The 57081-nt window shown below is 72.3% G+C and carries 49 protein-coding genes (1 of these 49 running past the window's edge); 21 read left to right on the top strand and 28 right to left on the bottom strand.

Going from position 1 to position 57081, the window contains the following annotated elements:
* Together WMF20_RS26410 and WMF20_RS26405 are read right to left on the bottom strand one after the other, a co-directional pair.
* Nucleotides 1-743: the start of a DNA gyrase/topoisomerase IV subunit B gene (locus WMF20_RS26410; protein WP_437604716.1), read on the bottom strand. Its footprint begins 1195 nt before the window's first position; the window shows 743 of its 1938 coding nt (coding positions 1-743); its start codon is at nucleotides 741-743; its stop codon lies beyond the left edge, outside the window.
* Between the two features lie 2 nt (nucleotides 744-745).
* Complete coding sequence (locus WMF20_RS26405) at nucleotides 746-3148, bottom strand: DNA gyrase/topoisomerase IV subunit A (protein ID WP_437604715.1); 2403 nt, start codon at nucleotides 3146-3148, stop codon at nucleotides 746-748.
* A gap of 311 nt (nucleotides 3149-3459) precedes the next feature.
* On the opposite strand from WMF20_RS26405, the gene bamA reads away from it, so the two are divergent.
* A complete protein-coding gene (gene bamA, locus WMF20_RS26400) occupies nucleotides 3460-6108 on the top strand; it encodes an outer membrane protein assembly factor BamA (RefSeq protein WP_437604713.1) in 2649 nt (882 codons plus the stop codon).
* Between the two features lie 278 nt (nucleotides 6109-6386).
* Nucleotides 6387-7148: a rhomboid family intramembrane serine protease gene (locus tag WMF20_RS26395; RefSeq protein WP_437604712.1), complete on the top strand. Its 762-nt coding sequence runs from the start codon at nucleotides 6387-6389 to the stop codon at nucleotides 7146-7148.
* A 74-nt stretch (nucleotides 7149-7222) separates the two neighbouring features.
* Here the strand turns inward: WMF20_RS26395 and WMF20_RS26390 are convergent, their stop codons facing one another.
* From WMF20_RS26390 to WMF20_RS26350, 9 genes are all read right to left on the bottom strand, one after another.
* Entirely contained in the window at nucleotides 7223-7525 is a 303-nt protein-coding gene (locus tag WMF20_RS26390) for a hypothetical protein (protein ID WP_437604711.1), read from the bottom strand.
* A 135-nt stretch (nucleotides 7526-7660) separates the two neighbouring features.
* On the bottom strand, nucleotides 7661-9580 hold the full coding sequence (gene rpoD / locus WMF20_RS26385; protein ID WP_129577014.1) for an RNA polymerase sigma factor RpoD: 1920 nt from the start codon (nucleotides 9578-9580) through the stop codon (nucleotides 7661-7663).
* Nucleotides 9581-9700: 120 nt separating this feature from the next.
* Nucleotides 9701-11650 (bottom strand): DNA primase, encoded by a 1950-nt coding sequence (dnaG, locus tag WMF20_RS26380; protein ID WP_437604710.1) that lies wholly within the window; start codon nucleotides 11648-11650, stop codon nucleotides 9701-9703.
* A gap of 199 nt (nucleotides 11651-11849) precedes the next feature.
* Nucleotides 11850-12407 carry an ATP synthase F1 subunit epsilon gene (atpC, locus tag WMF20_RS26375; RefSeq protein WP_437331313.1) on the bottom strand — a complete coding sequence of 186 codons (558 nt, stop codon included), beginning with the start codon at nucleotides 12405-12407 and terminating at the stop codon, nucleotides 11850-11852.
* A 7-nt stretch (nucleotides 12408-12414) separates the two neighbouring features.
* Nucleotides 12415-13839 carry a F0F1 ATP synthase subunit beta gene (atpD, locus tag WMF20_RS26370; protein ID WP_129577011.1) on the bottom strand — a complete coding sequence of 475 codons (1425 nt, stop codon included), beginning with the start codon at nucleotides 13837-13839 and terminating at the stop codon, nucleotides 12415-12417.
* Between the two features lie 216 nt (nucleotides 13840-14055).
* A complete protein-coding gene (gene rsmA / locus WMF20_RS26365; protein WP_129577010.1) occupies nucleotides 14056-14886 on the bottom strand; it encodes a 16S rRNA (adenine(1518)-N(6)/adenine(1519)-N(6))-dimethyltransferase RsmA in 831 nt (276 codons plus the stop codon).
* 9 nt (nucleotides 14887-14895) lie between these two features.
* Complete coding sequence (locus tag WMF20_RS26360; RefSeq protein ID WP_437604709.1) at nucleotides 14896-16578, bottom strand: DUF58 domain-containing protein; 1683 nt, start codon at nucleotides 16576-16578, stop codon at nucleotides 14896-14898.
* 6 nt (nucleotides 16579-16584) lie between these two features.
* Nucleotides 16585-17562, bottom strand: a complete 978-nt coding sequence (locus tag WMF20_RS26355; RefSeq protein ID WP_129577008.1) for an AAA family ATPase — start codon at nucleotides 17560-17562, stop codon at nucleotides 16585-16587.
* Entirely contained in the window at nucleotides 17559-19016 is a 1458-nt protein-coding gene (locus WMF20_RS26350; protein WP_437604708.1) for a DUF4350 domain-containing protein, read from the bottom strand. Before WMF20_RS26350 ends, WMF20_RS26355 begins: the two co-directional genes overlap by 4 nt.
* Nucleotides 19017-19235: 219 nt before the next feature.
* On the opposite strand from WMF20_RS26350, the gene WMF20_RS26345 reads away from it, so the two are divergent.
* The 10 genes from WMF20_RS26345 (at nucleotide 19236) to WMF20_RS26300 (ending at nucleotide 26475) form a co-directional block, all read left to right on the top strand.
* Nucleotides 19236-19418 (top strand): hypothetical protein, encoded by a 183-nt coding sequence (locus WMF20_RS26345; RefSeq protein ID WP_080682315.1) that lies wholly within the window; start codon nucleotides 19236-19238, stop codon nucleotides 19416-19418.
* A 449-nt stretch (nucleotides 19419-19867) separates the two neighbouring features.
* Nucleotides 19868-20134, top strand: coding sequence for a 30S ribosomal protein S16 (gene rpsP / locus WMF20_RS26340; RefSeq protein WP_012237071.1), 267 nt, complete (start codon nucleotides 19868-19870; stop codon nucleotides 20132-20134).
* 1 nt (nucleotide 20135) lies between these two features.
* A complete protein-coding gene (locus WMF20_RS26335) occupies nucleotides 20136-20387 on the top strand; it encodes a KH domain-containing protein (protein ID WP_129577006.1) in 252 nt (83 codons plus the stop codon).
* Between the two features lie 12 nt (nucleotides 20388-20399).
* Nucleotides 20400-20912 carry a ribosome maturation factor RimM gene (rimM, locus tag WMF20_RS26330; RefSeq protein WP_437604707.1) on the top strand — a complete coding sequence of 171 codons (513 nt, stop codon included), beginning with the start codon at nucleotides 20400-20402 and terminating at the stop codon, nucleotides 20910-20912.
* A 40-nt stretch (nucleotides 20913-20952) separates the two neighbouring features.
* Complete coding sequence (gene trmD, locus WMF20_RS26325) at nucleotides 20953-21759, top strand: tRNA (guanosine(37)-N1)-methyltransferase TrmD (protein ID WP_437604706.1); 807 nt, start codon at nucleotides 20953-20955, stop codon at nucleotides 21757-21759.
* Nucleotides 21756-22331, top strand: coding sequence for an RNA methyltransferase (locus WMF20_RS26320; protein WP_437604705.1), 576 nt, complete (start codon nucleotides 21756-21758; stop codon nucleotides 22329-22331). The genes trmD and WMF20_RS26320 overlap by 4 nt, the downstream gene beginning before the upstream one ends.
* A gap of 68 nt (nucleotides 22332-22399) precedes the next feature.
* Nucleotides 22400-23581 carry a tRNA epoxyqueuosine(34) reductase QueG gene (queG, locus tag WMF20_RS26315; RefSeq protein ID WP_437604704.1) on the top strand — a complete coding sequence of 394 codons (1182 nt, stop codon included), beginning with the start codon at nucleotides 22400-22402 and terminating at the stop codon, nucleotides 23579-23581.
* A 136-nt stretch (nucleotides 23582-23717) separates the two neighbouring features.
* Nucleotides 23718-24614 (top strand): lysophospholipid acyltransferase family protein, encoded by an 897-nt coding sequence (locus WMF20_RS26310; protein ID WP_129577001.1) that lies wholly within the window; start codon nucleotides 23718-23720, stop codon nucleotides 24612-24614.
* Nucleotides 24615-24703: 89 nt separating this feature from the next.
* The gene (locus tag WMF20_RS26305; protein WP_129577000.1) at nucleotides 24704-25429 is read left to right on the top strand and encodes a DUF72 domain-containing protein; all 726 of its coding nucleotides are present in this window, start codon (nucleotides 24704-24706) and stop codon (nucleotides 25427-25429) included.
* Nucleotides 25426-26475, top strand: a complete 1050-nt coding sequence (locus WMF20_RS26300; protein WP_437604703.1) for a hypothetical protein — start codon at nucleotides 25426-25428, stop codon at nucleotides 26473-26475. Before WMF20_RS26305 ends, WMF20_RS26300 begins: the two co-directional genes overlap by 4 nt.
* Before the next feature lie 281 nt (nucleotides 26476-26756).
* Here WMF20_RS26300 and rpmB read toward each other — a convergent pair whose 3' ends face one another.
* From rpmB to WMF20_RS26285, 3 genes are all read right to left on the bottom strand, one after another.
* Nucleotides 26757-26981: a 50S ribosomal protein L28 gene (gene rpmB, locus WMF20_RS26295; protein ID WP_104982632.1), complete on the bottom strand. Its 225-nt coding sequence runs from the start codon at nucleotides 26979-26981 to the stop codon at nucleotides 26757-26759.
* 212 nt (nucleotides 26982-27193) lie between these two features.
* Nucleotides 27194-28336: a hypothetical protein gene (locus tag WMF20_RS26290; RefSeq protein WP_437604702.1), complete on the bottom strand. Its 1143-nt coding sequence runs from the start codon at nucleotides 28334-28336 to the stop codon at nucleotides 27194-27196.
* A gap of 13 nt (nucleotides 28337-28349) precedes the next feature.
* On the bottom strand, nucleotides 28350-29207 hold the full coding sequence (locus tag WMF20_RS26285) for an N-formylglutamate amidohydrolase (RefSeq protein ID WP_437617171.1): 858 nt from the start codon (nucleotides 29205-29207) through the stop codon (nucleotides 28350-28352).
* 180 nt (nucleotides 29208-29387) lie between these two features.
* Here WMF20_RS26285 and xerD point away from each other — a divergent pair, with 180 nt between their 5' ends.
* The gene (xerD, locus tag WMF20_RS26280; RefSeq protein ID WP_237244130.1) at nucleotides 29388-30278 is read left to right on the top strand and encodes a site-specific tyrosine recombinase XerD; all 891 of its coding nucleotides are present in this window, start codon (nucleotides 29388-29390) and stop codon (nucleotides 30276-30278) included.
* A 15-nt stretch (nucleotides 30279-30293) separates the two neighbouring features.
* Here xerD and WMF20_RS26275 read toward each other — a convergent pair whose 3' ends face one another.
* The 7 genes from WMF20_RS26275 to WMF20_RS26245 form a co-directional block, all read right to left on the bottom strand.
* Nucleotides 30294-32090 (bottom strand): serine/threonine-protein kinase, encoded by a 1797-nt coding sequence (locus WMF20_RS26275; protein WP_437604701.1) that lies wholly within the window; start codon nucleotides 32088-32090, stop codon nucleotides 30294-30296.
* 4 nt (nucleotides 32091-32094) lie between these two features.
* Nucleotides 32095-32739 (bottom strand): hypothetical protein, encoded by a 645-nt coding sequence (locus WMF20_RS26270; protein ID WP_437604700.1) that lies wholly within the window; start codon nucleotides 32737-32739, stop codon nucleotides 32095-32097.
* A 146-nt stretch (nucleotides 32740-32885) separates the two neighbouring features.
* Nucleotides 32886-33929: a DUF4340 domain-containing protein gene (locus tag WMF20_RS26265; RefSeq protein WP_437604699.1), complete on the bottom strand. Its 1044-nt coding sequence runs from the start codon at nucleotides 33927-33929 to the stop codon at nucleotides 32886-32888.
* Entirely contained in the window at nucleotides 33926-35905 is a 1980-nt protein-coding gene (locus tag WMF20_RS26260) for a Gldg family protein (protein WP_437604698.1), read from the bottom strand. The genes WMF20_RS26265 and WMF20_RS26260 overlap by 4 nt, the downstream gene beginning before the upstream one ends.
* Nucleotides 35902-36627 (bottom strand): ABC transporter permease, encoded by a 726-nt coding sequence (locus tag WMF20_RS26255; protein ID WP_129576990.1) that lies wholly within the window; start codon nucleotides 36625-36627, stop codon nucleotides 35902-35904. The genes WMF20_RS26260 and WMF20_RS26255 overlap by 4 nt, the downstream gene beginning before the upstream one ends.
* The gene (locus WMF20_RS26250) at nucleotides 36624-37706 is read right to left on the bottom strand and encodes an ABC transporter ATP-binding protein (protein WP_437604697.1); all 1083 of its coding nucleotides are present in this window, start codon (nucleotides 37704-37706) and stop codon (nucleotides 36624-36626) included. The genes WMF20_RS26255 and WMF20_RS26250 overlap by 4 nt, the downstream gene beginning before the upstream one ends.
* 306 nt (nucleotides 37707-38012) lie before the next feature.
* Complete coding sequence (locus WMF20_RS26245) at nucleotides 38013-38903, bottom strand: hypothetical protein (protein WP_437604696.1); 891 nt, start codon at nucleotides 38901-38903, stop codon at nucleotides 38013-38015.
* A 263-nt stretch (nucleotides 38904-39166) separates the two neighbouring features.
* On the opposite strand from WMF20_RS26245, the gene WMF20_RS26240 reads away from it, so the two are divergent.
* Entirely contained in the window at nucleotides 39167-41050 is a 1884-nt protein-coding gene (locus tag WMF20_RS26240) for a type VI secretion system Vgr family protein (RefSeq protein WP_437604695.1), read from the top strand.
* Between the two features lie 27 nt (nucleotides 41051-41077).
* Here WMF20_RS26240 and WMF20_RS26235 read toward each other — a convergent pair whose 3' ends face one another.
* Nucleotides 41078-42943, bottom strand: coding sequence for a DUF2169 family type VI secretion system accessory protein (locus WMF20_RS26235; protein WP_437604694.1), 1866 nt, complete (start codon nucleotides 42941-42943; stop codon nucleotides 41078-41080).
* A 221-nt stretch (nucleotides 42944-43164) separates the two neighbouring features.
* On the opposite strand from WMF20_RS26235, the gene WMF20_RS26230 reads away from it, so the two are divergent.
* From WMF20_RS26230 to WMF20_RS26215, 4 genes are read left to right on the top strand one after another with little or no spacing between them, the layout of a single operon-like run.
* The gene (locus WMF20_RS26230) at nucleotides 43165-44403 is read left to right on the top strand and encodes a DUF2169 family type VI secretion system accessory protein (protein WP_437604693.1); all 1239 of its coding nucleotides are present in this window, start codon (nucleotides 43165-43167) and stop codon (nucleotides 44401-44403) included.
* Nucleotides 44396-45625, top strand: coding sequence for a DUF4150 domain-containing protein (locus tag WMF20_RS26225; RefSeq protein WP_437604692.1), 1230 nt, complete (start codon nucleotides 44396-44398; stop codon nucleotides 45623-45625). Before WMF20_RS26230 ends, WMF20_RS26225 begins: the two co-directional genes overlap by 8 nt.
* Nucleotides 45619-46386, top strand: coding sequence for an ankyrin repeat domain-containing protein (locus tag WMF20_RS26220; RefSeq protein WP_437604690.1), 768 nt, complete (start codon nucleotides 45619-45621; stop codon nucleotides 46384-46386). The genes WMF20_RS26225 and WMF20_RS26220 overlap by 7 nt, the downstream gene beginning before the upstream one ends.
* Nucleotides 46387-46395: 9 nt before the next feature.
* The gene (locus WMF20_RS26215; RefSeq protein ID WP_129576982.1) at nucleotides 46396-47037 is read left to right on the top strand and encodes a hypothetical protein; all 642 of its coding nucleotides are present in this window, start codon (nucleotides 46396-46398) and stop codon (nucleotides 47035-47037) included.
* 201 nt (nucleotides 47038-47238) lie between these two features.
* Here the strand turns inward: WMF20_RS26215 and WMF20_RS26210 are convergent, their stop codons facing one another.
* Nucleotides 47239-47580 carry a cupin domain-containing protein gene (locus WMF20_RS26210; RefSeq protein WP_129581631.1) on the bottom strand — a complete coding sequence of 114 codons (342 nt, stop codon included), beginning with the start codon at nucleotides 47578-47580 and terminating at the stop codon, nucleotides 47239-47241.
* A 151-nt stretch (nucleotides 47581-47731) separates the two neighbouring features.
* On the opposite strand from WMF20_RS26210, the gene WMF20_RS26205 reads away from it, so the two are divergent.
* Nucleotides 47732-48925 (top strand): BMP family ABC transporter substrate-binding protein, encoded by a 1194-nt coding sequence (locus WMF20_RS26205; RefSeq protein ID WP_437604689.1) that lies wholly within the window; start codon nucleotides 47732-47734, stop codon nucleotides 48923-48925.
* A 203-nt stretch (nucleotides 48926-49128) separates the two neighbouring features.
* Here the strand turns inward: WMF20_RS26205 and WMF20_RS26200 are convergent, their stop codons facing one another.
* The 5 genes from WMF20_RS26200 to WMF20_RS26180 form a co-directional block, all read right to left on the bottom strand.
* Nucleotides 49129-49803 (bottom strand): cysteine hydrolase family protein, encoded by a 675-nt coding sequence (locus WMF20_RS26200; RefSeq protein WP_437604688.1) that lies wholly within the window; start codon nucleotides 49801-49803, stop codon nucleotides 49129-49131.
* On the bottom strand, nucleotides 49800-51413 hold the full coding sequence (locus tag WMF20_RS26195; protein ID WP_437617170.1) for an ABC transporter ATP-binding protein: 1614 nt from the start codon (nucleotides 51411-51413) through the stop codon (nucleotides 49800-49802). Before WMF20_RS26195 ends, WMF20_RS26200 begins: the two co-directional genes overlap by 4 nt.
* Entirely contained in the window at nucleotides 51413-52111 is a 699-nt protein-coding gene (biuH, locus tag WMF20_RS26190; RefSeq protein ID WP_437604686.1) for a biuret amidohydrolase, read from the bottom strand. The genes WMF20_RS26195 and biuH overlap by 1 nt, the downstream gene beginning before the upstream one ends.
* A gap of 70 nt (nucleotides 52112-52181) precedes the next feature.
* On the bottom strand, nucleotides 52182-53111 hold the full coding sequence (locus tag WMF20_RS26185; RefSeq protein ID WP_437604685.1) for an ABC transporter permease: 930 nt from the start codon (nucleotides 53109-53111) through the stop codon (nucleotides 52182-52184).
* The gene (locus WMF20_RS26180) at nucleotides 53111-54211 is read right to left on the bottom strand and encodes an ABC transporter permease (protein ID WP_437604684.1); all 1101 of its coding nucleotides are present in this window, start codon (nucleotides 54209-54211) and stop codon (nucleotides 53111-53113) included. Before WMF20_RS26180 ends, WMF20_RS26185 begins: the two co-directional genes overlap by 1 nt.
* A 200-nt stretch (nucleotides 54212-54411) precedes the next feature.
* On the opposite strand from WMF20_RS26180, the gene WMF20_RS26175 reads away from it, so the two are divergent.
* Together WMF20_RS26175 and WMF20_RS26170 are read left to right on the top strand one after the other, a co-directional pair.
* A complete protein-coding gene (locus tag WMF20_RS26175) occupies nucleotides 54412-55410 on the top strand; it encodes a hypothetical protein (protein ID WP_437604683.1) in 999 nt (332 codons plus the stop codon).
* Nucleotides 55411-55742: 332 nt separating this feature from the next.
* A complete protein-coding gene (locus WMF20_RS26170) occupies nucleotides 55743-57038 on the top strand; it encodes a Kelch repeat-containing protein (protein ID WP_437604682.1) in 1296 nt (431 codons plus the stop codon).
* Nucleotides 57039-57081: the final 43 nt, after the last annotated feature.

Raw genomic sequence — 57081 nt, 5'->3', positions numbered from 1 at the left:
ACCGCCTTGCCGCGCTGGGCGACCAGCTTCGGCAGGAAGTCCGCGATGCCGTTCGGGTGAAGGAGCTCGAGCGACTCGCCGGACGAGAGATCGCGGAACGCGATCGCGAGCCCTCCGTGGAGGTACGCCTTGGCCTCCAGGCGCTCGCGGATGGTCTCGGGATCGAACCGCCGACCCTGCCCGAAGATCTCCGGATCCGGCCGGAAATGGACGCTCGTGCCGTGCTTGCGGGTGGGCGCGCCCTTCTTGAGCTTGCTGATCGGCGCGCCGCGCGAGAACGTCTGCTGGTGCTCGAAGCCGTCGCGCAGCACCCGGATCTCGACGAGCTCCGACAGCGCGTTGACGACGCTCGAGCCGACGCCGTGGAGGCCGCCCGAGACCTTGTAGTTGTCGCTCCCGAACTTCCCGCCCGCGTGCAGCGTGCAGAGGATGAGCTCGAGCGCGGGGCGCTTGTACCGGGGGTGCACGTCGACGGGCATGCCGCGGCCGTCGTCGGTCACGGTCACGCCCTGGAGATCGGCGTCGAGCGTCACCTCGATCCGCTTCGCGTGCCCGTTGATCGCCTCGTCGACGGCGTTGTCGACGATCTCCCAGAGCAGGTGGTGGTAGCCCCTGACGTCGGTGCCGCCGATGTACATGGCGGGGCGCTTGCGGACGGGCTCCAGCCCCTCGAGCACCTCGATGTCAGCGGCCGTGTAACGCGCGCCGGACGCGGCGCGGACGGGGGGATTCGTGGCGGCCATGGTCAGCTCACCTCCAGCGTCGGTACGACGACGGCCGGCGGCACCACGCGGACGAAGCGGTCGCGTCGCGCGACAGGCTCGCCCTGGGTGCCGCGCGGGCCGGCGATCTTGCTCGCGGCGATCTCGAGCGTCTTGCCCTTCTCCGTCTCGACCGTGAGCGCGTCGTTCGGCCCGAGGGCGAGCGCGGCGCCGACCAGGCGCTCGCCGTCGGCGACCCGCATGACGACCGAGCCCTTGCCCGCGCCGGAGAGCAGCGCGAGCTCCTCCACGGCGACGCTGAGCGCCCAGGCGTCGCTCGAGGCGCAGAGCACCCGATCGGCGCCGTCCACGGCGTGGACGAAGAGCACCTCGTCGCCCTCGTTCAGCTTGGCGAAGCGGCGCCCCGAGCGCGTCGAGGGGTCGCGGTGCGGCCGCAGCGAGAACCGGAAGCCGAGGCCCCCGCGCGTGATCGCGAGCGCGAACGGCGGCTCCGGCTCGGCGGAGTCCGGCGTGGGCGCGGGGACGTCGAGCGCCCTCGGGTCGAAGGAGAGCATCGCGATCATCCGCTCGCCGTCCGCCAGCTTGAACAGCTTCTGCACGGGATCGCCGTAGCCGGTCGACTGCGGCACGTCGTGGATGCGGCACACGTAGCACGCGCCGAGGTTCGAGAAGAACGCGACCGTCGACCGCGTCGAGCCGGCGACCGCCGCGAGCACGCTGTCGCCCTCGCGGATGCGCGTCGAGGAGAGATCCTTCACCTCGCGCACCCGCTTCACCCAGCCCTGCGCCGAGAGGATGACGTTCGCGTCCTCGGCCACGATGAAATCTTCCGCCTGGTACTCGGGCTCGTCGATCGAGCCGACCACCTTCGTGCGGCGCTTCTCGCCGTAGGAGCCCTTGATCTCGACGAGCTCGTCGCGGACGATCCCCCAGCGCTTCGCCTCGCTCTTGAGCAGCCCCTCGATCCGCTTCGCCTCGGCGCGCTTCTCGGCGAGATCCTTCTGCACGAGCAGGATCTCGAGGCGCGCCAGCCGGTAGAGCTTGAGCTCGAGGATCGCGTCCGTCTGCTCCTCGCTCAGGGTGAAGCGCTTCATCAGCTTCTCGGCCGCGTCGGCCTTGCCCTCGCTCTTGCGGATGATCCGGATCACCTCGTCGAGCGCGTCGAAGATCTTCTCGAACCCCTCGAGGATCGTGATCCGCCGCCGCAGCTCGCCGAGCTCGAACTCGAGCCGCCGCGTCACCGTCGCGTAGCGGAAGTCGAGGAACTTCGTCAGGATCTCGTGCAGGCCGAGCCGCCGCGGCGCGGCGATCTCCGCGTTGTCGGTGGGCACGAGGCAGGTGAGGTTGACCTGCACGTTGATCGCGAGCGGCGTCTGTTTGTAGAGGTACGCCATCACGAGCTGCGCGTCGGCGCCGCGCTTGAGCTCCATCACGATGCGCACCTCGCCGGTCGACTCGTCGCGCACGTCCACGAGCGTCGGCAGCTTCTTCGAGAGGATGACCTCGGCGATCTTCTCGACGATCGCCTTGCGCTCGATCCCGTACGGGATCGAGGTGATCACGATCTGCGGCGCGGCGCCGCGCTTGCCGTCGCCCTCTTCCAGCTGCCACTCGCCGCGCAGCTTCAGCGAGCCCTGGCCGGACGCGTAGACGGCCTCGAGCTCCTTCTTGGTCGCGTGCAGCTGGCCGCCCGTCGGGAAGTCGGGCCCCTTCACGTACGACAAGAGCCGCTGCGTGGTGAGCTCGCGGTTCTCGATCAGCGCGACGCACGCGTCGATGACCTCGCCCAGGTTGTGCGGCGGGATGCTCGTCGCCATCCCGACCGCGATCCCCTGCGAGCCGTTCACGAGCAGGTTCGGGAAGCGGGACGGGAGGACGATCGGCTCGAAGCGGGTGCCGTCGTAGTTCGGCCGGAAGTCCACGGTGCGCTGGCCGAGCTCGCTGAGCAGCTCCAGCGCGAGGGGGCGGAGCTTCGCCTCGGTGTAACGCATCGCCGCCGGCGCATCGCCGTCCACGGAGCCGAAGTTCCCGTGGCCGGCGATGAGCGGCGCCCGCATCACGAAGTCCTGCGCCAGCCGGACCATCGCGTCGTAGATCGCGACGTCGCCGTGCGGGTGGTACTTGCCCATCACGTCGCCGACGACCGCGGCGCTCTTCCGGTACTTCGCGTCCGGCCCGAGGTGCAGGTCGTGCAGCATCGCGTAGAGGATGCGGCGCTGCACCGGCTTCAGCCCGTCGCGCACGTCGGGGAGCGCGCGCGACGTGATGACGCTGAGCGCGTAGTTCAGGTACCGGCGCTGCGCCTCTTCGGCGAGCGAGGTGTCGGGCGCCGGGGGCGGCGGGGGCTCGCTGTCGCCGGGCCGGCCGCCTCGGCGGCCCTTGCGAGGCGCCTCACCGTCGGACGGAAGGGAGGGGGTTCGAGACACGCGTTACTCCAGGGAGTGCTCGGGCACCGGGTTGAACAGGTGCTCCGATGTTCAGGTGAACGCTGGCGAGCCTCGGCAATTACCCAGGGGCTCGCGCTCGGTCAAGGCTGCCTCGCGGGAATTTCTGGCTGCGCGTGCTCGCCTGCGCTCGCGCGGCCCCTGGCATAGCGTCAGATCGCCGAGAGATCGACCCGCACGCAGGGGTCGCGGCGGCGACCCGTCGGCGACGCCCTGTTTTCGGCGTCCGCCCTTGAGACTCACGTCGCGCTGGGCTACGGGGTGGCGCCTTGTACGCGACAGGCACCCGTCCAATGCTTCGCCTCCCCGGCCGCTGCCTGCGGCTCGTCTGGCTCGGCCTCTTCCTGGTGTTCGTGGCGGCAGCGGCGATGCGGCCCCGGCTCGCGGCAGCTCAGGTGCCCGGAGGAGCTCCGGGCGCGCAGCCGCCCGGGGGCGGCGCCACACCGTCCCCAGCCCCGGCCGGCGCCGCTCAGCCGTCCGCCCCGCCCAACGCGACCGGGGCGGTCCAGCCTGGCGCCGGTACACCTGCGCAGGTTGCCGCCGACACGGCCGAGCCGACGCTCGACGTGGCGCCCACGGAGGCCGAGCTCGCCCGTGGCCAGCCGGTGACCCAGGTCACGGTCGCTGGCAACCGGCGCGTCTCGACCGAGGACGTGCTCGTCTACCTGGGGCAGACGCGGGTCGGCAGGCCGTTCACCCCGGAGGGGCTGGCGCGCGACGTGCGCGAGCTCTGGGACTCCGGTCTGTTCGATGACGTCGAGGTCGACCTCACCCGCCGCGACGACGGGGTGAGCCTGCGGGTGCTCGTCCGGGAGCGCCCGAGCATCAAGGCCATCGAGTTCTCCGGCAACAACGAGATCGACAGCGAGGACCTCACCGAGGCGCTCTCGGTCGAGATCAAGACCGGCACGATCCTGAGCTACGCGGCCATCCGCCGCGGCGTGCAGAAGCTCCGCGACAAGTACGCCGAGGAGGGCTACTTCCTCGCCGAGGTCAGCTACGAGGTCAAACCGGAGCGGGAGAACCAGGTCACCCTCAAGTTCACCATCAAGGAGCACGCGCCCGTCACCGTCCGGCGCATCACCTTCATCGGGAACCACAACATCCCGGACGAGGAGCTCCGGGAGGTCATGCTCACGGGGAACGGGGGCTTCTTCGCCTTCGGCACCGGCGGTCCGTTCCGCCAGGACGCGTTCGAGCGCGACGTCCTCGTCATCAACGCCCTCTACTACGATCGCGGCTTCCTCGCGGTGCAGGTCGCGACCCCCAGGGTGATGCTCACGCCCGACCGCACGGGCATCGAGGTCACGCTGACGATCAACGAGGGGCCTCGCTTCCGCATCCGCTCGCTGCGCGTGTACGAGCGGGACGCCGACGGCCGCGAGATCGAGCCGCTCGGCGGGCGCCGGGCGCTGCGCGAGATGGTGCGGGCCAAGCCGGGCGACTGGTTCAACCGCGCCGAGCTGGCGAAGGATCTCAGCGCGATCCAGACGCTGTACCGGGACGCCGGCTACGCCAACGTCGAGGCCGTGCCCGAGACCCAGCCCGATCCGGACCGGCGGGAGGTCGACATCTCCGTCGGCATCCGCAGAAACCAGCTCGTCTACTTCGGGCGCATCGAGATCCGCGGCAACACGAAGACGCGGGACAAGGTGATCCGCCGCGAGATGGAGGTGGAGGAGCGGCAGCTGTTCAGCGAGACGAAGCTCGAGCGGTCGAAGCAGCGGATCACGGCGCTCGGCTACTTCGAGCGGGTCGACATCTCCACCGAGCAGGGCGAGGACGACCAGCACATCAACGTCAACGTCGACATTGGCGAGAAGCCGACGGGCACCTTCCAGATCGGCGCCGGCTTCTCGAGCGTGGAGAGCTTCATCGCGACGGCGCAGGTCCAGCAGGCGAACCTGCTCGGGAGCGGCCAGTCGCTCTCGCTCCAGGCGCAGATCTCGGGCCTGCGGCGCCTCGTCGACATCCGGTTCTTCGAGCCGTACCTGTTCGACAGCCCGTTCTCCGCGTCGGTGAGCGTCTACAACCAGCTGCGGGCCTACAAGGAGTTCTCGCAGACCTCCACGGGCGGCTCGATCACGATCGGCTACCCGCTCATCGAGCCGGAGCTCCGCGCCCAGCTGACGTACACGCTGGAGAACGACGAGATCTCGTCGTCCACGTCCACCGGCCTCGGCACGGCGGACCCGCGGTCCACGTTCCAGCGGCTCCCGCTCTACAACCTCTTCAACGACGGGATCACGTCCAGCATCCGCCCGGCGCTCACCTACGACACGCGCAACAACCAGCTCTTCCCGACCTCGGGCATCTACCTGCAGGGCTCGGTGGAGCTCGCCCACAGCGCGCTCGGCAGCCAGAACGAGTTCCTGCGGTATCGCGCCACGGGGCGGTTCTACTACCCGATCACGGACAGCCTGGTCCTCAAGCTGAACACCGAGGCCGGCATGGTGACGAGCCCGAACCCGGAAGGCGTGCCGATCTTCGCCCGCTTCTTCCTGGGCGGCATCCTCGACGTGCGCGGCTTCGAGATCCGGGACATCGGCCCGCGTCTCCCGCTGCGCGAGTCGCTCGATCCGAACTCTGCGCCGATCGCGAACGGCGCGAACATCGGCGGCAACCTGATGTACTACCAGAACCTCGAGCTGGAGTTCCCGCTCATCGAGGCCGTGCAGATCAAGGGCGTGGTGTTCACCGACCTCGGCAACGCCTGGAATCTCGAGAAGCTCTACTGCAACGCCGCCCCAGCTTCGCCGCACGACGTCACGAACCCGTGCTTCTCGCTCGAGCGCCTGCTCGATGTCCGCACCTCGTGGGGGTTCGGCTTCCGGTGGTTCTCCCCGCTCGGACCGCTGCGCTTCGAGTGGGGCTTCCCGTTCAAGCGGCTGCCCTACGAAGAGACGTACAAGTTCGAGTTCAACATCGGCAACTTCTTCTGAGTCGCCGGGCGGCGGGCGCAGCAGGGACGTGCGTGCCTCCGGCGCGCACCGCCCGGAGGCGCGCCCGCTGGCACGGAGGCGCGCGCTGCCCGGCATCCTCGCGCCGCCAGGCGGACCCTGCCCAGGAGCGTCCTGGATGGCGCGCTGCGTGCGGCGCGCTCGCGGCGCCGGCGCCGGCGCCGGCCGCTGCGCGAATCGCGGTAAAGTACGGGGGCAGCGGGTTGCCCGGCGGGGGCGCGGCTGTTAGGTGGAAAGCTATGCGCCCGGAGCACAGCTCAATGGGGTTCCCCAAGCCAGGCAAGGCCCTGCTGGGGATGATGATCGCGGTCGGCTGTATCTGGGTGATGTTCACCCTGGGGCTCAACTGGGGAGGCGCCGGCGAAGGCGTGCTCGAGCCGTTCCTCGGCATCAGCGATCGCATCCTCCACGGCCAGGTATGGCGGCTGCTCACCGCGCCGCTCATCCACAGCCCGAGCGATCCGTGGCACTTCATCACGACGCTGCTCGGCCTGTACTTCCTCGGCACCTCGCTCGAAGAGCGCTGGGGCCCCGGCCGCACGGTGGCGTTCCTGTTCGGCTCCGCGGCCTTCGCGTTCGCGCTCCAGGTGGCGGTCGGCTTGCTCTTCCCGAGGGTGGCGTCGCCCGTGTTTTACGGCGGGCTCGGCATGATCGAGGCCGTCGCCGTCGCGTGGGCGCTCGCGCACCGGCACGCCACGGTCCGCCTCTTCTTCGTCCTCCCGGTGACGGGCACCATGCTGCTCGTCTTCATCTTCGGCCTCTCGGTGCTCAACGTCATCGCCATGCGCGCCCCCCCCGAGGGGCTGATCACGCCGTTCGGCGGCATGCTGGCGGGCTACCTCTTCGGCGACTTCTCCCCGCTGCGCCGCTTCTACCTGCGGATGCGCTTCCGGCAGCTGCAGGCGCAGTCCGCCGCGCTCCGGCGCGTCCCTGCGGCGCGCGGCCGCTCCAGCGGCGTCCCGCTCCGGGTCATCCCCGGCGGCCAGAAGGACCCGCCGAAGGACAAGCGCTACCTGAACTGAAGCGCGACGGGCGCTGCGAGCGCTGAAGCCGTCGCGGCGCGCCCCTCACGCCCCGTGAGCTCGCTCGCGCGCGTTCAGGGCGCGGAGCACCGGCGGAGCTCGTCGAGCGTCTTCGCGCGCGTGAGGCAGTCGACCTCGCCTGGATCCACCTCGGTCCCGGCGAGCTCCCGTTTACAATCGGACGTCCACTCCGACGAGAGCCGCTCGCCCTCGCTCGCGATCACCACCGCGGCTTTCCCCGAGCTCCCCGGCGCCGCCGGTCCCGATCGCTTCGCCTCCGCGGCCCACGCGGCGCGCATGGCTTCGCCGATCCTGCGGCAGTCGTCCTCGGAGAGGGTCTTGCCGCAGCCGCCGCCGAGGAGCGCGCCCGCGAGCACGAGGAGGGCCCGAGCGGCGCGGTGCGCGCCGAGGGGGCTCCCCCCCGCGCGTGCGCGCGGCTCGCCGGGGAGAGGCAGGCCGCGCGACTCGCGCGCAGCGGCTGCCTTCGGTTGCCGAGCAGGCCAGCCCACGGACTAGCTGTCGATGAAGCTCTTCAGCTGCTTCGACCGGCTGGGGTGCCGGAGCTTGCGGAGCGCCTTGGCCTCGATCTGCCGGATGCGCTCGCGGGTGACCTCGAAGTCCTGACCGACCTCTTCGAGGGTGTGATCGCTCTTCTCGCCGATGCCGAAGCGCATCCGGAGCACCTTCTCCTCGCGCGGCGTCAGCGTCTTCAGGACCTTACGGGTCTGCTCGGCGAGGTTCATGTTGATCACCGCCTCCGCCGGCGAGATCACGCTCTTGTCCTCGATGAAGTCGCCGAGGTGCGAGTCCTCCTCCTCGCCGATCGGGGTCTCGAGCGAGATCGGCTCCTTCGCGATCTTCAGGACCTTCCGCACCTTGTCGAGCGGGAGCTCCATCTTCTCGGCGATCTCCTCGGGGGTCGGCTCGCGGCCGTACTCCTGCACGAGGTAGCGCGAGGTGCGGATGAGCTTGTTGATCGTCTCGATCATGTGGACCGGGATGCGGATCGTCCGCGCCTGGTCCGCGATCGCGCGGGTGATCGCCTGCCGGATCCACCACGTCGCGTAGGTCGAGAACTTGTAGCCGCGCTTGTACTCGAACTTGTCGACGGCCTTCATGAGGCCGATGTTGCCTTCCTGGATGAGGTCCAGGAACTGGAGGCCGCGGTTCGTGTACTTCTTCGCGATGGAGACGACGAGGCGGAGGTTCGCCTCGACCAGCTCCGCCTTGGCGCGCTCCGCCATCCGCTCGCCCTCGCGGATGTTCTCGTAGGTCTCGCGGATCGCCGCGACGTCGATGTTGAGCTCCTCCTCGACCTTCTTCAGGCCCTTCTGGGCGTTCTTGATGGTCGACTCGAAGTCGTTGAGCTCCTCGCGGTTGACGTTGAGCTTCTTGGCGAGGCGACCCTCGAGGGCGCGGTTGCCCTTCACCTTGATGAGCTCGCGCTTGAGCTCGCCCTTCGAGAGCCCCGTGCGGCGCTCCAGCTCGGTCGCGCCGGCCTCCGCCTTCTCGACCTTCGAGATGAGGCTCTTCAGCTTCTGGACGATCTTGTCGATCGTCCGCTTGTTGAGGCGCATCTCCTCGAGCGTCGTCACGAGCTCGGCCGTCGCCTGCGTCACCTCGACGTCGATCTGCTTGCGGCGGACCTCGGTCTTGACGTCTTTGCGCTCCTCGAGGAGCTCCGCCTTCTTCTTGTCGACCCGCTTCACCTTGTCGATGAGGCGGATGATGCGCCGGTCGGCCTCCTCCTCGTCGAACTCCTGGTCGTCGTTCTCGGCGTCCTTGATGAGCTCCTTCACCCGGATCTTGTGCTTCCGGAGCTTCTCGCCGAGATCGATGATCTCGCGGACGGCGATGGGGGAGTCGAGGATCGCGGCGTTGACCTTCTGCTCGCCGATCTCGATCCGCTTCGCGATCTCGACCTCGCCCTCGCGGGTGAGCAGCGAGACGCTGCCCATCTTGCGGAGGTACATCCGGACGGGATCGTTCGACTTCGAGTAGTAGTCGACGTCCTCTTCCTCGCGGTCGGGCGTGACGACGAGCTTCTTCTCGCCCGCCTCCTCGTCGGCGATGCGCTTCGGCGCGATCTTCACCTGGGTCGCGCCGTCGACGATCTCGATGTCCTCGTCGCCGAGGGCGCCCACCACGTCGTCGAGCTGATCGGGCGCGACGTCCGCGGGGAGCGCGTCGTTCACCTCGTCATAGGTGAGAAAGCCTTTGCTCTTGCCGGTCTCGACGAGCTTCTCCAGGGTCTTCCGGTCCTTCTCGGACCGCTCGGCTCGGATGCCCGCGTCTCCTTTGTTGCTTGGGCGTGCCCCTCCCTCAGCGTGCCCGCGTGTCGAAGCGTGCCGCGCGCCGTTGAGCGCGCCGCCCCCCGCCGCCCTCGCGATCCCGCCTGCCCGACCGGAAGATTGCTTGGCCTTGCTCGCCATTACCTCATGCTCCACTTACGGCGACCAGCTCGCCGCGACCGACAAGACACACCAGATGATTCCGACAAACTCTAGGGATCACGCACGTCGGGCCGCCACGTAGGGGCGACACGGAACGCATCAAGGAAGACCGAGCCCCCCCGCTCTCCGCTGGAATAGATCACGCAGCAAAGCGTTTTCAGCATCGGCGTCGACCGCGCTCTTCTGGAGCTGGCTCATGACGGCTGCCTTCTGTCGCGCCAGGGCATGCCTGCTCAACTTTTGTGAATTCTCCAAGAGCGTCGCCTTGGCCGTTGAGGCCGCTTCGAAGACAGGCGAGACCAGCCGTCCAGCCGCGAATGAATGGATCGGAGCCGGGACTTGCGCAAGAAATTCGCCGGCGGCAAGCCCCATTTCAAATGTGAAATTTTGACGCGCTGTGACAATTGCAAGGGCGACCTCGCCCTCAAGGCACTCCAGCGCGAGCTGCACCTCGTCGTCGGCCAGAAGCTCGGGAAAATCCAGGATCGCGCCGAGGATCTCGAGGCTGACCTCCTGGAACTGCGCGCGTGAGCGCGCGCGCTCCCACGTCTCGGTCGTCTGTCCGGAGGGGGTCACCTCGCGGGTGGGCTGGCTCCGCGGCCGGGAGAGCGACTCCTCGACGACGCGCTCGAGCTGCCGGAGGTCGTCGGGCGAGCGGCCGCCGATCACGAGCTTCGAGGAGAGGCGATCGGCGTAGAGCTTCGCCATCATCCTGAGGTTCGGATCGTCCTCCTCGGCGAGGAGCGCGGCGACGGCGCGCACGCGGGCGAGCTGCTCGGGCAGCGATGAGCCGCCGAAGCTGTCGCCGTCGAGCGCCTCGTCGATGAGGTGCTCGAGCAGGCCGCGCGCGCCCTTGAGGATGCGGGCGACGGCGTCCGGGCCGTGCTTGCGCGCGAGGTCGTCGGGATCGACGCCCGCCGGCAGCACGGCGACGCGGGCGCTGAGGCCCGCCTCGCGGCACGGGGAGCGCGCCGCCCGCGTGGCCTTCTTGCCGGCCGCATCGCCGTCGAAGAGCAGGATGACCGCGGGCGCGAAGCGCTTGATGAGCTTCGCTTGCCCGGGCGTGAACGCGGTCCCGAGCGGGGCGATGGCGTGGCCGATGCCGCGCGCGTGGAGGGCGACGACGTCGAAGTTGCCCTCCACGAGCACCGCCTCGCCGCGCTGCCGGATCGCCTGGCGCGCCTGGTAGAGCCCGAAGAGGTGCTCTCCCTTCGTGTAGATCGGCGACTCGGGGCTGTTGATGTACTTCGCCGGCGCGCCGTCGGCCTGGGGCGCAGGGCCGCCCTTGCCGAGCGACGAGAGCTCCGCGGGGCTCGGGTCGGGCAAGGCGCGCCCGCTGAACGCGATCACCCGGCCCATGACGTCGGTCACGGCGAACATGAGCCGGTGGCGGAAGCGGTCGTAGTGGCCGCTCCCCGACGAGCGCGGCACGAGGAGCCCGACGCGCTCGGCGAGGACCGGGGAGACGCCTTGCTGCCGCAGGTAGGTGGCGAGCGCGTCCCAGGCGAACGGGGCGTAGCCGATCCGGAACGCCTGGAGGGCCTCGGAGATCGGATCGACGCCGCCATCGCCGTCGCGGAGGGGCAGACCGCGTCGCTCGAGCTCCTCGTGGGCGTAGCGCGCGAGCGGGTGGGGGCCGCCGCCCGGGCCGCCGCGGAGGCTGTGCTCGAAGAACGTCGCGGCGAGGTGGTTGACGGCGTAGAGGTCGTCCTTCGACTTGCGCGCCGCCTGCGCCTCGCGCCGCTCGGCCTCGGTCATCGACTCCGCCACCTCGATGCCGGCGCGCTCGGCGAGCGCGCGCACCGCCTCGGCGAACGTCCGGCCCTCGAGCTTCATCACGAAGTCGATGGCGCTGCCGGTCTCCTTGCAGCCGAAGCAGTGATAAAACCCGCGGTTCGGGTTCACATGGAAGCTGGGCGTCTTCTCCTTGTGGAACGGGCAGAGCCCGGTGAAGGAGAGCCCGCGGCGCGTGAGGCGCACGCTTTCGCCGATGAGCGCTACGAGATCCGTGCGCTCCTTCACGAGCGCGATCGTCTCCGGAGAGATCATGGGCTGCCTTGAGGGCCCCGGACGCGCGGGGCCCGCAGAACATCACGGGTGGACCCAGACAGCGTGGCGCGGTTCGCGCCAGCGCCTTGGCGGTGCAGATAGCTCGCGAAGCGGGAGCGCCCCCAGCCCCTCGCGGCCTGTGTGGAGAACAGTGTCCTGTGCGGCGGCCGCACGCGCAAGGCGGTAGCCGCCAGGTACGTCACTTCGGATCGGGGAACGGAGAGCCGGGCCTCTTGTGGTCCGTGAGGCTCTCGTCGGGCTGGGAGGCCTCGACCATCTCCTCGACCGACGGCGCCTCGGCGTGGTCGGCGAGGAATCGCGTGTCCTCGCGGACCATCGGAGGGGGCGGGTCGCCGATGAGCTCGAGCTCGGTGGCGAGCCACTGCTCCTCTTCGATGAGCTCGCGACGGCGCGGATCAGTCAGGTCGCCTTGCCAGTGGTCGAGCTCTGCATCGACCTCCTTCAGCCGGCGGCGCACCCGCACGACGTCGACGTCGTCCTTCATGGCGAAGCGCTCGGTGAGCAGCAGCGCGGTATCGTTGGCGACCTCGACGAATCCGTGATGGACGGCCAGGCGGTGCTCCTGGCCGTTCTGGTGATACGTCACGAGGCCGGTCCGGAGGGCGGCGAGCAGGGGCAGGTGGCCCGGGAGCACGCCGAACTCGCCGGCGACGCTCGGCGCGGTCACGTCCGTGACCTGCTCGCGCAACGCGACGCCGGTCGGCGTCACGATCTCGAGGAGGATGGTGTCGGCCATGGCCGCGTCAGGCCGCCTTTCTCGAAGCCCGAGCCTTCACCTCGTCGATGCCGCCCACCAGATAGAAGTCCTGCTCGGCGACGTGGTCGAGCTTGCCTTCCAGGATCTCTTCGAATCCCGCGATCGTGTCCTTGAGCGGGACGAGCTTGCCCTCGAGGCCGGTGAACTGGGCCGCGACGAAGAACGGCTGGGACAGGAACTTCTGGATCTTGCGGGCGCGCGACACGATGAGCTTGTCGTCTTCGCTGAGCTCGTCCATCCCGAGGATGGCGATGATGTCCTGGAGATCCTTGTAGCGCTGGAGCGTCTGCTGCACGCGCCGCGCGACCGAGTAGTGCTTCTCGCCGACGATCTGGGGATCGAGCATCGTCGAGTTCGAGTCGAGCGGATCGACGGCCGGGTAGATGCCGAGCTCCGAGATCGCGCGCGAGAGCACGGTGGTCGCGTCGAGGTGGGCGAAGGCCGTAGCCGGCGCGGGATCGGTCAGGTCGTCCGCGGGGACGTAGATCGCCTGCACGCTGGTGACGGAGCCCTTCGTCGTCGAGGTGATGCGCTCCTGGAAGGCGCCCATCTCGGTCGAGAGGGTCGGCTGGTAACCGACGGCGCTCGGGATGCGGCCGAGGAGCGCGCTCACCTCGGAGCCCGCCTGGGTGAACCGGAAGATGTTGTCGACGAACAGGAGCACGTCCTGGCCCTCCTCGTCGCGGAAGTGCTCGGCCACGGCGAGCGCCGAGAGCGCGACGCGGGCGCGCGCGCCCGGCGGCTCGTTCATCTGGCCGTAGATCAGCGCGGCCTTCGAGATGACGGGGCTGCCGTCGGCGAGCTTCGACTCGCTCATCTCGAGGAAGAGGTCGTTGCCCTCGCGCGTCCGCTCACCGACGCCGGCGAAGACCGACACGCCGCCGTGCGCCTTCGCGACGTTGTTGATGAGCTCCAGGATGAGCACCGTCTTGCCGACGCCGGCGCCGCCGAAGAGGCCGATCTTGCCGCCCTTGCGGTAGGGGGCGATGAGGTCGATGACCTTGATGCCCGTCTCGAAGACCTCGACCTTCGTCGACTGCTCGACGAACGGGGGCGGCTCCCGGTGGATGGGCGCCAGCTTCTTGGCGTGCACCGGGCCGGCCTCGTCGATCGGCACGCCGACGACGTTCAGGATGCGGCCGAGGCACTCGTTGCCGACGGGCACCATGATGGGCTTGCCCGTGTCGCGGACTTCCAAGCCGCGCACGAGGCCGTCGGTGGAGTCCATCGCGATGGTGCGCACCGTCGACTCGCCGAGGTGCTGGGCGACCTCGAGCACGAGGTTGTCGGGCTCGGCCGAGATGCTCGGGTTGCTGACCTTGAGCGCGTTCAGAATCTTGGGTAGCTGGCCCGACGGAAAATCGACGTCGACGACCGGTCCGATGACCTGGGTGATCTTTCCAACAACCATGGAGCGGGAGCCCTCCTCGTACGAGCTTTGACGAGTCGCGCGGCCCACTAGCACGGGCCTGCGCGTCCGACTAGTGGCCGCATACCAGAAATCCCGCGGAGCTTCTCGCCGATGTCTCGAGGCGGGGCGCGTGCGGCGCGAGGCCTTGTTTTCCTGGGGCGCGGCCCCATAGAGCGCGATCGCCCTCCGGTGAGGGGCGCCCGCGCGCGGCGGTGGTCAGCGGCCCTTGGCGGCGGCGATCCGCGCGAACGCCTCGACGCTGAGCGTCTCGCCGCGCGCGTCGAGCGAGATGCCGGCGTCCTTCGCGTGGCGCTCGAGCTCCTCGGACGACCAGCCGTAGAGGTGCTTCCAGGCGTTCCGGAGCGTCTTGCGGCGGGCCGAGAAGGCGGCGCGCACGGCGGCGCGGAAGGCGTCGGTCTCCTCGGCGCGCCTCGGGCGCCACGGCGTCAGGACCACGACGGCGGAGTCGACCTCGGGCCTCGGGTAGAACGCGCCGGCCCGCGCGACGAGGAGGCGGCGCACGTCGAACGCGGCCTGCACGAAGACCGAGAGCGCGCCGTAGTCGCCGCCGCCGGGGGCGGCGACGAGGCGCTCCGCCACCTCGAGCTGCACCATGAACACCGCGCGATCGATCTGGTCCGCGATGGTCGTCGCCTGCTCGAGGAGCCGGCCCGTGAGCTGGTACGGGAGGTTCCCGGCCACCGCGTGCGGGCGCGGTCGGCCGGAGAGCGCGGCGACCCAGTCGACCCGCGCGGCGTCGGCCTCGAGCAGCGTCAGCCGGCCGCCCTCGATCGGGTCGGCGAGCTGCTCGCGGAGGATCGGGACGAGGTCGCGATCGCGCTCGATCGCGACGACGTGCGCCGCGCGATCGAGGAGCGGCCGCGTGAGCGCGCCGAGCCCCGCCCCGATCTCGATCACCGCGCCGCCCGTGGGCGTCGTGGCGGCCTCGGCGATCCGGCGCGCGGCCTCGACGTCGACGAGAAAGTTCTGCCCGAACCCCTTCTTGGGGGAGAGGCCGCGCGCGCGGAGCAGCTCTGCGATCGACATCGCTCTTCCTCAGGTCTGCGGTGGGGGCGCGCCGTCGTGGGGCGCGGCCACGGTTGGGCTTGGGCTCGGCGCGGCAGCGGTCGTGGGGCGGAGCCGCACCACGCGCACGCCGGCCTTTCGGAGCACCGCCTCGCGCCGCGTCTGCGCCACTCGCGCGCGGATGAGCACGGCCTCGGCCGCGATCGGCGCGAGCTCCTGGAACGCCTTGTCCGCCGGCGTGGGGCTCCGCCGCTCGTCGTCCGCCTCGCTCTCCTGCGGCCGCGGAGGCTCCCAGGGAGGAGCGAGCCCGGGCTCTACGTCGGGGAGCGTCCACATCACGTGGACCGCCCTGCGCGAGAGCCGTCGCACCGCCTCCGAGAGCCGGCCCAGCTGCGCGTCGGCGGGCGGCGGCGCGAGGACGTAGACCATGCTCGCGCGCGGCTTCGTGCGCGCGATGTGCGTGAGCGACTCCGCGACGGTCACGGCGGGATCGCGCCGGTCCGCCTCGGACCGCGCGGGCGACTCGATGCCGTAGCTCGCGAGGTAGCGGCGCAGCGTGCGCTCGCGCTGCGAGCGCCCGAGCGGCGCCGGCGCTGAGAACGGCGCGCGCGGGCGCATCGACTCGGCGCGGGCGGCCAGCCGGTCGAGGTCGCCGCGGCGGAGATCGTCGAGGCCTCGCGCGTCGAGCGGCCTGAGGTGCTCAAGGACGCGCGCCGCGACGTCCATCTCGTCGAGCTCGCTGCGATCCGCGTCGTACGTGCCGCACCCGACGGTGAGCGCGTGCGCGATCTTCTGGCCGTGCCCAGGGCCGTGGTCGGGCGCGATCGTCACGCGAGGGCCGGGCGCCAGGATGATGAGCCCGACGCGGTCGCCGCGGCCGAGGTGCCTCGTGGCGATGGCCGAGGCCTCGTCGATCATGAGGTCGAGCGGCGCGCGGCCGAGCGGCCCCGCCCAGAGCTCCACGGCCGCGTCGACGAGGATCCAGACCACATCCCGCTCCTCGCGCTCGAACTCCCGCACGAGCAGCGTGCCCCGGCGCGCGCTCGCCTTCCACGCGATCTTCCGGAAGGGATCCCCCGGCTGGTGCTCGCGCAGCTCGCGCAGATCGTCCCCTTCGCCGCGCACGCGCCCGGGCTTGCCGGAGGCCGCGAGCAGGTGGCTGCGCCCGCCGCGCGGCTGCGTCAGGTACGGCATGAAGGGGCGCGGCAGGACCTCGATCCCGTAGGGGTTCGCGAAGGTCAGGGGCACCTCGAAGAGGCCTGGGGCGCCGTGCACCTCGAGCGCGAGCCCGTGGAGCCCGTGCTGGCCGACGCGCGGCGTGCGCACGACGACCTTCACCTTGAGGCGCCCCGAGGCCGAGACCTCTCCGCGGCTCGGCTCGATGCGGACGTCCAGCTGCGACGAGGCGATCGCGCGCAGCTTGACGTAGCGGGCCGCGAGCGTGTCGCGGTTCCGCACCTCGGCCTCGATCTCCACGGCGCCGCCGCGCGCGGATCGGAGGACGCGCCGCGAGCTGCCCCAGAGCATCTCGAACCCGGCCGCGCGGATGCGCGCCACCGACACGAGCGTCACGCCGCGGGCGAGCGCGATCGCGACGAGGATCGCCCCGCCCCAGCCGACGATCGCCGGCTCGCGCGCGATGAGCCCGGCGCCCATGACCGCGACGCCGGCGATGGCCAGGTGGGCGGCGGTGCGCGTGGGGTAGAGCTGCATGGGGAGCTACGCCGGCCGCGCCGCGCGGCGGTAGCCCACGCGCTGCACCGCCTCTTCGATGATCGCGTCGCGCGCCTTCGGGTCCACGTCCGCGTCCGGGACGAGCACCAGGCGGTGCGCGAGCGTCGCGGGCGCCATGCCGCGCACGTCGTCCGGCGTCACGAACGGACGCCCGCCGATCACCGCCGCCGCCTTGGCCGCCTGGATCAGCGCGAGCGTGGCGCGCGGCGACGCGCCGAGCAGCACGCGGGGGTGCGTCCGCGTGAAGCCCGTGAGGTTGACCGCGTACTCGTACAGGTCCTCCTCGACGTGGATCCGCCGCGCGACGCCCTGGAGCATGAGGAGGTCCTGGACGGCGAGCGTCGCCCGCGCCCGCGGCGGCTCGACGTTGTGCGCGCGGAGCATCGCCACCTCGTCCTTGTGCTGCGGGTAGCCGAGGCTCACGCGGATGAGGAACCTGTCGATCTGCGCCTCCGGGAGCGGGTAGGTCCCCTCGAGATCGATCGGGTTCTGCGTCGCGAGCACCATGAAGGGCGACGGCAGCTCGAAGCGATCGCCCTCGATCGTCACCTGCCGCTCCTGCATGGCCTCGAGGAGGGCCGACTGCGTCTTCGCCGGGGCGCGGTTGATCTCGTCGGCGAGCACGAGGTTCGCGAAGATCGGGCCGGGGCGCAGCGTGAACGTCCCCTCCTTGGGCGACAGGACGTAGGTCCCGGTGATGTCGGCGGGCAGCAGGTCGGGCGTGAACTGGATCCGCCGGACGGACGCGCCCAGCGCCGCCGCGAACGCCTTGACCAGCGTGGTCTTCGCGACGCCGGGGACGCCCTCCAGCAGCACGTGTCCCTGCGCGAGCAGGGCGGTGAGCATCAGATCGATCGCGCGCGGCGATCCGATGTAAACGCGCGTGATCTCCCGCCGGACCGCCTCGATCCGCTCCCTGGCAGCGGAGATTTCGTCGACGGCGACGGCCTGAACCTGGTTCATCGAGCGCCTTTGTCAGAGGGTGGTGTTGCGGGCTTCGCTTCCGCGGGTGAGGGCCGCGCCTCGAGGGCCGCGGCCAGAGGGGCGGAGGGCGCGCCGGGGTGAGGTCCCCGCGGCGGCTTCCGGCCGTCGGCGCCGCAGGCGGCGAGGACGCTCCGCACGACGCCGGCGGCGTGCAGGAGCGCGGGCCGGGACACGTTCGCCGGCTTGCCGGCGACGACGGACGCTTCGACTCGGTACATGGTGCCCAGTACCTCCTTGAATGCCGAGAGGGCCCGCTCGTCAAGGGCTCCCTCTCGGGCCACGAGCCGCGCGACCACCTCCTGCGGCGGGTTCGTCTCGAGGCCGAAGCGCACGGACAGGGCCTCGAACAGGGCGCTCTTCAGCTCGAGGAACGCGAGCCCGCGCGGGGACGAGGGGGCGGCGAGGACGGCGAAGCGCCCGGCGGCGCCTCCCTGCGCGACGAGCGGCGTGGGGCGGGCGTACCGAGGGAGCGGGCCCCGGTAGGGCCTCGCCGAGGCGCGCGCGGTCCAGATCGCGAGGGCGAGGCCGGCGAGCGCGGCGAGGGCGAGGAGCGCGCCGCCGGGGAGCCCGTCGCGGCGGGCGTCCTCGACGGCGGTCGCGAGCGCCTTGAGCTGCGCGTCGAAGTCCTTGCGGAGCGACGTCTCGCCGCCGAACGAGCTCTCCTCGTCGAACCGGTTCGCGACGATGTAGAGCCGACCTCGGTGCGGCTGAGCTCCATCCTCGTCGACCAGGTAGCGGGTCAGGCCCGAGGCGAAGGCGCGGTTGCCCGGGTACCGGAGCATCATGTTCATCAGCGCGGACGGGTCGCCCATCGCGAAGAGCCGGCCCTTGCCGACCTGCCCGGCGACGGCGACGATCACGTCCGGCTCGCTGAGGGCGCGGATCCGCAGCACGGGCGAGAGGTTCGGGTGCCGGAGGCCGGTCGCGTGGTTCGTGACGAGCCGATCGACGTGGCTGACGACCGGGTGCCGGCCGATCGAGTGGCCCCCGACGGTGTCGGCGACGGGCTCCGCGATGGCGAGCGCGGGGCGGTTCCGGAGCGCGGCGAGCGGCCGGGTCGGCGTCGGGATGCGCTCGATCTGGAACCGCCGGAGCGTGTCGTCGCCGCGGCCGAAGTCGTCGACGATGGCGAGCCGCCCGCCGGCCTTCATGAACGAGGTCGTCTCGTCCGCGTCGAGCGACTGCGTCGGGTGGAGCACGAGGATGCCGTCCTCCGGGCCGATCTGGCTCCAGTCGAGCACAGCGACAGGGTGGACCCTGGCGACGCCGAGCTCCGCGCGTGCGATCTCGAGGAACTCCGAGCACCCCTCCCAGCTCGTGTCGTTCACGTCGAAGGCCGCGCTCGCTGTTCGAGCGGGCGCGAGCAGCGCGATCAGGGCGACGAGCGCCACGAGCGCGGCCCGGAGGGAGCAGGATGTCGCCCGCCGGCGCACCGGCAGACGCCGACGATCCCTATGAAATTCGAAGGATGCGTGCGCAAGCCACGCGCCGTGCCGCGTCATGAGCGCCGCGAACATACCACTGTCGGCCCGAGCGATAACCTTGACCCGCCATCCCACATTGCTAGATTCGCTTCTAAGAGCGGGGTGCTTTCTCCCAGACCTCGTTCCACCAAATCGGCCGAGCACTCTACGAGGTGGAGGGGTTAGTCGATGCTTCCTCCGTTCATCATCGAGCAAATACGGCAGCGCGAAGAAGAGAAGGATCGGTCCCGAAGAGAAGAAATTCGACCGCGCCTCGAGCTGCCGATCGAACGCTACCCTGCACCTCGTCGTCTTCCCGACACGGAAGAGGACGATCCCAACCGGGGCGTCATCATCCTCGACCTGGGTTGACGCCCCGTACACCGCTCCTCCGCGATCTCCGCGGAGACGCCGTCCCAGCGGCAGAGCCCGCGGGATGTCCCCCGAGCCCGCTCCGCTTTCCCCGCAAATCCCGAAACGCCGGCGTCCACGCATCCTCCGATGCGTGCGCGTGACGCTCGGTTTCTCGTCTGAGCCGAGCTCGTCCGGTGAGGAGAGCCGAGCTCGTCCGGTAAGGACGGGATCGCCGCAGGCCCGGATCGCCGCGTCCCTGCGCGGCATGGCAACGGCGGTGCGATGGCGGAAAAGTTGATCGATGTGGGGCTTGCCACGCGTGTGCGGGGTTGACCCGAGGCGGGATCTTCGCCTAGGTTGCGCCCCCACTTCTGGCGCCGGGCACTGAACGAGCTACGCTCCGGCGCCTCAGAGCAGGCCGTGCGCAACGTGAGCACGGGCTCTTCCATTCGATCGAGGTTCTACAGATGGCCGTTCATATTCGCCTCGCCCGCGCGGGCACCAAGAAGACGCCCTTCTACCGCATCGTCGTCGCCGATCAGCGCAGCCCGCGCGGCGGCAGGTTCATCGAGCGGCTGGGCACGTACGACCCGCGCAGGACCGAGATCCGCCTCGACGTGCCCCGCGTGAGGCACTGGATCTCGAACGGCGCCCAGCCGACGCACACGGTGGCGCTGCTCCTGAAGCACCCTGGGCTCGCCCAGGCGGCCGCCCCGGCGGACGCCGCGAAGTAGCATGGCCTCCTCGACGTCTCCGCTGGTCGATCTCGTGGCGCTCGTCGCCCGCGCGCTGGTCGACCAGCCGGACCGGGTCGTCGTGCGCGAGGTCGTGGGCGACCGCTTCCCCAGGATCGAGCTGACGGTCGCGCGCGAGGACATCGGCAAGGTGATCGGCAAGGACGGGCGCACCGCGCAGTCGATCCGGACGTTGCTGAGCGCCGCCGCGAGCAAGTCGGGGCGGCGCGCGCACCTCGACATCCTCGACTGAGACGAGCCCGACGTGGAGCGACGCTACGTTCCCGTCGCGGAGGTCTCCCGGCCGCACGGCGTCCAGGGGGAGCTACGGCTCCGCGTCTACAACGAGGGTTCCGACCTCCTCCTCACGCGGCCGCCGATCCGGCTGCGCTTCCCGGACGGCTCCGAGCGGGACGCGAAGATCGCCGCGGCGCGCCCGGTCGACAAGGCGCTGCTCGTGCGGATCGCCGGGACCGACGACCGGGACGCGGCCGAGGCGCTGCGCGGCGCCGCGGTGTGCGTGCCGCGCGATGCGTTCGCGCCGCTCGCCGAGGGCGAGTTCTACGCGTGCGACATCGAGGGGGCACGCGTGCTGACCCCCGAGGGCGACCTGATCGGGCACGTGAGGTCGCTCCAGTCGTATCCGACCTGCGACGTGCTCGTCGTGGAGAGGAGCGGCGCAGATCCGCTCGAGATCCCGCTGACCGAGAGCTTCGTCGGCAGCGTGGACGCAGAGCGGCAGATCGTTCAGCTGGTGACGCTGGAAGGCCTCGTCTGAGCCGCCGTCCGGCGCGAGGCGGCCCGCCGCGGCAGGTTCGATGCGCATCGATGTAGTGACCCTGTTTCCCGAGCTCTTCGAGGGATTTCTTGCGATCGGCATGGTCGGGCGCGCGCTCGCCTCGGGCGCGCTCGCCGTCCGGACGCGCAGCCCGCGCGAGTTCGGCCTCGGCCGGCACCGGAGCGTGGACGACACGCCCTACGGCGGCGGCTCCGGCATGGTGATGCGCGTCGACTGCATCGTCCGCTGCCTGGAGGCGCTCGACGAGGCAGCCGCGGAGGGCGGCGCGCCTCCCGGCGCTGAGGGAGCGCCCCCGGCCCCTGCGCCGCGGGCGCACCGCGTGCTGCTCACGCCGCAGGGGCAGCCGTTCCGCCAGGAGAAGGCGATCGAGCTCGCGGCGCGCCCTGCCGTCGCGCTCGTGTGCGGACGGTACGAGGGGTTCGACGAGCGGGTGCGCGCGTTCATCGACGAGGAGATCTCGCTCGGCGACTTCGTGATGACGGGCGGCGAGGTGGCGGCGATGGCGGTGATCGACGCGTGCGTGCGCTTGCTCCCGGGCGTGCTCGGCAACGCCGTGTCGGCGGAGCACGAGTCGCACAGCCCCGCGATGTCCGGGCTGCTGGAGTACCCGCAGTACACGCGCCCGGTGGAGTTCCGCGGGCACAAGGTCCCCGAGGTGCTGCAGCAGGGCAACCACGCGGCCATCGCTCGCTGGCGACGCGCGCAGGCAGAGCAGCGCACGGCCGAGCGCCGCCCCGACCTGTGGCGCAAGGCGCGCGGAGGAGAGCCTCCGCCGAGCCCTCCGCCGAGCCCTCTGCCGAACGATTGCGGCGAGGTGCGGCGATGAGGCTGTCGCTCGCGCTCGTCCACTACCCGGTGCTCGACCGCGCCGGCGAGGCGGTGACCACCGCGATCACGAACCTCGACCTGCACGACATGGCGCGGAGCGCGCGCACGTACGGCGCCGAGCGGCTGTTCGTCGTGCACCCGGTCGCCGCCCAGCGCGCGCTGGCAGAGCGCATCAAGGAGCACTGGGTGCTCGGGTCCGGCAGGCGTCGGATCCCGGATCGCGCAGTCGCCCTCGACGTGCTGGCCGTGGTCCCCAGCCTGGAGGACGTGTACGGCGCGCTGAGCAGCGAAGGGCGCGCCGGCGTCGAGGTCTGGACGACCGCGGCGGCGTCGCGAGGGCTCCCGGTGACGAGCTACGCAGAGACCCGCGCGCGCCTCGCGCAGGCGAGCCGCCCCGTGCTGATCCTGTTCGGCACGGGTTGGGGCCTCACGCCCGAGATCATCGCCGACGCCGACCTCCGGATCGAGCCCATCCGGGCGGCCGCGAGCACCGGCTACAACCACCTGAGCGTGCGCGCGGCGTGCGCGATCACGCTCGACCGGCTGCTCGGCGACCGGCACGACGGGTGAGCGCTCGCGGCGCGCGCGGCGAGCGTGGTGCCAGCGCCGCCGCCGGCCCCGCGGTCCATGCTACGGCCATGAGCGAGCGCGAGGACCATCGCCCCGAGGAGGAGGCGAGCTCGGATCTGCGGACGCACGATCGGCTCGTGCGCGAGCAGGCGTTCGCGCTCGGGTTCGACGTCGTCGGCGTCGCGCGCGCGGACGAGCCGCTCGGGGTGGAGCACGCGCGGTACCTCGAGTTCATCGAGCGCGGCATGCACGGCGAGATGCGCTACCTCGCGGAGCACGCGGCGCAGCGGCGCCGGCTGGACACCGACGCGATCCTCGAGGGGGCGCGCTCGGTCGTGTGCGTCGGCCGCAGGTATGCCCGGCCCAAGGACAGCGAGGGGCGCGACCCGCCGCTCGCGCAGACGGTCGCGCGGTACGCGCGCGGGCAGGACTACCACAACCACCTGAAGCGCCGGCTGCGGCGGCTCGCGTCGTTCATCCGATCGCTCGCGCCGTCCGTCCTCGCGCGCCCGCTCTGCGACGTCGAGCCGGTGATGGAGCGCGTCTGGGCCGCGCGCGCCGGCATCGGCTTCGTCGGCAAGAACGGGCTGCTCATCACGCCGGGGCAGGGGAGCTATCAGCTGCTCGGCGAGGTGGTGACGACGCTGCCGCTCGTCCCCGACGTGCCCATCGCGGAGCGCTGCGGCTCGTGCACGCGCTGCCTCGACGCGTGCCCGACGCAGGCGTTCGACGCGCCCTTCGTGCTCGATCCGCGGCGCTGCGTCGCGTACCTGACCATCGAGCAGCGCAGCGCGCCCGCCGAGGAGCTGCGGTCGGGCGTGGGAGAGCACCTCTTCGGCTGCGACGTTTGCCAGGAGGTCTGCCCGTTCAACAGGACCGCGCCGCCGCCCCTCGAGCGCACCGCGCCGTTCCATCCGCTGTCGCGATGGGAGGGGCGGGACGTCGACGACCTCGCGTCGCTGGACGAGCAAGGGTTCGAGGCGCTGACCGTCGGGACGCCGGTGAAGCGCGCGCGGCGCGGCGGGCTCGCCCGGAACGCGGCCATCGTCGCCGCGAACCGGCTCGCGCGCGGCGCGGAGGGCGACGTCGCGGAGCGCGCGGAGCGCGCGCTCGCCGCGGCGCTCGCCCACGACGACCCCGAGGTGCGCGCCGTCGCCGCGTGGGGCATGCGCCGCGCGGGCCGCGGCGAGCCGGCGAGCCCGGCCGCGCCGGAGCCTGCCGGTCCGCTCGACGAGCCCGGCGCCGGTTGAAGCGCCGTGGGCGCCGGGGCTCGGGGTCGATCCGGCGCGCGGCGTAAAGGCGCAGCGGTGCTCGGGCGCCCTTCGCGGGCGGCCGAGGATCCGCTACGGTGTCCGCCGGCAAGACGCCGCGCGCACGAGCACGAACGTGGATCTCCCTTCCAGGCTCCGAGCGCTCCTCGACGATCTGCGCCAGCACGATTCCGTCCTCTGGCGGCGTGCGGTGGACGCCGGGGTGACCTACGGCCCAGACCTCCTCGTCCGGCACAGCCCTGCGCTGTTCGGGCTCGTCTTCGGGGCCGTGCTGCCGGAGCAGCGGAGGGCCGTGCGCAGGAACCTGCGGCTGGCGCTCGGCGAGCGCGGCGCGCTCGACGAGTACCGGGACGTCGCGCGGGTGTTCATCAACTTCGCCAGCTGCCTCACCGACGCGTTCATCGCCGGCAGCAACCGGCCCGACCGGCTCACCGGCCTGTGCGTGAACGACGAGCACTTCACGAGCGCATACCGGCGCGGCCTCGGCGTGATCGTCGTCACGGCGCACACCGGCGGGTGGCAGGCCGCCGCGCCGCTGCTGCGCTCCGTGCACACCGCCGACGTGCTGATCGTGATGCAGCGCGAGCGCGACAGCCGGGCGCAGGCCATCCAGGACGGCACGCGCGATCGGGTCGGCGTGCGGATGCAGCACGTGGACGACGATCCGCTCGCGGTGCTCCCGCTGCTCGCGCACCTGCGGCGGCAGGGCGTCGTGGCCATCCAGATCGACCGGCTCCCGTCCGGGATGCGCGGGCGCGACGTCGAGCTCTTCGGCATGCCCTGGCGCGTCCCGGAGGGGCCGCTCCAGCTCGCCGCGGCGAGCGGCGCGCCGATCGTCCCGGTGTTCACCCGGCGGACCGGCTTCATGGAATACGAGATCTGCATCGCCCCGCCCGTCTCGCTGCCCAGGAGGCCGGGGCCGTCCGAGCTCGACGTCGCGGCGCGGCAGATCACGGCGGAGATGGAGCGCTTCCTGCGGGAGAACCCGACGCAGTGGTTCCACTTCGAATAAATCAAGGATTTAAAGCCTCAAATGAGAAATCGCGCCGCGGTCGGCCATGCGCTGCATCGGCGCGCAAGCTGGGCTAAGAGTGCGCGCTGATGGCCCGCCTCCTCGTCGGACTGCCCTCGCTCAAGGGGGATATCCAGAAGTACAAAGATCGCTTCGATCTGGTCGAGCTCCGTCCGGTCGATACCTCGTTGCCCCGCGCGACCACGCTGCGCAAATGGCGCAAGGCGGTGCCGCCGGGCTTCGTCTTCAGCGTCGTGCTGCCGCGCGTGGTCGGCGAGCTCGCGGCCGGGAAAGAGCTCGACGAAGCGCTGTCGACCTCGCTCGAGGTGGCGGCCGTGCTGGAGGCCCGGTGCGTCGTGCTCCAGACGCCGGCGTCGCTCCGCCCCACGGCGAGCAACCGCAAGAAGCTCGCGGCGCTCTTCGAGCGCCTGCCCGCCGAAGGGGTCGTGCGCTGCTGGGAGCCCGCAGGGATCTGGGAGCGCGACGACATCGTCGCGACCGCGCGCGCCGCGAAGGTCATCCCGGTGCTCGACGTCGCCCGCGACGCGGCGCCGCCCGGGCCGATCGTCTACACACGGCTGCGCGCGCTCGGAAAGTCCTCGTCGATCGGGGCGGCCGCGCTCGAGCGCGTCGCCGATCGCCTGCGCGGGCGGCGTGAGGTGTTCCTTGTCGTCGAGGGAGACCGCGCGTCCCAGATCAAGTCCCAGCTCGCGGCGTCGCTCGCGCGCAAGCTCGATCGCTCGACGGCCTCGGCCGTGGTAAGGCCTACCATGCCCATGCCGAACACCCTCGTCGCCGAGGACGAGGAGCAGTGATCCGCGGCGCGGCGGCCACGGCGAGCGACGCCTCCGCGGCTTCGGCCGCGCGGGCCGCGCTCGAGTCGTCCGGCAGCGCGATCGACGCGATCGTCGCCGGCTTCTTCGCGGCGGCTGGCGCGCAGCCCGACGTGCTGCTCGCGCCCGCCGTGGCGCTCGCAGCCGGCGTCGGCGTGGGCGCGCGGGCCTTCGATGGCCGGGCGATCCAGCCCGGGCGCGGCGCGCCGCGGCCGCGCGGGTTCGTCGACGGGCAGAGCGTGCCGGAGGCCGCGCGCGTCGCGGTTCCGCGCTCGCTCGGGATGCTGGTGCTGCTGCACGGCTACCTCGGCCGCGCGCGGCTCCGCGAGCTGGTCCGCACGGGCGTGGCCGCGGCCGAGCGCGCGGGCGCGAGCGGGCGCGCCGCGCTGCTCCGCGAGGTCGGCTCGCTCGGCGCGGTGGCGCTGCGGGCGCGCGACGTGGAGCGGGCGCTGCTCGCCGTGGGCGGGCCGGTCGCTGGCGGGACGCTGACCGCCGAGGACCTCGCCGAGGCGGTCCCCGCCGAGGTGGAGGCCGCATCGACCACGCTCGCGGAGGGCGCGACGGCGCTCCAGGCGCCGTGGCCGGTCGGGGATCAGGTGCGGCCCGCGGACGCCATCGTCGCCTGCGACGGCTGGGGCACGATCGCAGCGCTGGCCTACGCGCGCACCGACGACGGGATCGCCGTGCCCGAGCTCGACATCGTGCTCGGCCGCGACGCCGTCCCGGTGCGCCGCGGGATCACGCGCCTCGCGCCCGGCACGCCCCTGCCGGCGGCGGCGCCGATCGCGATCCTCCAGCGCAGCGCCTTCGCGGCCGCGGTCGCGCTGACCGGCAGGCCCAAGCTCGAGGTGAACGCCCTCGGCGCGCTCCTCCGTGGCACCGCGCTCGAGGCGGCCCTCCACGACGTCCGCACGCAGCTGAGCGCCGCCGGCGCCCTCGCCGTCCTGCGCGACGACCGCGACGCGCGCGCGGCCCACCTCGCGCCCGGATTCTCGGCAGGAACAGGGACGCCGCCGGCAGAAGGCTGAGGCGGCGTCGGCGCCGGGGGGGCGCGCGGAGAAGACTGAGGCGGCGCCAGCGCCGAGGGGCGCCCGGAGCGTCCGGGGCTGGCGCTCGAGAGGGCCGACCGAGCCCAGCGCGTCGGCGCGGGCCGTGCGGCGCTCGACCGGGAAATGAAAAACCGCCAGGGCGCTAAGGACGCCAGGAGGAGAACGTTTGGCTCTCCTGGCGTGCTTGGCGTCCCGGCGGTCTCTGGCTCAGGTCGCTGTCGACCGGCGTGCTGCCCGGGCGCGACCGGGCTCCGCGCCAGCTAGAGCGTGACGCCGTGGCGCTTCGCGTAGGCGACGACGCCGATCTTGTCGATCGTGCGGATGTCGCGCGTCGTGAGGTTGAGCTTCACGAAGCGGTTGAGCTCGGGGACCCAGACGCGCCGGGTCTGGATGTTCACGAGCTGCCAGCGCTTCGTCTTGATGTTGGAGTGGGAGACATTCTGCGCCAGAAGCTTCCGCTTCCCAGTGATGTCGCTCTTCGCCATGACGTCCTCGGTTGGGAGGGGACCGACCTCGGTACCCTGACCCTAGTTCGATCAAGCTGGCCGAACGCACGCCCTGCGCGGGGGAGCAGGGGGGCTCGGGAGCGCGGGAAAGTGAAGGAAGCCGGGGGACATGTCAAGCGTCCACCGAGGGTATCTCGCCGCAACGCACCGGAGATCGCCCGCGGAGCGGTCGAGGGATGGCCCGCGCAGGCCTAGGTGAGCCACTCGCCGCCCGAGGGCGGCCGGCGATCCCCGCCTTCCTTGTCGTTCTCGGGGCGGTGCAGGTCGATGCGCCGGGCGTCGGCGGCAAGGCGCCAGGCCAGGATCTGGAAGAGGCCGAGGCTCGTGAGCGCGGACGTCGCGGCGAACGCCAGGCCCGCGGACAGCACGCTGACGAGGTCGCGCGGCGTGACGGCGCCGAGCTGGGCGAGCCTGCCGACGACCAGGTCGGCCATGAAGGCGAGCACCACCGCGACCGCGAGGGACGAGCCGGCGCCGGTCGTCTCCGCCCCCATGAAGCCGGTGAGGCTGGACAGCACCGCCAGGATCACCATCAGGGCGCCGAGCTGGGCCAGGTGCGGCTCGAGCAAGGTGAGCTGCGCGGCGGCGTGCCCGAACGAGGGGAGCGCGACGAGGAACGCGGCGACGAGCAGCCAGCGCGCGCCGGCGTACGCCCGGTAGCGGGACCGGAAGACGAGCGCCGCCGGGAGCGCTATCGCCGCCACGGCCCGGGCGGCGCCCCAGCCGACCGCGGGACCGGAGCTCTGGAGGCCGATGACGGTCGCGATCGTCCCCAGCACCACCATCGCGATGGCGCGCTGCCGGTAGCTCACCGACGTGAGCGCGGTGAACAGCGCGACGATGCCCAGCACGAACGCGGGCGGGCCCGCGACGACGCCGTCCGGACGGAGCCCCGCGACCGACAGGCCGCCGAACAGAAGGAAGCCCACGCCCACCACGGCGCACCAGACCCGGGCCGCGTCCTGCGCCGGACGCATCGGCGCCAGGTCCTCCATGAGCGCCTCGGACGCGAGCAGCGGCTTGGTGACATGCTCGCGCTGGCTCGGGGGCGGCTCCTCGATCGTGATGGCCGGGCTCGACCCCGAGAGCCGCTCGGCCTGCGCGGCGCCGACCGGCGCCGCGGAGGGCGGCTCGACCTGAGCGGCGCCGACCGGCGCCGCGGAGGGCGGCTCGACCTGAGCGGCGCCGACCGGCGCCGCGGAGGGCCGCTCGGCCGCGCCGTCGCCGGCCGCGGCGCCCTCCGGCTGGGCTGGTGCTGCCTTGTCCCGTTCGGCGATCGCGCGACGGCTCGCTGGCGGGCGGTCGCGGTTCGCCTCTCCGTAAGGCTTTTCCATTGATGGAGCTGGATCAGATCTCACGGGCGTCGAAGGGGTTCTTGCGGAGCTGCCCGAGCAGCTCGGCCGAGGTGAGCCGCGCGACCAGGGTGCGCCCGAAGTCTCGCACGGCAGTGAATCCTTGCCCATCCATGGCGAGGGATTGCTCGTCCATGTACAGCCGGCGCGCAATCTCGATCTGCACGGCGTGGACGGCACGGTGCGGTTGGCCGTAGTGCGAGGTGCTGAAGCCGCCCTTGTAGGGGTCGTCGTGGCGCACCGAGAAGCGGCAGGCGCGCGCGTGCTGATCGACGGCGTCGATCACCGCGCTCGCGGCGGTCGTCCGCCCGCGCGTGCCGGGGACGATGTCGGCCCGGCCGACCGCGCCCTCGGCGTGGCCGCGGCGGCTCTGGCTGGGCATCGAGTGCGCGCAGAGCAGGATCGCGAAGCCGAAGCGCTCGCGCTTGCGGGCGAGGATCGCGCTCAGGGTGCGGTGGTACGGGCGGTAGAAGCGGTCGAGCCGGCGCTCCACCTCGCGCCGCGGGAGCCGGGCGACCAGGACGGGCTCGCCGTCCGTGGTCACGCGCCAGATGAGCCCCCGCGGGAACGGCGCGCGGCCGCCGCCCTCGACCGCGTCGCCGTCGCAGTCGGCCTCGCTGCGGTTGAGATCGACGACCAGCCGGCTCATCCGCGAGAACAGGAGCGTCGCCCCCTCGGCCGGGGCGTCCTGGAACAGCGCGTCGACGTACAGATCGGCGTCGCGCCCGATGCTGCGCGCAGGCGCGACGGTCCAGGACAGCGACTCGGGATCCATGTGGACACCCGCGTGCGGTACTTCGACGAGGACCGGGCTTTCCGCTCCGGGGGGCTCGACGACCTCGAAGGGTGACACCACGGGGCTCACTGTGACGCATTCCGCGTCCGGCTGGAATCAGGACGGGGCGGGACGGGGCAGGACGGGGAGGTTCCAAGCCGGAAGGAAGGAAGAAGTGTTGCCGTCCAGGGCGTCCTGGGTGCATCTGCTCCGCCCGGCTTTCTGGCGTACTTGGCCGCTTTCGCTGTAGCGTTGGCCGTGGATCTCGCGACCTGGGTGGACGCCTACCTGGACCATCTCCGCGTCGAGCGGGCTCTTTCGCCCCTGACGCTCGAAGCGTACGGCCACGATCTCGCCAAGCTGGTCGCCCATGCGGACGCGGCAGGGATCGCGTCCGTCGACGGGCTCGACCAGGCGCTGATCGGCACCTACCTGGTCGCGCTCGGCCAGGCGGGCATCAGCGCGAGCTCGGCGGCTCGCCACCTCTCCGCGGTCCGCGGGTTCATCCGCTTCCTGCTCCGCGAGCGCCGCATCGAGCGGGATCCGTGCGCGCTGATCGAGCGACCCAGGGTCGGGCGGCGGCTGCCCAAGGTGCTCTCGTTCGACGAGATCGCGCTCCTCATCGAGGCGCCCGAGCAGGCGACGTTCAAGGGGCTGCGCGATCGCGCGATGCTCCACGTGATGTACGCGGCCGGCCTGCGCGTCAGCGAGGTGGTGCGCCTCAAGCTGTCGGACATCGAGCGGCGCAAGGGGATCGTGACGGCGCTCGGCAAGGGCGGGAAGCGGCGGCTCGTGCCGCTCGGCGAGCCGGCGCTCGCGGCCATCGATGCCTACCTGGAGGTGCGCGCGACGCACCCGCGCAGCGCGGCGACGCAGGTGCTGTTCCTGTCGCCGCGCGGCGGGCCGCTCACCCGGCAGGCGGTGTGGAAGCTCCTCGGCGGATACGCGCGCGCCGTGGGCATCGCCAAGCCGAGCTCACCGCACAAGCTCCGCCACTCCTTCGCGACGCACCTGCTCGAAGGGGGCGCGGATCTCCGGAGCGTCCAGGCGCTCCTCGGCCACGCGAACGTGGTGACGACCGAGATCTACACGCACCTCGCCGACGACCACGTGCGCGCCGCCTACCGGCGCGCGCACCCTCGCGCGTGAGCGCGCGGACCGCGGCTACTTGCAGCGCTTGAGGAACTTACCGCACGGCTTGTTCGTGGCCTGCCCCGCGGGCTGCGCCGGCGCCGGCGGGATCTCGGTGAGCTGGAACTCCTGCACGAGCGGCGTGCCGGCCTTGACGACGACGCTCGTGCTGCGCGCGATGTAACCGGTGCGCCTGACGCTCACCTTGTGCACGCCCGGCTTGAGCCCGAGCTCGACCTCCGGGGCCTGGGTCGTCTTGCCGTCGATCGTGATCTCCTCGCACGCGACGGGCTTGCAGGAGATCTTCACGAGCGGGTCGGCCGGGGCGCCCGCGTCGGCCGGGGCGCCGGCGTCGATCGGGGGCGCGTCGGCCGGGGCGCCGGCGTCGGCCGGCGGCGCGGTCGCGGCCGGCGCGGTCGGCGTGGGCTCGGCCGTCGGCGCGGGGACCACGGCGGACGCCGTGGCCGACGCGCTCGGGCTCGGCTGCGGCTCTTCCCGGCGATCCATGACGTACCACGCGGCGGCGGTGCCCCCGACGAGCAGCACCGCGACGACGCCCACCGTCAGCGACGCCGCCTTGCCCCAGGGCGACCGCGGCGCGGTGACCGCGGTCATCATCGCCATGGGGCTCTTCGGAGGCGCGGCGGGGGCGCCCTGGGCCGGAGGCGGCGGCGCCTGCGCGAGGCTCGCGTCGGCCGGAGGCTGCGGCGACGACGACGCGGCCGGCGATGGCGTCGGCGCGGGCGAATACGGTGAGGGCGGCGGCCCGGGGGAGAACGGCGTGGGGGGCGGCGCGGGCGCGAACGGCGAGGCGGCCAGCTGCGTCGCGTCGGGCGCCGGCATCGGCGCGGGCGCGCCCGCCGCGGCGACGGCGTGCGCCGGCGGGACGGGCGCGTTCGCGGCGATGCCGGCGTGGGCCGGCGGCTCGTTCACCGAGGGGGACAGGGCGAGCGTCGAGCCGACCTCGATCGCCGCGGCCGAGAAGCCGCTGAGCATGGCCGCGAGCTCGCTCGCGGAGCGGAAACGCTCGCGCGGATCGTGCGCCAGCGCGCGCGCGAAGGCGGCGTCCAGCACGGGGCTCACCGGAACGCCGAGCTCCGCCGCGCGCGCCGACGCGGAGGGGCGCGGCGCCATGATCTCGCGCTGCCAGGCCGGCACGTCGACCTGACCCTGGCAGGAGCGCCAGTACGAGCGGCCGGTGAGCGCGAAGAAGGCGACCAGCGCCGCGGAGAAGATGTCCGCGGCGGGGCCCGCGGGGGCGCCCGGCTGCAGCTGCTCGGGCGCGAGCCACGGGGCGGCGAGGACGTAGCCCTCCGACGTCGGCACCATGCTCCGCGCGAGGGACGGCCCGAAGTCGGTGACCTTCACGCTGCCCGGAGCGCTCGGGTCGAGGAACAGGTTCGTCGGCTTGAGGCCGTGGTGGGGCACCTCGCGCGCGTGCGCCGCGTCGAGCACCGCCGCGAGCGAGCGGAGCATCGAGCCGACCTCCTCGAAGCTCAGCGGCCGGCGCAGCGCGAGCTCCGCGAGCGACGGGACGTGGATCATGTCCGTCACCGTGAAGGGCGCGGCCGTCGCCGGGTCGTAGCCGGCCTCGAGGATGTGCGCGACGAGCTCGTGCGGCAGCCGATTCGTCTCGGCGACGTACCGCTGCAGGTGCTGCATCGCGTCCGGCCGCTGGCCGACGATCGGCGAGTACAGCTTGAGGGCGACGTCGCGCGCCTGCGCCGTCACCGCGCGGAAGGTGGCCGTCGCGCCCCCGTAGCCGAGGAGCGAGCGGACGGAGAACCTCCCCGCGACGACGCTGCCCGGCGCGACGTTCGGTGCCGTCACGAGATCACTCCTCCGCGACCGCGATCGACTCGATCGACTGCAGGATGGTCGCGTCGGCGCCGGAGCTGTCGTCGTCCGGCACGAACCCGAGCCCGATCACGATCTCGCCGTCCTTGCCGGTGTCGGCGAAGATCAGCAGCGGGCCCTTCTTGGTCCCGCGCGCGGCGCCCTCCTTCTGCCACAGGCCGATCTTCCTTCCGGCGATCTCCTTGACGTCGTCGGGCTTCTTCCAGTTCACCTTCTTCTTGGGCAAGGTGACGTTGATCTCGTGCGCCAGCGTGTCGAGCGCGGCGTCGCGCTTCTCGGCCGCCTGCTTGCCCTCGCCCGTGTCGACCTGCGCCGTCGCCAGGGCGGGGCCTTCGTCCGCGGCCTGCGCGACCGTGGCGCTCTCTCCCTGGGCGTAGGTCCAGCCCTTCACGGGCGTGAGCACGAGCGAGCTCCCGGCGATCTTCGCCCGGGTCGACTCCTCGGCCTGGCACTGCTCGTCGAGGGCCTTGCATGGCTTCGGGGCAGGCGGGGGCGGAGGCGGAGGCGCCGCGGTCACGGGCGGCTCCGGCGTTACGGGTTGCGGTGGAGGCGGCGAGCTGCACGCCGCGGCGAGCGCCGCCGCAGCGCTCAGCGCCAGGGTGGGCCATCGTCGGAAGAACATTGCGGACGAGCGTTGCAGGACCGGCCCCGGGACGGCAAGTAAAGAGCGATCCCCGGGGGCGGCTTGCGCCGCGGGGCGCGGCCGGGGCCGCATGGAACGGCGAGCGCGCCGGGCGGCTGCTCCGGCGCGCTCGCGGGGTGCAGGGGCTACTTGACGACGGCGCCGACGTCCTGCTCGACCTGCTCGGCGACGCCCACCGGCACCTTGCCGTAGAGGCGGGTGCGCTCCGTGACCAGGAAGTAGTCGGGCTTGCCGCTCGCCCCGGGGGGCCCCTTCACGAGCTCGGCGAAGCCGATGTCGCCCGAGCGGCCGGCGTACTCGACCCGCACCACGACCTCCTTCTGCTCCGGGAGCGCGGCCACGTACTCGGTGGGACGCAGGCGGTCGAGCTTGCTCATCCAGTTGCCGACGGTCTCGTCCTTCTGCTCGGGGCTCGCCGGATCGGCCCAGAACTTCTTGCCCTCATCGCCGCTGCGCGTGAGCTCGCGGCGCTTGTCGCCGACGATCACGCGCGCCTGGGCGACGTCGACGTCCTTCCACTCGTGCAGCTCCCGCTCCATGAGCCGCGACTCCGCGGTGTCGAGATCGCGGTAGATGTCGCCCTTGATCGCGTACACCTCGCCGGTGGCCTCGTCGCGCGCGTAGCGGTCCGCGCCGCCGGGCGTCGGGCCGCCGACGACCAGCTTGCGCTCTCCGCCGCGCAGCTTGACGGTGAGCGTGCCCTCCGGCTCGGCCAGGCCGAACTCGCTGGCGCGGTCGTCCCCGATGCGGCCGACGGAGCGCAGCGCCTTCAGCGGCGCGATCGCCTCGGCGAGCTTGTTGCCGGCGGTCACCGACACGAAGCTGGTCGTCTTCACCGTCGGCTCCTGCTCCGCGGGCGGCTCGTCCTCCGCCTCGTCGCCGTGGCCGTGGACGTCGTCCTTCGGCTTCTCGGCCGGGGGCGTCGCCTTGCGCTCGGTCGTGCCGACGAAGTAGCGGCCGTCCTTGTCCTTCTTCGCCTCGAGGACGACCGTCTTCGACTTGGCCTCGAAGGTGATCCGCTCGACGTCCTCGGCCCGGCCGGCCCAGACGGTCACGTCCGCGGCCGAGAGCGCGGCCGCCGTCTTGTCGCGCGTCCAGACGAGGACCGCGAACAACGCCGCGACCACAAGAAGGCCGAGGTGCACGAAAAAGCTGCGATCCAACCTCATGCGCGCCTCCCGCTCGCGCGCCGCCCGCGGCGCGTGATGAAGAGCCCGAGCCCCAGCACCATCGCCGGCGCCACGAGGATCGTGGCCCAGAACCAGACCTGGTCCTTCTCCTTCGTGTGCTCGATCCGGACGTCCTCGTTCGTCGTGATCTCCCCGGCGAAGCTCTCCTCGCCGCCGAGCCACCGGAACGCGTCGAGCGCGAGCACGATGTTGGGCTCGTTCCTGAACGCTGCGTCGCTGAACACGTCGGCGTCGGCGACGACGAACGCGCGCAGCTCCTTCTTGTCCTTGCCGTCGCCGCCGCCGGGCGCGAGCTCCTTCGAGACCGCCGCGGCGAGGTTGTAGGCGCTCCGCTTCTCGCCCTCGTCGAACTTGAAGTTGCCGTTCGCGTCGGCGAACGTCTCGCCCAGCGAGCGGACGACGAAGTCGATCTTCAGGTCGCCGCCGTCGGCCTTGTCGAGCGACGCCGCGCCCGGGAAGATCGTCGGCGCCTGCTGCGCGTGCCGGCTCAAGGTCGAGACCGAGGCGTGCGAGGAGTACCGCGTCGTGACCAGCATCGCCTGGTCCGACTCGTTGAAGCGCCGCCGCACGTAGACCCGATCGTTCGCCAGGACCTCGGGCTTCCACGTGAGGCCCACGGCGCCGGCGAGCGGCGCGAGGTCGACCTTGGCCTCCGGATCGAGCGCGAGCAGGAGGTGCCCGCCCTCGTCGGCGTACCGCTTCACGGTCGCGACCTCCTCCGGCAGGAACTCCTTCTGCGGGCCGAGCACGACGACGACGCCCGCGTCCTTCGGGATCTCGCTGCCGAGCCCCTGCGCGAGCCCGAGATCCTTGACGACGTAGTTCTGGGACTCGAGCAGCTTGCGGAGGTTCTTGGCCGTCCGCCCCTCGGCCGCGTTCGTCGACTCGTTCATCTCGCCGTGGCCGACGGTCATGTACGCGGTGCGCTGCGCGCGGATCACCTTGAGCAGCGCCTTCTGGAAGTCGGCGTCGAGGCTCTTCAGCTTGGCGCCGGCGGCCTTGATGTCGGCGCCGATGTTGAGCGTCTCGCGCGAGGTGTCGCGCGAGAGCACGATCACGCCGTCCTGCGTGACCTTCGCCTCCTTGGCGAGCGCGGGGACGAGCAGCCGATCCTGCATCTCCACGGTGATCTGCGGCGACGCCGCCTTCACCTCGCGCAGGTAGCCCTCGACCTCGGCGCCCACCTCGTTCAGCTGCGGGAAGAAGGCGGTGATCTTGAGCGGCTCGGTCAGGCTCTCGGCGACGCGCTTCGTCGAGTCGCCGGGGCGGGCCGTGCGGTAGTACGAGAAGTCCGCCTTGAGATCGAGCTGGCTCGCGGCGTAGACGAACAGCGCCGAGTAGACCGCGGCGAAGGCGAGCGTCACGCCCGAGAGCGTCGCGGCGCGCACCCGCCGCCCCTCGATGCGCTCGGCGCGCCGCATCGGCGCGAGCGCCGCCTCGCCGAAGAACAGCGGCACCGTCGCGATGACGAGCAGCGCGATCCAGCCGACCGTCGTGGCCGCCTCGACGCGCGCGCGCAGCTCGGGCGCGGCCTGCGAGACGCCGAGCAGGCTGCGCCCCGCGTCGGTCGTCGTGAAGTACGCCGCCACCGCGACGAGCCCGAGCGCCGACAGGATCGCGAGCGCGCGCTCGACGGCGCGGCGCTCGCCCGTCTCGCGCAGGGCGGTCGCGAAGCGCAGCGCGGTGACGAGCGCGAGCGTCAGGAGCCCGAGCCCCGACAGCGCGTAGCGGAGCCCGTCGATCGTGGGCACCACGCGCTCGCCCAGGAAGATGGCGAGGAGCGCGCCCGCGTACGCCGGCACCATCCAGCCCCCGGCGCGCAGCGCGGGCGCCTCGCGCGGCGCGGCGGGCGCCGGCCTCTCGGCCTGGGGCGCCTCGTGCTGCGCGCCCGGCGCGGCGCTCGCGTCCTTGCCGCTGTTCTCGGCCTCGGCGGCCTGAGCGTTCTGGTCCTTCACCGCCACCTCCGTGCCCTCAGGGTGTGGGTCGCGGCGAGCAGGAAGAAGTACGCGACCGCGACGTAGTACAGGACGTTCTCCAGCCGGAGCACGCCGTTCAGGAACGGCTTCTGGTTGAGCGGGTACAGGTTCAGCGCGCTCACGAAGTCGTTGAGCGGCGGCTCCGTCACGCGGGCGACGAGGAACAGGAAGCCGAGCGTCCCGATGATCGCCGCCCCGAGGATGACCGCGATGACCTGGCTCGCCGCCAGCGTCGACGCGAAGAGCCCGATCGCGAGCGACGCGGCGCCGAGCAGCAGCACCCCGGCGTAGCCGACCAGGATGTGCCCGACGGACACCTTGCCGTTCACGAAGATGAGCAGCGGCATGTAGATCGTGATCGCGGTCATCAGGCCGACCAGCGCCAGCGCGGCGAGGAACTTGCCGGCGATGATCTCGCCGTCGCGCACCGGCGCCGTCTTGAGCAGGATGAGCGTCCCGCTCTCGCGCTCGCCGGCGATGAGCCGCATCGAGAGGATGAGCGCCGCGACCATGGTGATGAACGCCGTGCCGTCGAAGAACTTGAGCAGCACCTCGGCCGACAGCCGCGCGCCCGAGCCGAGCGCCGCGACCTGGAAGTAGATGCCGTCGATGAGCAACGCCGCGGCGGCGACGACGTACCCGAGCGGTGACCTCAGGTACGCGGACAGCTCCCGCCGCGCGACGAGCAATGTCCCTCTCATGCTTCCCCCTCGCCTTCCTCCGCCTGCTCGCTCGCAGGGGCCTCGTTCGCCTGGCCGCCGGCCCGCGCCGCGTCGGCCGCGGCGGGCTTCCCCTTCGCCGCCTGCGGCGCGCGCGTCGCGAGCCGCAGGAACACCGACTCGAGCTCGCGCTCGCTCCGCTTGACCTCGAGGATGCCGATCCCCGCCTGCACGAGCTCGGCGCACAGCGCCGCCCGCACGTCGCGATCGGCCTCGACCGCGAAGCTCACGACGTCGCTCCCCGGCTCGGACGTGGGGAGCTGCTCGACGGACGTGACCCCCGCGACCTCGCGCGCCAGCTCGATCGCCTTCGCCGCCTCGCCGCGCGTCACGCGGTAGCCGGCGCCCTCGGCCGCGGGGCCGCGCACCGTGAGCTCGACCCGGACGCCGTGGAGGAGCTTCGCCGACAGCTCCTGCTCGGTCCCCTGCGCGCCGATCTCGCCGTCCCGGATGACGAGGATGCGATCGCAGGTCTCGCTGATCTCGGAGAGGATGTGGCTGGAGAGCAGGATGGTGTGCTCGCCGCGCAGGCTCCGGAGCAGGGCGCGCATCTCGACGATCTGCACCGGATCGAGCCCGCTGATCGGCTCGTCGAGGACGAGCAGCCGCGGCTTGTGCACGATCGCCTGGGCGATGCCGACGCGCTGCTTGTAGCCGTGCGACAGCGCGCTGATCGGGTCGGCGGCGACGTCCTCGAGCTGCGTCACCGCGAGCGCCTCGGCCACGCGCCCGTCGGCCGCGCCGGCGTCGACGCCGCGCAGGCGCGCCGCGAAGTGGAGGAAGGCGCGCACGCTCATCTCGTCGTAGAGCGGCGGCCGGTCGGGGAGGTACCCGATGCGGGACCGCACCTCGTGCGGGTGGTCGACGACATCCAGCCCGTCCACGAGGACCCGGCCCGCGGATGGCAGGAGGTCGCAGGCGAGGATCCGGAGCGTCGTCGTCTTGCCGGCGCCGTTCAGGCCGAGCAGGCCGACGATCTCTCCCGCTTCGATCGAGAACGACAGGGGCCCGATGGCCTTCCGGTCGCCATAGTACTTGTATAGGTCGCTGATTTCGATCACGGCCGTGCACCCCTCCGCACAGGGAAGAAGCTCTCCGCGCCGGCGAATCGGATGCCGCGAAGCGCGGCGGTCCAGGCGCCAGCGGCCCCTTACAACAGCGGGTGACGGAAATCATTCCCGACGCGGCGCGCGCGGGGCGCCCTCCGGCGCGCGACCTCCCGCGCGGGGAGGAGATCGACCTGGACACGCCGCGGTCGCGGTGAGCGGAGCGACCAGGACGTGACGGATCTCAGCGTCCGGCGAGGAGGTCCGGGTCCGGTGAAGACGGGAGCCGGGCGGCGATCCGGCGGCGCCCTCGCCCCGGCGTCAGCAATGCTCGGCGATGATCGCCCAGCAGGCGTCCGCGAACTCCCGGTAGGTGGAGCGGTCGAGCGTCGCCTGCTTCACCGGCATCACGTCCTGGTGCTCGGCGAGCATCGGGCGCAGCGCGCCCTCGATGTCGGCGCTCGTCTCGATCCACAGGAACTCCTCGATGCCGTCGGTGATCTGGCCGCGGATGAGCTTCGGCACCTCGCTCAGCCGGACCTTCTTCGGGCTCCGCCGCGCGATGGACGACGCGATCTGCTCGGCGTGCGCGGGCCAGCGCTTGAGCGCCCGGTGGAACGTCGAGCCGACGAGCCGCAGGATCTGCTGGGCGAGCTTCGCCACGCGCGGGCGCTGCACGCGCTCCTCGTTCTCCGCGATCATCGCCAGGTAGTCGTCGCTGAGGAGCCTGCGCAGGTCGCTCGTGAGGATCTGCTGCGACTCGGGCGTCATCCGCAGATCCGCGACCTGCGCGAGGAAGATGTCGCGCAGGACGGTCAGGCGCGCCGTCACCGAGCCGGTCGGGGTCGTGTCGAGGATCTCGGCGAGCGGATCGATCAGGCGGCGGCCGAACGTGGTGAGGATGTGATCGAGGATCCGCTTCTGGTGCTGCTCGTGGCCGAGCACCGACAGCGCGCGGGCGATGTGCGCCTTGCTCGGGGCGTCGACGAGGATCTCCAGGGGCTGATCCTGCGCCTTCCCCTCGTACATGCGCAGCGACGCGAACATCTCGCGGAAGGCGTCCGCCGCCGCCGCCCCCTCGCCCGGCTCGCCGTAGACGCGGATGACGAGCCCCGAGTCGGGGCCGGCGTCGAACAGCCGCCGGAGCTCTGCCCGGATGTCCTCGTCCGTGACGAGCGGCGCCGGGGGGAGCGACTTCCCGCGTGGATCCATGGAAGTCCAGCCTACGGCAAAGTGCGGTGCACCTGAACCTCTGTGCCGCGAGTGAAGAAGAAAGCGAGCGCCGGGCGCGCTCTCGCCCGGTGAATCCGGTGTCACCGGATCGACACCGTGGGGGCGCGGGGCCGGCCTTGTGGCGCGCTCGCTTCGCCGGGTACCATCCGCCGGTCGGTCCCGTCGCGTCCCGTGCGGGAGGAGCGGGCATGGGAGCATGTATGGACGGTGCGAACCCGGCTCATCAGGGGAAGGGAAACGGCATGGCCGGCGCGCTGGGCGCGCGCGGCGAGGCCCGCGCAGAGGTGCACGTCGCCTCCGGAGACGCGCTCGACGTGCGCCAGTTCACGGCCATCGATCGGATGTCGGCGCTCTTCGAGGTGCGCATCGTCGCCGTGTCGGACAACCCGGACATCGACTTCGAGGCCGTCATCGGCCGGCCGATGCGGTTCTCCGCGCAGCGCGACCAGGCCCGCGCGTGGTCCGGCGTCTGCAGCCAGCTCCGGCAGGTCGCCGTCGAGGAGCGCCACCTCTCCACCTACGAGCTCACGCTCGTCCCCGCGCTGTGGCTCGCCACGCAGCGGCGCAACCACCGCATCTTCCAGCACCTGTCGGAGATCGACATCGCGCTGAAGCTCCTCGACGAGTGGGAGATCTCCCCGGCGCTGCGCCTCACCGGGACGTACCGGAAGCGCAAGTTCCGCGTCCAGTACGGCGAGAGCGACTACACGTTCCTCTGCCGCATGCTCGAGGACGCGGGGGTGAGCTTCTATTTCGAGAACGGCGGCGAGAGCCGGCTCGTCCTCGACGACGGGCCCCACGGCAACCCGCGGCGCAGCCCGATCGCGTTCCGCGAGCACCCGACCGACGCCGACCTCGAGCACGTCACCGAGGTGCGCGTCGGCCGCCGGCTGCGGCCGGGCAAGTACACGGTCCGCGACCACGACACCCGGAGGCCGGCGTCGTACGACCTCGTGGCGAGCGCCGCCGGCCCCGGCGGCGTCGAGGAGCGGCTCGAGCGCTTCCACTACGTGCCCGGGGCGTTCCTGTACGAGAGCGACAAGGGCGAGAGCACGCCGGCCGCCGACGACAAGGGCAAGTACCGCGCGGACGAGTCCGAGGGGGCCGCGCTCGCGCAGCGGCGCCTCGAGGCGAAGCGCGCCTCGGCCCGCGAGATCACGTTCGAGACCAACACGATCGATCCCGCGCCGGGCACCGTCCTCTCGTTCCTCGACCACCCGAAGGCCGAGCTCGCGCCGGACAAGCCGCTGCTCGTCCTCGAGTCGACGCTCGCGGGCGAGGTCCCGGGCGCCTTCCGGCACGCGTGCCGCGCCGTGACCGCGGACGTCCCGTACCGGCCGCCGCTCCGCACGCGGAAGCCGCGCGTGCAGGGGGTCGAGTGCGCCACCGTGGTCGGCCCGCCCGGCCAGGAGATCCACGTCGACGAGTTCGGCCGCGTGCGCGTGCAGTTCCACTGGGATCGCGAGGGCCGCATGAACGACGCGTCGTCGTGCTGGATCCACGTGAGCCAGCCCTGGGGCGGCGCCGGCTTCGGCGGCACCAACCTGCCGCGCATCGGCCAGGAGGTGATCGTCGACTTCCTCGGCGCCGATCCCGACCGGCCGATCATCACGGGCCGGGTGTACACGAACCTCCAGAAGACGCCGTACAAGCTCCCCGACAACAAGACGCAGAGCGGCTGGAAGAGCAGCTCGTCGCCCGAGACCGGCGGCTACAACGAGATCATGTTCGAGGACGCGGCGGGCAAGGAGCTCGTCCGGGTGCAGGCCGAGCGCGACATGAACAAGCTCGTCAAGCGCGACGAGCAGGTCACCATCGGCAACGATCGCGTGAGCGCGATCGGCAACAACGAGGATCAGACCGTCGGCAACGACTTCGCCAAGCTGGTGATGAACAACGCGCGCGAGGTGGTCGGGATGAACCGATCGCGCGCGGTCGGCATCAACGAGACGGTGGAGATCGGCAGCGTGCAGGCGACCCGGGTCGGGGACAGGATCGAGATCGTCTGCGGCAAGTCGAGCATCGTGATGGACAAGTCGGGCAAGATCGTGATCTCGGGGACCGACATCACGATCCAGTCGAGCGGCCACACGCAGGTCTTCGGCGATCCGATCGACCTCAACTAACCTCGCCCCGTCACGAGGCGCCCCGGGTCACGGGGCCTCGGCCGCCGCGCGCATCGCCGCGCGCACCTCCTGGGCCGCCGCGGGATCCTTGACGGCCCGCTCCAGCCACACGCGGCGGAGCCGGATCAGCACGCCCTCGGGCAAGCCGAGCTCCTTGAGCGCCTGCGCGTCGTTCCCGCGCTCGGACGCGATCGCGAGCCGGGCGTAGTCGCCCGCCGTGATCGGGCCTCGCTCGGCCTCCAGCGCCGCGATGTACGCCGCGTCGTACGACGAGAGCAGCCGCCGCTTCCCGCGCCCCACCTCGGCGCGGATCGCGTCGAGCCAGTGCGCGTGCAGCGCCTCCCACGTGTCCGGCGAGAGCGACTCCGCCGCGAGGATCGCGTCCTCCGCGCCGGGGCGCGCCGCGAGCCGCGCCGCGATCGCCGCGCAGCGGGCGAGGGGATACGCGTCGACGGGCAAGGCCGGCTCCGCGGGCCCCTCCGCCAGCTCCGGAGCCACCGCGGGGCGCTGCTCGGGGACCTCCGCGGCGGGCGCGAGCGCCGCCGTCGGCGCGGGCTCCGCGGCGAGCCGCGCCGGCGGGGGGAGCGGCGCCAAGAGCGCTAGCGACGCGGGGGGCGCGGGCGGCGTGGGCGGCCCGTCGTCCGGATCGAGCTCGTGCCGCGCGGGCGGCGCGCCGCGGGAGGGCCCCGGCGTGGGCGCGTGAAACGGGAGCGCGGGCCTCGGGAGCACCACGGCGGGCACGAGCGTCTGCGACGTGTCCTCGTCTTCGATCAGGGGCGACGACGGCGGCGCCGTCGAGAAGCGCGGATCGGCCGCGTCGGGCGCCGCTCCGGCCGGCGGCGCCGGGGCGAGCCGCGCGGCGCCCTGCAGGAACGGGAGCACCGCGGACGGCCTCGACGAGAGCGGGGCCGTCATCGTGCCCGTGAGGCTCGGCGCGGGCTCGCCCTCGGTGATGAGCACGGCGCCCTCGCGCGGCGGGCGATCGAGCATGAGCTGCCCGCGCCACACGAGCGCCGCCACGCCGTGATCGGCGTCGATGACGAGCGTGTCGCAGCGGAGGGGCACGCGCAGCTCGGCGCCGTTCGTCACCGCGATCGCGCTCGGCGCCGGCGCGCGGAGGCGCGTCGCGAGCCGCGGGAAGCGCGGGTGCAGGTGCTCGAGCACGATCGGCTCCGTGCCCGTCAGCTCGTTCGTCACCTGATCGAGCGGCGCGGCGTTGAAGTACCCGGTGTCGATGCCCTCGGGCAGCGGCCGCTCGGCCCAGCGCGCGTGATCCCAGCCCGCCGCGTGCCGGCGCAGGCGCTGCGCGCGGTCGGGCCACTCCGGCCGGAGCGGGCCGAGGCCGGCGGGCCAGAGGTGGCCTTGCCGGATCGCGGTCGACGAGGCCGCGGTCAGGAGGTTCGGCGCGCGCGCTCGCCCCCACCGATCGGCGAGCGCTCCAGGGCCCGTCGGCACGCCGACCGGGTTCGAGGTGTGCGGACCGCCCGCGGCGCGCTCCCAGCGGAGCGGCATGCGCGTGAAGGGCGCGGGCTCGCCGAGCGAGCCATCGTGCGTGAAGCACGCATCGCCGCGGACCTCGATCGCCTTGTCGATGTCGCCCACCGCGAGCCGCGCGATGAGCGACGTGACCGCGCCGCCCTCGGGCGCGTGCGCGTGGCCGACGACGAGCACCTCGCTCCACCGCTTGAACGGCGCGACCGGGCCCCACGGCTCGACGAGGCGCCGCTCGTCCGCTTCGCCCTCCAGCGGGGCCGCGGGGCCGCTCGTCATCGGCGACTCGAACGGCGCGAGCTCGAACAGCGCGTGGCACGCGACGGTGAGCACCCACGCGTCGGGTCTGGGTCGCCACTCCAGCGAGCTGGCGCGTATCAGGCCTTGGCAGACGAGGTGCATCGGCGATGGATCAGGCGCGCTCCGGGGCGACGTGCATCCCAGCGATGTCCCTCAGGATATCCGAGCCGCGGGACGGCGTCCGGGCGAACCTGCGCCGTCACGCCGCGGCCACGCGCGGGACGCCGCTCCGCCGCGCGGCGTCGCGGCGCGCGGCACCGCGGCGCGCGCGCGGGTCGGTCATTGAAGGAGGTGGCGCGCTCCGATAGCGTCGGGGGGCGACGATGGAGTGCCAGAACCTCACCCCACTCGACGCCCTGGCCTACAGCGCCCTCGACGCGCACGACGAGGAGCACCATGTGCTCGCGCTCAAGGCCGCCTACCGGCTCGTCCCCGGGGACGGGGGAGAGGCGACCCACCGCTGCGAGCTCCTCCCGGGCGACGGCGCCGGGCGGCTGCTCCTGCGCGACGCGTTCGAGGGGGAGGCGAACGCGTCGAGCGTCCGCGCCGAGAGCGACCTCGCGCCGTTCAAGCCGCGCTGCGACGTGCTCGTGCGCGCGACCGCGTGGGCGCCCGGGGACGAGCCCGCGGAGCGCTGGACGGCCCGGCTACGCGTGACGGGCCGAGGCGCGCCGCCCCCCGGAGGCGACGCCGTCGGCGGCGAGCCGCCGCCGCGCGCGCTCGTCGACAAGACGCTCGAGGTGTGCGGTCCGCGGTGGTTCGAGCGCGCGGCGGAGGGCTGGCGGCTCACCCGGCCCGAGCCGGCGGCGAGCGTCCCGGTGCGCTGGGAGCGCGCCTTCGGTGGCCGCAGCCTCGTGAGCGCCGGGCCCGGGAGGGCGCCGCTCCTCGACGAGGTGTGCTTCACCAACCCGGTCGGCTGCGGGTGGATGGAGGCGCGCACCGTGGACGCGCTGCGCGACGCCGGCGCGCCGGCGCCCGACCGCGTGGCCGCGCCGCAGATCGAGCGGCCCGACAGCCGGGTGACGCGCCTCGCCGTGGCGTCGCACCCGCCGCACGCGGTGGACGCCCCGCAGATGGCGGAGATCGCCGCGGGCTACCCGTTCGCGCCGGCGGGCCTCGGGTGCGTGGGGCGCGCATGGACGCCGCGGCTCCAGCGCGCGGGCACCTACGGCGAGGCGTGGGTCGCCGGCCGGCACCCGTTCCTCCCCGACGACTTCTCCTTCGCGTACTGGAACGCGGCGCCCGACGATCAGCAGATCCCGCACCCCGACGTCGGCCTGCGCGTCGAGCTCTGGAACCTCGCGCGCCCCGGGCTCGCGTGCGACGGGCGCGTCGCGTTCGAGCTGCCGCCGCACCGGGCGTTCGCGATGGCCTGGATCGCGGGGCTGCCGGTGCCCGTGCCCGCGGCGCTCGACACGCTCTCGGTCGACGCCGAGTCCATGGTCGTGACGTGCGTGTGGCGGACGCTCGTGGCCCGCGCGCTCGGGGTGCGGCGGATGGAGGCGCGCTTCGAGGTCGACCCGCGCGCGCCGCTCCTGAAGATGGCGGTGGGCCGTGGCTGAGAACGTCCTGTCGCGCAAGCAGGAGCCGTGGATGGCGGTGTCGTGCGCGCCCGACGTGTGCAAGACGCCGATGGGGTCGAGCACGCCGCCCGTGCCGTACAACGTGGTCTCCAGGCTGGAGCCCGCGCTCGACGCCAGCGAGGACGTGCACGCCAACGACGGCCGCGTGCAGAAGCACGCCGCGACCGTGATGCCCACGACCGAGGGCGACGAGCCGGGCAGCGCGAAGGGGGTCGTGAGCGGCACCGTGGGCCAGCAGAGCTGGTCGCAGACGCACAGCCCGAGCGTCCTGGTCAACGCGCACCCGGTCGTGCGCCACGACGACCTGGCGCAGATGAACGGCGACAAGGCGGCGCAGGACAAGGCCGACAAGCGGGCGCGCTACAACTGCCGCAAGGAGCAGATCGAGGCGGGCAAGAACAGCGACGACCCGGCGACGCGCGAGGCCGCCGCGCGCTTCGAGCGCAACACGATCGCCGCGGAGAAGGCCGCGCTCTCGGGCCACACCTACGACCCCTCGAAGCCCGCGCCGACGGGCTGGCGCGACATCAGCGACGACCCCGAGGCGCTCGCGCGGTACGGGCTCACGCCCGGCGACCTGGACGGCAGCCGCCCCGGCGCGACGCGGCTCTACGAGCCCGACCCCGACGTCTTCGGCGGCGACATGCGGCCGACGGTGGCGTTCCGGGGGACGGAGAACGGCGCGGACTGGCAGAACAACCTCGCGCAGGGGCTCAACATGGACTCGCCGTACTACCGCGACGCCGTGCGCGTGGGGAACACGCTCGGGAACAGCGTGGACTACACGGGCCACTCGCTCGGCGGGGGCCTCGCGTCGGCGGCGGCGACGGCGGGCGGCTCGCGGGGCTGGACGTTCAACGCGGCGGGCCTCAACCCGGGCACGGTCACGGGCTACGGCGGCACGGAGCGCCCGGCCGACATCGCCGCGTACCGCGTCCAGGACGAGGTGCTCACGGGCTTCCAGGAGCAGGGGTGGAAGGGCACCCTGGCCGCGTGGGCCGCCGGCGGCCTGTGGGGCGCCCTGGCCAAGGTGGGCCTGAGCGCCGTCATGCCCGACGCCGTCGGCACGAAGCACGAGTTGCCCGCGTCGAGCCTGGACCCCTACAACCGTCACCTGATGCCCGACGTCATCAACGGCATCGAGAAGCAGAAGCAGGCGGACCAGCGGAAGATCGCCGAGAAGACCGGCAAGCGATGCTGAGCGGAGCCACGATGCGCGCGCCCGACCCCGACCGCTTCTTCCTCGGCCCGCAGCGCGAGCTCGCGCGGGCCATCGCGGCCGGCGATCTCGCGGCCGTCCGCGCGCTCGCGCCGGCGACCGATCTCAACGTGCCCGGCGCCGAGGACATGACGCTGCTCGTGTTCGCGATGCGCTGGGCGTCGGGGCAAGAGCCCGCGCGCCTCCGGATCGTGACCGAGCTCGTGCGCGCGGGCGCCGACGTGCACCACGTGGTGCCGCTCCTCTCGAGCGCGCTCGATCTGGCGATCCTGGCGAAGAGCCCGGCGTTCCTGCGGGCGATGCTCGACGGCGGCGTGTCCCCCGACGCGCGGGTCGGCCGCGGCCACACGCCGGCGCTGTTCCATGCGGCCTCGGAGGCCACGGTCGAGAGCATGCGCCTCCTGCTCGACCGCGGCGCGGACGTGAACGCCCGCGACTCGCTCGGGACGCCCGCGATCACGTACGCGCTGCGGGCGCTGCAGCTCGACCAGGTGGAGGAGCTGCTCGACCGCGGCGCCGATCCCCGCGCGGTCAACCGCCTCGGGCAATCGTTCGCGCGCGTGCTGGAGGAGCTCATGGCGCGGCAGCTCCCGGGGTCGGCCGCGCTCCGGAAGATGGCGGCGCTCCGCGACCGGATCGTGCGGGCGGGCGTGCGGTGGCCGCCCGACCCTCCGGAGGTGGAGCGCGAGCGGATGCGGCAGCGCGGCGAGGAGCCGATCGTCCCCGTCGGCCAGCCGCGGTGAGGTGAGATCATGGGATCCGGCAACACCATCGGACGCATCGTCGGTCAGACCCCCGCGCGCGCGGTCCCCGTGGAGCTGGCCAACCCCGTCGTGCAGCTCTTCCAGGGCGTCGAGCGGCTCGCGCCGATGTGGCGGCAGCTCGAGGGGCTCGTGCAGCAGCTCGGGGGCGGCGGGCGCGGCGGCGCGCCGGCGGCGCGCGGCGGAGCGAGCGGGGAGGGGACCGGCGCGCGGGGGGCCGGGGACGTCGCGTCGCCGGAGGAGCTCGCCGCGCGGCTCACGGCGCTCGGTCGCCTGGTGCGGACCCCGGCCGAGGCGATGGACGGGCCCGCGCGGCCGGATCAGATCCGGACGCGGCGGATCACCGAGGAGATCCTGCGGCAGGCGATGGAGGTGTCGGGTCCCCGCGGCCGGCCGGTGCACGCGCTCGCGCTCGGCGCGGCGCGGGAGCGGATCGAGGCGCTCGCGGGGACGGCTCCGTCGCCGGCGCAGGCGGCGCAGGCGGTGGAGAACGCCGCGACGATGGCCCTGATGCGCGGCGCGAACGGGCCGGTGCTGGAGATGCTCCGGTCGGTGCTCGCGGGGCTCCAGCAGGCGCTGCGCCTGATCCAGGGCATCCCGGGCAGGAACGACGGCGCGCAGATCCGGAGGTGAGGGGGCCCGGGTGTCCAGATGGGCGACCCCGGTGTCCAGATGGGCCGCCGGATGTCCAGATGAGCGGCCCGGGTGTCCAGATGAGCGGCCCGGGTGTCCAGATGGGCCGCCGGATGTCCAGATGGGCGGCCCGGGTGTCCAGATGGGCGCCCCGGGTGTCCAGATGGGCGCCCCGGGTGTCCAGATGCGGCCCGGCGGGCGTCAGATGAAGACGACGGGCTGCTCCCAGATCGCGAGGACGATGCAGCCCTCGGCGCTCGACACGCTGTGACGGGTGCCCGGCGTGTTCACCACCAGCGTGCCGGCGCGGTGGTGCCCGCGCTCGTCCGACTGCGAGCCCGTGAGCACGAAGATGTGCTCATGGCCGCGATGGACGTGCTGCGGCACGGACGCGCCCGGCGCATACCGCAGGAGCGCCGCCGAGGCGCCCGCGTCGCCGCTCCCATAGAGCTGGTGGATCTCGACGCCTTCCCGGAACCGACGCCACGGGATCAGATCCGGATTGGCGGTGAGCGCCGTCACATCCGAAACGATGAACGGCAGCTGCACAGGTGCTGCATCTCGCGTTGCTGCTGGATTCGTGGACATCATCGCGAATCTCCCGTGTTGAGGGGACCATGCCACAGCGCGCCGCGCGCGCTCAATGGCAATCGCGTGAGACGCGAACAATTCATGGGCGGGAAAACTTTCAGAAATGAAAAGGCGCGTACAGATCCAGGGAGTGAAGAGCACCCTGAGAACTCCGCGCCTCGCCGGCGGGGCCGACGCGCCACGCCGCCGGAGCTTCCTCGCCCTCCTTGGCCCTCTGCTCGTCTCGCTCTCGTTGCTGCCGGCGGTCGGTTGCAGCAAGGAGGCGCCCGGCGATCAGCCGCTCACGGTGGGCTTCATCTATGTCGGCGCTCGGGACGATTACGGCTACAACCAGGCGCACGCGGAGGGCGCCGCCGCGGTCGCCAAGCTGGCCGGCGTGAGGACCCGCGAGGAGGAGAACGTCCCCGAGACGGTCGCCGTGCAGAAGACGATCGAGAGCATGATCAACCTCGACGGCGCGGCGGTGATCTTCCCGACGTCCTTCGGCTACTTCGATCCGCACATCCTCAAGGTGGCGGAGAAGTATCCGGACAAGGTCTTCCTCCATTGCGGCGGCCTGTACGACGCGTCGAAGCACCCGAGCAACGTCGGCAGCTTTTTCGGATACATCGACGAGGCAGAGTACGTATCCGGCATCGTCGCCGGGATGACGACGAAGAGCGGCAAGCTCGGGTTCATCGCGGCCAAGCCGATCCCGCAGGTGCTCCGCAACATCAACGCCTTCACGCTGGGCGTCCGGAGCGTGAACCCGACGGCGACGACGGCCGTGATCTTCACGGGCGACTGGTCGATGCCCGTCAAGGAGGCGGAGGCGGCGAACAGCCTCATCGACCAGGGCGTCGACGTCCTGACCGCCCACGTGGACTCGCCCAAGGTGATCATCGAGCTCGCCGAGCGCCGCGGCGCCTTCAGCACCGGTTATCACACGGGCCAGGCGACGCTCGCCCCCAGGGGGTACCTGACCGGGGCCGAGTGGAACTGGGCCAAGGTGTACACCGACTACCTGGCGTGGATCCGCGAAGGGAAGCCGTATCAGCACCTCCTGCGCGGCGGTTTCAAGGAGGGGTTCATCAAGCTCTCGCCGTATGGCCCCGCCGTCTCCGAGGAGGCGAAGAAGAAGGCCGAGGAGGCGAAGGCGGGGCTCACGGAGGGGACGCTCGTCATCTTCAAGGGGCCCATCAAGGACAATGAGGGCAAGGTGGTCATCGCCGAGGCCGCCGAGCAGAAGCAGACCGACATCGTGCTCGAGAGCATGAGCTACCTCGTAGAGGGCGCCGTCGGCTCCGTTCGACAATAGTCCTGCGGGTCAGAACTCCCGCCAGGGATCTGCCTCGCGAGCGATGGAGAAACAAACGCAAAGGCGCAAAGACGCAAAACTACAAATCTTTTTTTTTTTTTGCGTCTTTGCGCCTTTGCGCCTTTGCGTTAAAATCTCTCTCCGGATCCCTGGTCGGACCTCTGACGAGCGGAACTGGCTAGAGCGATGTGGCCCTCCAGCGCTCAGAGCGCCTTGAGGACCGCGGCGGCAGGCGCGGTCCAGCCGACGATGGCGCCCTGGGCGCGGACCATCTCCAGGGTGGCCGCCTTGAACTCGGGGAAATAGCTTTCGGTGGCGTCCTCGATGAGCAGGCACTCGTAGCCGCGATCGTTCGCCTCGCGCATCGTGGTCTGGACGCACACCTCGGTGGTCACGCCGGCGATGAGCAGCTGCGAGACGCCGAGCGCCGCGAGCCGGGCGTCGAGCCCCGTCCGGTAGAAGGCGCCTTTGCCCGGCTTGGGGATGACGAGCTCCCCGGGCGCCGGCGCGAGCGCCGGGACGAAGTCGTTGCCCGGCTCGCCCAGCACGAGGATGCGGCCCATCGGCCCTACATCGCCGATCCGCATGCCCGGCGCGCCGCGGCTCCGCTTGGCGGGCGGGCAGTCCGAGAGATCCGGCCGGTGACCCTCCTTGGTGTGGAGGACGGTCAGGCCGCGCTCGCGGAACGCGTCGAGCAGCAGGCGCACCGTCGGCACGATGCGCTGGAGCCTGCGGACGTCGTTGCCGAGCGCCGCGCCGAAGCCGCCCGGCTCCAGGAAATCGCGCTGCATGTCGATGACGAGCAGCGCCACGGCGTCCGGCTCGGCGAGGCGGAACGGGTACGGCTTCGCCGCGATCTCGAGGGCGCGCGCCGTCATCGGTGCCCCGCCATCGCGCGGCCGATCGCCGCGACGTCCGCCGAGGCGGCCGTCGACTCGTGGACGACGCGGCCCTCGCTCATCACGAGGATCCGGTCGGCCATCGCGAAGATCTCGTCGAGATCCGCGCTCACGAGGAGCACCGCCGTCCCGCGGTCGCGCGCCCCGAGGATCCGGGCGCGGATCTCGGCCACGGCCGCGAAATCGAGCCCGAAGCACGGGTTCGCGGCGATGAGGAGCTCGATGCCCTCGTCCGCGCCCGTCCCGAGCTCGCGCGCGAGCACCGCGCGCTGCACGTTCCCGCCGGAGAGCCTGCCGATCGGCGCGTCGACCGAGGGCGCCTTGATGGCGTACTCCCGGGCGAGGCGCTCGGCCGACCGCCGCAGCGCGGCGCGGCTCACGCCGAAGCGCAGCGCGGTGAACGGCGGCCGGTCGAAGACGCGGAACCCGATGTTCTCCGCGACCGACATCGCCGGCACGCACGCGTTGCGCAGCGGCTCCTCGGGCAGGCACCGCACCCGGTGCCGCCGGGTCTCGTCGCGCCCCGCGCCGTACGGCTCGCCGTGGACCAGCACGCGCCCCGCCCGCGCGGCGCGCTGCCCGGCGAGCACCTCGACGAGCTCCTCCTGCCCGTTGCCCGAGACCCCGGCGATCCCGACGATCTCGCCGCGGCGGACCGCGAGCGTCACGCCGTCGAGCGCCGGCCGCCCGCGATCGTCGGCCGCGGCGAGCCCCTCGACGCGCAGGACCGCATCCCCGGCGGGCGCGTCGCCGCGCGCGCCGCCACGTGCCGCGGAGACCTGCGGCGGCTGCGCGCCGACCATCATCTCGGCCATGGCCGCGGGCGTGAGGTCCTCGATCTTCCCCCGGCCCGCGACCCGGCCGCGCCGCAGCACCGTGACCTCGTCGGCGAACGCCATCACCTCGCGGAACTTGTGCGAGATCATGAGCACGCTGATCCGCTGCTCCTCGGCCATGCCGCGGAGCGTCCCGAGCACCTCGTCGGCCTCCGCGGGCGTGAGCACCGACGTCGGCTCGTCGAGGAGGATGATCCGGCTCCCGAGGTAGAGCTGCTTCAGGATCTCGAGCTTCTGCTTCTCGCCCGCGGACAGCTCGCGCACGGCCGAGTCGGGGTCGAGCCGGAACGGCATGCGCGCCATGAAGGCGCGGATCGCCTCGCGCTCCTTCCGCCAGTCGATCACGAGCGGGAGCGACGGGCGCGCGAGCACGAGGTTCTCGGCGACCGTCATGTTCATCACCAGGGTGAAGTGCTGGTAGACCATGCCGAGCCCCAGCGACCGCGCCTCGCGCGGGCTCCTGATCGACAGGGCGGCGCCCTCGACCCGCACCTCGCCCGCGTCGGCCTGGTGGTAGCCCATGATGCACTTGACCAGCGTGCTCTTGCCGGCGCCGTTCTCGCCGAGGAGCGCGTGGAAGCTCCCGGGCGCGACGCGCAGCGACACGTCGTCGAGCGCGAGCAGCGGCCCGAACCGCTTGGTGATGCCCGCGGCGGAGAGCGCCGGCGGGGGCGTGGGCGGGCCGGGCTCATGGGGCGTCGCGGCGGCGCGGATCGGCCTCGCCGCCGGGCTCGAGAGGGCGCGCGGGTCCATCACGACGCGATCGCCTCCAGGAGCGCGGCGGAGGTCGAGACCGCGCCGAACACCCCGTTCTGCATCGTGATCATCTTCAGGGCCGCGGCGTGGTTGCCGGGATCCGTGGCCGCGCAGCAGTCGGAGAGCAGCAGGCACTCGTAGCCGCGGTCGTTCGCCTCGCGCATCGTCGTGTGCACGCAGACGTCCGTCGTGATCCCCGTGAGGATCAGGTTCTCGACGCGGCGCTGGCGGAGGATGAGATCGAGATCTGTCGCGCAGAACGAGCCCTTGCCGGGCTTGTCGATGATCGGCTCGCCGGGCAGCGGGGCGAGCTCCGGGATGATCTCCCAGCCGGGCTCGCCGCGGACGAGCACCCGCCCGCGCGGCCCCGGATCCCCGATGCCGACGCCGGTGCCGCGCCCGCCGTCGGTCCGGCGGGAGCGCCACCGCTTGTTCGCCGGCAGATCCGAGAGGTCCGGCCGGTGCCCCTCGCGCGTGTGCAGGACGTGGTAGCCGCGGCGGCGCGCCTCCGCGAGCACGCGCTGGATCGGCGCGACGCAGGCCCGCGTGAGCGAGACGTCGTAGCCGAGCAGGTCGATGTACCCGCCCTTGCCGCAGAAGTCGGTCTGCATGTCGATGACGATCAGGGCCGTCGTCTCGGGGCGGAGCGCCCCGTTGTACGGCCATGCGTAGGGGTCAGCGGCCACGTAAGTCATGCGTCGGGTCCTCCTGTCCTTCAGCGGTTCGCTCGGGGTCGTCGTTCGTGTCGTTCGGGATCCTCGGGGCTCATCGGGCGAGCGTGAGCTCGGCGGGCTGGTCGCGCAGGGTCCGGGTCGCGGAGCTCGCGGCGACCATGATGGCCAGCGTCACGATGTACGGCGCGGCGTTGAAGAGGTGGTAGCCCCAGGTGATGCCCACCGACTGGAGCGCCGGGCCGAGCGCGCTCGCGCCGCCGAAGAGGAGCGAGGCGGCGAGGCAGCGGACCGGGTTCCAGCGCGCGAAGATGACGAGGGCCACGGCCATGAGGCCCTGTCCGCTCGACAGGCCCTCGTTCCAGCTGCCGGGGTAGAAGAGCGAGAGGTACGAGCCGCCGACGCCGGCCAGGAAGCCGCCGGCCATCGTCGCGCGCCGCCGGACGAGGTTCACGTCGACGCCCATCGCGCGGGCGGCGTCGGCGCTCTCGCCGACGGTGCGGAGCACGAGGCCGAGGCGGGTGCGGCTCAGCATCCAGAGGAGGAGCGGGGCGAGCGCGGCGCCGACGAGGAAGAGCGCGTTCACCTGGAGCGCGGCGCGGATCTGCGGGAGGTCGCTGAAGGAGCCGAGCGGGATCGCGGGCAGGCGGGGCGCCGTCGGCTTGATGAGCGGCTTGCCGAGGAAGAAGGCGAGGCCGACGCCGAAGAGCATGAGCGCGATGCCGACCGCGATGTCGTTGACCCGCGGCTTCGCGCACAGCCACGCGTGGAGCGCGCCGAGCGTCGCGCCGAGGAGGCCGGCGGCGAGGACGCCGAGCCAGGCGGAGCCGGTGAGGTACGAGACGCCGTAGCCGCCCATCGCGCCCATGACGAGCGTGCCCTCCAGGCCGAGGTTCACGCGGCCGCTCTTCTCGGTGAGGCACTCGCCGAGGCTCACGAAGAGGAACGGCGTGCTGATGCGGATGGCCCCGGCGGCGACCGCGAGGGGGATGCCCCAGAGGCCCAGCGCGGCGGCGTCGCTCATCACGCCACCGACGGCGCGGGCGCCGCCTGCCGGAGCTCGGGCGCGCGGGCGACGCGGGCGCGCCCGTGGAGCGCCTCGCTCGCGAGGATCGCGATGAACAGGATCCCCTGGAGCACGCTCACCGCGGCGTCGGGGAGCTGCGCCGTGCGCTGGAGCAGGCCGCCGCTCGCGCCGATGCCGCCGAGCAGGAGGGCGACCGGCATGATCGCGAGCGGGTTGTGGCGCGCGATGAAGGCGACGAGGATGCCGGTGTAGCCGTAGCCGCTGACGAGCGACGCGTTCGCCCGGCCGTGGACGGCCGCGACCTCGACCATCCCGGCGAGCCCCGCGCACGCGCCGGCGAGCATGCAGGTGATCACGACGAGGCGCCTGACCGGCAGGCCGGCGAGGAGCGCCGCGCGGACGTTGCCGCCGCTCATCGCCGCGGCGAAGCCGAAGGTCGTCCGGTGCATGAGCGCGTAGCAGAGCGCGCAGGCGAGGACGCCGCAGGCGAGGCCCCCGTGGACCTCGACGCCGGGCAGGTTGCCGAGCGCGTAGTCGGCGCCGATCGGGGCCGTCGACGGCTTGTTCAGGCTCGCCGGGTCGCGCAGGGCGCCCTCGACGAGGTGGTTCAGGAGCGCGATCCCGATGTAGTTGAGGAGCAGGCTGCTGATCGTCTCGCTGACGCCGCGGTAGACGCGCAGCGCGCCGGCGAGGCCGATCCAGAGCGCGCCGGCGGCGAGCCCCGACAGGGCCATCGCGGCGAGCGCCGCGGCGGGCGGCGCGCCGAGCGCCCGCGAGGCCAGCGCGGCCGACGCGGCCGAGAGCCCGCCCACGACGACCGCGCCCTCGCCGCCGATGACGATGAGGCCGAGGCGCGCCGGCAGCGCCGTGCAGAGCGCCGTCAGCATGAGCGGGGCGGCGCGCAGGAGGGTGTTCTGGAACGAGAACCACGTGCCGAAGGCGCCGCGGACCATCTCGTAATAGACGCTCAGCGGGTTCGCCCCCTGGGCGGCCACGAAGGCGCCGAACGCGAGGAGCGAGGCCGCGAGGGCCCCGACGGGGATGACGATCGCCTCGGCTGTCTCGCGCCCGAGCAGCCCTTGCGGGAGGAGCTTCACGCCGCCGAGGATAAGGGGTCCAATATTTCCTCTCTTTTTCGGGGATCTTGCGGCTCTGCGACGGTGGTCGCGAGGGCTGGTGCGATGTGGTGGCCGCGGCGACCGCGAACGATCCGCACAGCGCGCCCGCTCCCCTTCGGGTCCCGGCCTTGCACGCCGCGCACCTCGGCCCGGTGACCCCGACAGGAGGTGTCTTTGGCATGCGGTGCGGCGGATCGTTTCTGCTTGTCCTGGGCACCAGCGTCTCTCTGGCGATGGTCCCGACGCGCGCGGCGGGCGCCGTCGACCTGACCTGTGCGTCGAGCGCGACCCTGGAGGCGCTCGTCTCGTGCATCCGCGATCATCTGCCCGGCAGGGGCTCACGCAGGTTCGTCGCCCCGAGCTTCATGGAGATGAGCGCCTGGCGGAGCGTCGCCTTCGCCATGCTGCGCGGCGATTGCGGCTTCGCGCTCCCTTACAGCCTGTCGCCTCTGGCGCAGAACCGGCGATTCCACGACGCCGAGACCGGCCGCAGTTATTGCGTGCTCATGGAGACCGCCGACTGGGACGGGGACGGGATCTTCGATCGGGGCTTCGGCGCCTTCATCGTCGACGCGAGCGCGGAGCGGGAGCTCAGCCATCAGGTGGCGCACCCGATCTCCGACACGGGGACGGAGACACAGGCCGTCACCCTCTTCAAGGAGACCCGATCTCGCACATTTCTCCTGGCCGGCGCGCACCGCGATGCGAGCCCGGGCGAGGGCGGACTCCTCGGATCGTCGGCGAGCTGGGACGCCGCCCACAACACGGCGACCATGTTCCACGCGACGCACATGGAGATCATGGCGTATTACGGCGAGAAGCCGTGGTGGGCCATTCAGTGGCACGGCATGGCGGAGGACACGTGCGAGAGGGTGGATGTGCACCTCTCTCACGGCGTGGATACGCCCCCCGCGGCGGGGGACAAGATCCTGGAGCTCAGGGCTCACCTGCTCGCCCGCGAGCCGACATGGCGGATCAGCGTCGCCGGCAGCGGCCTGTGCTCGCTCGACGCGACGAGCAACGTCCAGGGGCGGCTCCTCAACATCGCGCCGGCGGGGGGGAGCTTCGGTGCTCTCGCGGCGCCGCCCTCCACCAGGCGCTTCGTCCACATCGAGCAGCACGCCGGGTTTCGAGATCCGGACAGGTGGGTCGACGCGGTGCTGGCCACCTGGCCGTGAGGCCGTCCGCCGTCGCGTGAGGAATGCCGACCTCCTGTACCGGCACGCCAAAGCAGGAGCGCATCGCGTCATTCGTAGGGCTGGAACGCCCTATTCCTCATGGGGCCGGAACCACGAACGATGTCGTGAACGGGGCCGGCCCTCCGCGAGGACGCTCGACGACACGCGCACAAAACGAAGCATTTTACCATGATTCGCCCTCGCTCCGCAATACGACGAACGTGCGTCTATCGCCGGCGTGTGCCCCGTCGTAGCGTCCCCGTCGCGTCTCGGCGCGTCTCGGCGCGGTCCGAGCCTGCCGCGGGCGCCCTCACTGGAGCCGGAGAACACCCATGACCCGTAAAGGTACGCTCATCCCGATCGCCTCCCTCCTCCGTATCCTCGTCCCGATCAGCTTCGCGCTCCTCGCGGGCGGCTGCTCGCAGGCGCCGGCGGAGATCCACGAGCGCCCCGGCGGGGACGAGGCCGCGCTGACCGACGCGCAGCGCCTCGCCGTGCATCGAGGGGGAGGCCGCGTTCACCCCACGAGCTGCGGGGACCGCCCGAGCGAAGCCCCGTCGAGCTTACCCTACTGGACCGCGATCGCGCAGAACGGAGCCATCCCCGACGCCCTCTGGGACGGTTCGAGCGCGTATCAGGACGGCCGCTTCTACATCTTCGGCGGGTTGAACGGGACCTACCCGGACGACGAGCCCGTCGCCGATTTCAGCGTCTTCGACGTCGACACGCGGACCTGGCACGATCTCGGCCAGTACACGGGCGGGCCCTCCGCCCGGGCCGAGGCGATGATGTGGAGCGTCGCCGAGGACGACGCCCTGTTCGTCTCCGGCGGGAGAGGTCCTTTCCGGCGCGGGCTCGATCTCACGCACCAGGACACGTTCCGGTTCGATCGGGCGCACGGGTGGACGCAGATCGCGCAGAAGCCGGCCGAAGTCCGGCTCGCGAATCGCTCCACGGAGGCGGTCGCCGTGCGAGGGAAGGGGAAACGCAAGACCGTCGCGTACGCATTCTCAGGCTCGTCGTCGACGTTGTCGGCCTTCATCAACCGCCCGGACGGCCTCCAGCACGACCTGGTCCGCTACAAGAACGGCTGGAAGCAGGTCGCGACCGGCTCGCCTGTCCCGCGCGCTCGAGCCCATCATCCGCTCGTGTACTCCGAGGGCTGGAACGCGCTCTTGCTCTATGGCGGATACACGAACGACGCCGTGAACGGGACCGGCCTGTTCACGCCGGAGAACTACCTCGGCGATCTCTGGATGCTCGACGTCGACACGGAGACCTGGGAGCAGATCTCCTTCGACGAGGACAGCGGACCGGGCCACCGCGATAACGCGAAGCTGATCGCCGACGAGCGCCGCCATCGAATCTGGCTCTTCGGGGGCAGCCAGTTCGACGGTACCACCCTGTCCGACGTCTGGTACTTCGATCTCGACACCGGGGATTGGACGCGCGTGGACACCGCGATGGCGGGGCCGGCGCCGGCGCCGAGGTTCGGCCAGTTCTCCTTCTCTCGCAGGACCGCCACCGCCTACGAGCTCTACATCTTCGGGGGAGCGACCGCGGAGTTCGCGCCGGTGCTGCTCAACGACATGTGGAGATTGACGATCCCCCTCGCCGGCGACGGCTGAACGAGCAGGAAGTCGGCCACGGCCAGGAGGCGTTCTTAGGAAT

It is taken from the genome of Sorangium sp. So ce834 (assembly GCF_051521425.1).
Taxonomy (GTDB): Bacteria; Myxococcota_A; Polyangia; order Polyangiales; family Polyangiaceae; genus Sorangium; species Sorangium cellulosum_D.
Note: the sequence above shows the minus strand (reverse complement) of the source record. Positions and strands in the feature narration are given on the sequence as shown.

Bases quoted from the DNA above. Each gene is read 5' to 3' on its own strand.
- WMF20_RS26320 (WP_437604705.1), top strand. From the start codon at position 21,756: ATGAGGCTGTCGCTCGCGCTCGTCCACTACCCGGTGCTCGACCGCGCC.
- WMF20_RS26220 (WP_437604690.1), top strand. From the start codon at position 45,619: ATGCTGAGCGGAGCCACGATGCGCGCGCCCGACCCCGACCGCTTCTTC.
- WMF20_RS26205 (WP_437604689.1), top strand. From the start codon at position 47,732: ATGAAAAGGCGCGTACAGATCCAGGGAGTGAAGAGCACCCTGAGAACT.
- dnaG (WP_437604710.1), bottom strand. From the start codon at position 11,650: ATGATCTCTCCGGAGACGATCGCGCTCGTGAAGGAGCGCACGGATCTC.
- atpC (WP_437331313.1), bottom strand. From the start codon at position 12,407: ATGGCCGACACCATCCTCCTCGAGATCGTGACGCCGACCGGCGTCGCG.
- WMF20_RS26175 (WP_437604683.1), top strand. From the start codon at position 54,412: ATGCGGTGCGGCGGATCGTTTCTGCTTGTCCTGGGCACCAGCGTCTCT.
- WMF20_RS26265 (WP_437604699.1), bottom strand. From the start codon at position 33,929: ATGAGGTTGGATCGCAGCTTTTTCGTGCACCTCGGCCTTCTTGTGGTC.
- WMF20_RS26230 (WP_437604693.1), top strand. From the start codon at position 43,165: ATGGAGTGCCAGAACCTCACCCCACTCGACGCCCTGGCCTACAGCGCC.
- bamA (WP_437604713.1), top strand. From the start codon at position 3,460: ATGCTTCGCCTCCCCGGCCGCTGCCTGCGGCTCGTCTGGCTCGGCCTC.
- rpsP (WP_012237071.1), top strand. From the start codon at position 19,868: ATGGCCGTTCATATTCGCCTCGCCCGCGCGGGCACCAAGAAGACGCCC.
- WMF20_RS26360 (WP_437604709.1), bottom strand. From the start codon at position 16,578: ATGCAGCTCTACCCCACGCGCACCGCCGCCCACCTGGCCATCGCCGGC.
- WMF20_RS26170 (WP_437604682.1), top strand. From the start codon at position 55,743: ATGACCCGTAAAGGTACGCTCATCCCGATCGCCTCCCTCCTCCGTATC.
- biuH (WP_437604686.1), bottom strand. From the start codon at position 52,111: ATGACTTACGTGGCCGCTGACCCCTACGCATGGCCGTACAACGGGGCG.
- rpoD (WP_129577014.1), bottom strand. From the start codon at position 9,580: ATGGCGAGCAAGGCCAAGCAATCTTCCGGTCGGGCAGGCGGGATCGCG.
- WMF20_RS26240 (WP_437604695.1), top strand. From the start codon at position 39,167: ATGGCCGGCGCGCTGGGCGCGCGCGGCGAGGCCCGCGCAGAGGTGCAC.
- WMF20_RS26355 (WP_129577008.1), bottom strand. From the start codon at position 17,562: ATGAACCAGGTTCAGGCCGTCGCCGTCGACGAAATCTCCGCTGCCAGG.
- WMF20_RS26200 (WP_437604688.1), bottom strand. From the start codon at position 49,803: ATGACGGCGCGCGCCCTCGAGATCGCGGCGAAGCCGTACCCGTTCCGC.
- WMF20_RS26235 (WP_437604694.1), bottom strand. From the start codon at position 42,943: ATGCACCTCGTCTGCCAAGGCCTGATACGCGCCAGCTCGCTGGAGTGG.
- WMF20_RS26185 (WP_437604685.1), bottom strand. From the start codon at position 53,111: ATGAGCGACGCCGCCGCGCTGGGCCTCTGGGGCATCCCCCTCGCGGTC.
- WMF20_RS26345 (WP_080682315.1), top strand. From the start codon at position 19,236: ATGCTTCCTCCGTTCATCATCGAGCAAATACGGCAGCGCGAAGAAGAG.
- rpmB (WP_104982632.1), bottom strand. From the start codon at position 26,981: ATGGCGAAGAGCGACATCACTGGGAAGCGGAAGCTTCTGGCGCAGAAT.
- trmD (WP_437604706.1), top strand. From the start codon at position 20,953: ATGCGCATCGATGTAGTGACCCTGTTTCCCGAGCTCTTCGAGGGATTT.
- queG (WP_437604704.1), top strand. From the start codon at position 22,400: ATGAGCGAGCGCGAGGACCATCGCCCCGAGGAGGAGGCGAGCTCGGAT.
- atpD (WP_129577011.1), bottom strand. From the start codon at position 13,839: ATGGTTGTTGGAAAGATCACCCAGGTCATCGGACCGGTCGTCGACGTC.
- WMF20_RS26255 (WP_129576990.1), bottom strand. From the start codon at position 36,627: ATGAGAGGGACATTGCTCGTCGCGCGGCGGGAGCTGTCCGCGTACCTG.
- rsmA (WP_129577010.1), bottom strand. From the start codon at position 14,886: ATGTCGATCGCAGAGCTGCTCCGCGCGCGCGGCCTCTCCCCCAAGAAG.
- WMF20_RS26245 (WP_437604696.1), bottom strand. From the start codon at position 38,903: ATGGATCCACGCGGGAAGTCGCTCCCCCCGGCGCCGCTCGTCACGGAC.
- WMF20_RS26305 (WP_129577000.1), top strand. From the start codon at position 24,704: ATGGCCCGCCTCCTCGTCGGACTGCCCTCGCTCAAGGGGGATATCCAG.
- WMF20_RS26290 (WP_437604702.1), bottom strand. From the start codon at position 28,336: ATGGAAAAGCCTTACGGAGAGGCGAACCGCGACCGCCCGCCAGCGAGC.
- WMF20_RS26395 (WP_437604712.1), top strand. From the start codon at position 6,387: ATGGGGTTCCCCAAGCCAGGCAAGGCCCTGCTGGGGATGATGATCGCG.
- WMF20_RS26335 (WP_129577006.1), top strand. From the start codon at position 20,136: ATGGCCTCCTCGACGTCTCCGCTGGTCGATCTCGTGGCGCTCGTCGCC.
- WMF20_RS26195 (WP_437617170.1), bottom strand. From the start codon at position 51,413: ATGGACCCGCGCGCCCTCTCGAGCCCGGCGGCGAGGCCGATCCGCGCC.
- WMF20_RS26215 (WP_129576982.1), top strand. From the start codon at position 46,396: ATGGGATCCGGCAACACCATCGGACGCATCGTCGGTCAGACCCCCGCG.
- WMF20_RS26270 (WP_437604700.1), bottom strand. From the start codon at position 32,739: ATGTTCTTCCGACGATGGCCCACCCTGGCGCTGAGCGCTGCGGCGGCG.